Here is a 57,671-nt window from a genome sequence, read left to right as displayed (position 1 = left end):
CGGCTCCCACCTCGGGGTCTGCGGCAGCAGCGGCCAGGGCTTCGCGCAGGGCCGCATAAAATTCGGCGCTGAGCGCATTGCGCGCCTGAGGATTATGGTTCATCAGCACCTGGACACCGCCTTCACGGCGCGACATCAGCCTTTGGTTCATGACTGTGCCCCACCCAGCGCCATGTAGCGCTGCAGATGAAAGTCTTCGTCTCCCAACTGGTGATCGATCATCACCAGACGCTTGGCATAGTGCGCCAGCGGCAACTCCCAGGTCATGCCAATGCCGCCGTGCAGCTGGATGGCTTCCTCGGCAACCAGGATACCAACCCGGCCAATGGTGTATTTGGCCGCCGACAAAGCCTGCTCGCGCACCAGCCGGTCCTCGCCATCCAAGGCCGCTGCTGCCCGGATGACTGCCGAGCGGGCCTGCTCGATCTCGAGCAGCACGTCCACCATGCGGTGCTGCAAGGCCTGAAAGCTGCCGATCGGCACGCCGAACTGCTGACGGGTGCGCAGATACTCCAGCGTGTCGTCCTTCGCCATTTCCATGGCGCCCAGGCTTTCGGCACAAAGCGCCAGGATGCCTGCTCCGATGACACGTTCGATCTGGGGATAGGCTTGATCCACAGCCCCCAGCAACGCATCATCGCCAAGACGGACATTCGCCAGGATGAGTTCAGCTGCACGGCCGCCGTCCACCAGCGGGTAACCGCGCAGCGTCAAACCAGCGGCCTTGGCCGATACGACAAACAGGCTGATGCCTTGCTCGTCGCCAGGCACCCCCGAAGTGCGCGCACTGACGACGATCAGGTCAGCCGCTTCGGCATGCGGCACCACTGCCTTGGCGCCATCCAGCACCCACCCGCCTTCTGTGCGCCGCGCCGTCGCGCTCACCCGGGAGAGCGCGTGGGCGGCATCGGGTTCCGCATGGGCGAAGGCACCAATGCACTGCCCTTCGATCATGGCCTGCACGTGCGCCAACGCCTCTGCTCCATCCGCCTCGGCCAAGGCCAGCCCCGCCATCAGGGTGCCCAGAAAGGGCTCTGTCACCAGGCGACGTCCCAACTCTTCGAAGACCACAGCGAGGTCGAATCCGGAACCACCATATCCCCCCTGGCGCTCGCTGAAAAGGGCACCGACGATACCCATCTCTGACAGGCGCTGCCAATGCTGGGGGCTTCGGCCGGACGTAGAGCGGGCAATCGTGTCCCGCTCGGCAAATGGATACTGCTCGCGCAAGTAGCGGCTCAACGACTCCGCGATCATGCGGCGATTTTCGGTATGTTCGAAATTCATGAATGCAATCCCCTTACAGTCCGAGGATCATCTTGGAGATGATGTTGCGCTGGATCTCATTGGACCCACCAAAGATCGACAGCTTGCGATTGTTGAAGTACTGGGCCGCCACCGTGGCGGCCTCCTGGGGACCGACCCATGGACCGGCAAACCCTTCATCCAGGGCGGCACTTTGCAGCGGCTGTGCATACGGCCCCATGGCGCGGCGCATCAAGGCCGTGATCTCCTGCCGGATCTGGGTGCCCCGGACCTTCAGCATCGAGCTCTCGGCCCCAGGCACTCCGCCGCCGGCCACGGCCGCGATGACACGCAGATTGGTGAGCTTCATGTTTTCCAAATCGATCTCGATCTTGGCCAGGCGTGCAGCAAAGACAGGGCCCTGCACCAGAGGTCGGCCATTTTTCTGCAATCTGGCGGCGATGCTGCGCAGACGGCTGAGCGCCGCAGCCGACATGCCCACCCCCGCAATATTAGTGCGCTCATACGTCAATAAATACTTGGCGCAGGTCCAACCCCGGTTTTCCTCGCCCACTAGGTTCTCGACGGGTACCCGCACGTCGGTGAAGAACACCTCGTTGACCTCATGAGCACCATCCAGCGTGATGATGGGCCGCACTTCGACGCCCGGCGTGTTCATGTTGATCAGCAGAAAGCTGATACCCGCCTGCTTCTTGGCGTCTGGATCGGTCCGTACTAGACAGAAGATCATGTTGGCGTACTGGCCCAGCGTGGTCCAGGTCTTCTGTCCATTGACGACGTAATGGTCCCCATCCCGCACGGCCCGTGTCTTCAGGCCCGCCAGGTCCGAGCCGGCACCCGGCTCGGAATATCCTTGGCACCACCAGTCGGAACCATCTAGGATGCGAGGCAACCAATCACGTTTCTGCGCTTCGGTGCCATATTTGATGAGCACAGGGCCCAGCATGTTGACACCAAACGGCACCACACGCGGCGCGTGGGCCAATGCGCACTCATTGTCGAAAATGAACTTGCGCACGGCATCCCAGCCTGTGCCGCCATACTCGACGGGCCAATGAGTGGCGAGCCAGCCCTGCTCATTCAGGATGGCATGCCAGGACTGCATATCGGCCTTGCTCAGATGCGAGCCCTGGGCCACTTTGTCAGACAAGCGCTGCGGCAATTTGGCCTCCAGAAAGTCGCAGACTTCCTGCCGGAAGCGTTCTTCTTCCGGAGTGAAATTTAAATCCATGAGAATTCCTTGAGATCAGTAGATTTCGAACAGCCCTGCTGCCCCCATGCCGCCGCCAATACACATGGTGGTCACGGCGTACTTCACGCCACGCCGCTTGCCTTCCAGCAGCACGTGCCCTGCCAGGCGCGCGCCCGTGGTGCCAAAGGGGTGACCGATGGAAATGGCGCCTCCGTTGACATTGAGGCGGTCGAGGGGGATACCCAGTGTGCGCTGGCAATACAGCGCCTGCGAGGCAAAGGCCTCGTTCAGTTCCCACAGGCCGATATCATCCATCTTCAGGCCATAGCGCTTCAACAAGCGCGGCACGGCGAACACGGGGCCAATGCCCATCTCGTCCGGCTCGCAGCCCGCCACCACCAGCCCCCGAAAGGCGCCCAAGGGCTGCAATCCGAGGCGTCCGGCCTCGCTCGCTTCCACCATGACGCAAGCCGCTGCGCCATCTGACAGCTGCGAAGCGTTGCCGGCCGTGATGAACTGGCCCAGCCCCATGACCGGTGCCAGCTTGGCCAGGCTTTCCACCGTCGTGCCGGGACGATTGCAGGTATCGTGATCGACCGTCACTGCGGCATGTGTGATTTCACCCGTTTCTTTGTCCTTCACGGCCATGGTGGTCGTGCAGGCGATGATCTCGTCCTTGAATACACCGGCGGCCTGCGCCTGAGCCGTCCGGCGCTGGCTTTCCGCGGCGAAGGCATCCTGGTCTTCGCGCGAGATGCCATAGCGGCGAGCCACGATGTCCGCGGTCTGAATCATCGACAAGTAGATCTCGGGCTTGTGCTCCGCAATCCAGGGGTCGATACCGGTCGTACCGGCATCGGTAGCGCTGCGGCCCTGAATCTGCGAGCAGCTTTCCACCCCTCCCGCGATCATGGCGGGCACACCTTCAAGGACAATGCGCCCCGCCGCCATGGCGATGGCCTGCAGGCCAGAGGCGCAGAAGCGGTTGACGGTCGTGCCTGCCACCGCGACAGGCAAGCCGGCGCGGATTACGGTCTGGCGCGCCACATTCCGGCCTGTGGTGCCTTCGGGATAACCGCAGCCCAGGATCATGTCTTCGAACTGGGCGGGATCGACGCTCGAGCGTTCGACGGCGGCACGGACGGCATAGGCTGCCAAGGTGGGGCCCGGCGTGATGTTGAATTCTCCCCGGTGCGCCTTGGTCAGCGGCGTGCGGGCTGTTGAAACGATGACGGCTTCTCGCATGATGAGTCTCCTCAGCCTCGTGGAAGTTGATTCAGGTCTTTGAAATGTCTGCCTTGTGCCACCAGTTGCAGCAACATGGGCGAAGGCTTCCAGAAATGGGGGTCTTCCGCCGCGAACGCCTGAATATCGGCCAGAATCTTGTCCAGCCCAATTTGATCGGCGTAGTGCAGGGGGCCACCGCGATAACGCGGAAAGCCGTAGCCATAAAGCATGACCACATCCACATCCAGGGGCCGCAAGGCGATGCCCTGGTGCACGACATTGGCCCCTTCGTTGACCATGGCGGCCAGATAGCGGCGCAGGATCTCGTCCTCGGTGAACGTGCGCGGCACAACCCCCAGCGTCCGACGCTCTTCCGCCAAGATGGCCAGCACCTCGGCGTCTTCCTGCCCGATGCGTGCGCCATCCGGATACTGGTACCAGCCCCGGCCGGTCTTCTGTCCGAACCAGCCGCGCTCACACAGGCGGTCGGCTACCGGCACATAGCGCAGCAGCGGGTCGCGCGTGGCAGCACGGCGCTTGCGGGTCGCCCAGCCAATGTCGCCGCCTGCAAGATCGGACACCTGAAAAGGCCCCATCGGAAATCCAAAATGACGCACCGCCTGATCGATCTGATAGGGCGAAGCCCCGTCGGCTAGCAGGTAATCTGCCGCCTGCCGGTAGACAGCAAGCACCCGATTGCCAATGAAGCCGTCGCAGATACCTGCGCGTACCGCCACTTTCTTCAGACGCCTGGCCAAAGCAAACCCAGTCGCCACCACCTCGTCCGCCACCTGCTCAGGCACGACGATCTCCAGCAGCTTCATGATGTTGGCGGGCGAAAAGAAGTGCAGGCCAATGACGTCCTGCGGCCTGGACACGGCTTTTGCCAGCGTATTGATGTCCAGATACGACGTGTTGCTGGCCAGCACGGCTCCCGGCTTGCACACCCGGTCGAGTTCGATGAAAACGGTGGACTTCACCGCCATGTTTTCAAAGACGGCCTCGACCACCAGATCGGCCTGAGCCAGAGCGGCATAGTCCGTCGCCCCGGAAAACAGGCTCAGGCGGCGATCACGCTCCGCGGCATCCATCCGACCACGCTGCACCAGACTGTCATAGACCTTGCCGACATAGGCCTGACCGCGTGCCAGGCTCGTCGCATCGCGCTCGATCATGACCACCGGCAAGCCGGCATCCAGCATCGCGATAGCAATCCCGACGCCCATCGTGCCACCACCCACGATGCCGACCTGCTCGACGGGCCGGGGCGCAGCGCGATCGGCCTCGGGCACCTTGGCGGCTTCACGCTCGGCAAAGAACGCATGCACCAGCGCCTGACGCTGCGGGGTGTCCAGGCACTGCAGGAATAAGGTACGCTCAAGACGCAAACCTTCATCAAAAGGCACATCCAGCACTGCCTCGACTGCGTCGATGATGCGTGCCGGCGAGAACAGGCCTCGATACTGCTTGCCCAGCCCGCCACGGGCCACCTCAATAGCCTGCCGGGTGGCCGGGACAGCCTCTGCGGCGATCGCACGGTCACGCGTTGGCCGCACCACGGCGCCAGCGGCCAGCAGCTCTTGCACGTAGGCCAGCCCTTCAGCCAGCGGATCCGTGCCGTTGGCCAGCCGATCCACCAGCCCCATGTCAAGCGCCTGCCGGGCCGTCACCGGCTTGCCATCAAGCATGAGCTTCAGGGCGGCCTCGACACCGATCAAACGCGGTGCCCGCTGTGTGCCGCCGGCGCCTGGCAGCAGACCCAGCGTGACTTCAGGCAATCCGAATTTTGCGCCCGGCACAGCCAGCCGATAGTGGGCAGCCAGCACCACCTCGAGGCCGCCACCAAAAGCGGCCCCCTGTACGGCGATGATCACCGGCCGCGAACAGGCTTCGATCTGATTGCAGACCTCGGTGAGCAAAGGAGCTTGGGGCGCCTGGCCAAACTCACGGATATCCGCGCCCGCCATGAAGTTGCGTCCCTTGGCCAGCAGGAGGATAGCCTGGACCGCCTGGTCTGCCTGGGCAGCCTCAAGCGCCGCCAACAAGCCACGGCGCACTTCCACCCCCAGTGCGTTCACCGGCGGATGATCGATCCTCACCAGCAGCACGGGACCTTCTCGCCGCCAGTCTACGGCGGGAATAGAAGGGCTTTGGGGGTCTGTCATACCGGAGTCTCCTGAATGCACACGATCATGCTTGAATGATTGGAATCATTCTTTCATCGATCAAACCCCTTTACAATGGCATATATAGTTGACACACTGTCAAGTCGTTTTTGACAATGGCACAGGTACACGATGACGCAAAGCTCCATGAATGCCGAATCCTTGATCTTTCTAGTCGAGATTCTGGATGCTGGCAACCTGAGTGCCGCCGCCCGGCGCCTGAAAATGACGCGCGCCAACGTCAGCTATCACCTCAACCGGCTCGAACGATCCCTGGGACAACAACTGGTGCGGCGCACGACCCGGCGCATTGAGCCCACCGAAGTGGGGCTGCGCCTGTACGAGCACGGCAGCAAGATCCAGACCGAGCTAGCCACCGCCAAAGACTCCGTCCGTGAACTCGGACACATGCTGAGAGGCCGCATCCGCCTGAGTGTTCCCAGTGGCTTCGGGCAGGTGGTGATGTCGCAGTGGCTCATCGACTTCAAGCGTCAATATCCAGGCATCATCCTGGATGTCATGTTCGAGAACCATATTCTCGACATGTTGCGCGACGAAGTGGACATTTCGATTCGCGTGATGTCCAACCCGCCGCAAAACCTGGTGGCACGGCCCATGGGGCCCGTGCGCTACACCGCCTGTGCCTCGCAGGCGTACGTCGAGCAATATGGCTTGCCGCAGCGGCTGGAAGACCTGCCCAAAGCCCCTATCCTCACCTCCGGGGTAGCGGGCCGTCAACTGCGACTCTCGGCGTACCAGAAGCAACGCCGCCAGGAGGTGCTGCTCGAACCCACGCTCATGTCAGAAAATTTCTTGTTTCTGCACCAGGCCATCATGGCAGGCCTGGGAGTGGGCATCGTCCCTGACTACGTCGTACAGGCCGAGGTGGCGCGCGGCGAGGTCAATACTACGCTCAAAGAGTGGTATCTCAGCATCTTCGGCACTGAAATGTTCATGCTCTACATGCCCAACCGCTACCACACACGATCCACCTCGACCTTCATCGAATACATACTGAACCGCACCCAGGTTTACCGCAATGCGTTAGCATGATGCGCCACATGATCGTCAATAAAACTAACGATCAAGTAATAGCTGTGGTTATACCCCTCATACCAGTGCAGAGTCAGCGGATGCCCGGTATCGCGGCAGGTGGCTTCCATCAGGTCGGGGCGTAACTGCCCATCCAGAAACTCGCCCCTTAGCCCCTGGATCACCAGCAGCGGTAAACGCTCCGATGCCGACCGGATCAACTCGACTTCATCCCATTGCGTCCAGGCAGCCTGACCATCACCCAGATAGGCAGCAAAGGCCTTCTGCCTGCTCCCAGGGCACCGGGACGGTGCGACGATGGGTGAAAAGGCGGACACGCTGCAGTCGCGGCCGGGATTGCGCAGGGCTGTGACCAATGCTCCGTGGCCGCCCATGAAATGGCCGGAAATGCTGCACGCACCAGAATTCGGAAAATGCCGTTCGATCGGATCCTGCAGTTCCTGAGCCACATAGTCCAGCATGCGGTAATGCGCAGCCCACGAATCCTGGGTGGCGTTCAGGTAGAAGCCGGCGCCCAGCTCTAGATCATAGGCGGGATCATCGGCCACGCCCTCGTCGCACGGGCTGATGTCCGGTGCAACTAGGATCAGGCCATGCAGGGCCGCATAGGCCTGGGCGCCAGCCTTGATGATGAAGTTCTGTTCTGTGCGGGTTTGGCCGGACAGCCAATACAGCACGGGACAGGGTTCGCCGCGCACGGCGGTCGCGGGCAGCTAGATGCCGAAGTGCATGGCGTAGCCCAGCACCTTGGACGGGTGCTGCTAGACCTCCTGGTGACTGCTAAAGCTAGACATAATGGTCGCTTGTTAAGCGAAGGCAGCCCGTCTTCAGTATCGTGGACTGTGCGCTCTTTCGAGAGTGTTAAGCTAGATGCTGCGTGGCGAACCAGCCGCAAACCATCTGGAGACGAGCCGTGAGTAACGATATCAAATTCTTCGTCGGGTTGAATGTGCACAAGGACAGCACAGCGATTGTTGTCTGAGGGCCCGGACGCGAGGCGAGCTGCTTCGTGGGCTCTGTGGGATCGGATCTGCAGCAGGTACTCAAGGTGTTGCACACGCTACGGCGTCGCCGCGAAGGAGTATCGCCTACGAAGCTGGCCACACGGGCTATGGACTGCAGCGGGCGCTGACTAGGGAGAATCCTCATGCACACTATCAACAGAGCCCCCCGAGGTAACCTCGTTGCTAGAGCAAGGCAACTTCCGCGACGGATTCATGCACGGTGGTAATCAACCCACGGATATCAGTCTGATCCATCGTCGCAGCAGCAGACTTCTGCCGCATCACCTCGTACCATTGATGAGCAAAGAACACTTTCATCCATTAACAAAAAGCGACCATATCAGTGTCCTGCCTGGTTAGTTCGGCTACTTAAATTCGGATGCACGGGCTTGTCAGGCAGGACGCAAACCACAGCGAAAGCCGGTGCTATCGCGCGGATCTGCAATGCAGCATGGCGAGTCCAGGGCACCAAATTTAAGTACGAACATTAACCGAACAGCACACTTGCTATATAGCTGACGTACTGCCTGCGAAAGCGGCACTTGACGCCCCATGCATCTGCTGGGGCGTTTTTTTATGCACGATGAGTTTAATCAAGCATCAGCCAAAGACCGATTCCGGCGATCAGGGTGCCGGCTGCGCGATTGAGCAGCTTGACATTGGCTCGGCTGGATAACAGCTTGCGTGCTACCGAGCCACCCATGGCATACAGAATCAGGCTGCAGAGCTCGATACTGAGAATAATGCCCAGTAATAGCGTCAGTTGTGGCGCCATGGGCTGATTAAAATCAAGGAAAGGAGGCAGCAGTGCGATAAAAAAGGCCCAGCCTTTTGGATTGGCCACTGCAGTAATAAAACCCTGCATCACCAGCTGCAGCCGCCGCGGTGCTTGCTGCTGCTGGCCGCAAGTGACATCTGGAATAGCCAGGCTGCCTTTGGAGCGCCACATTTCGATGCCCAGCCAGATTAGGTAAGCCCCCCCACCCCACTTGAACGCAGTGAACAGCGGTGGATATTGCAGCAGAACAGTAGCTGCTCCCAATACAGACCCCAGGGCGACGATCCCGACGCCCACCAGTTCTCCGAGCCACATCCAGCTGGTGCGCCGGACGCCAACCGTCATGCCCAGGCTGAGCGACAGCACCATGCACATGCCGGGTGTAAGGGAAACGAGCAGAAACGTCAGAAAAAACAGAGTAAATGTAGCGGTTGTCATGGTGATCACGGCAAAGGGCCCCCAGCAGCGTTTTTCCAGGGGCAAGGCAGGCGACTACATTACGCTTTTGGCAGACACCCGGCAAGCTGAACAAAAATTGAACGGATCCCACACAGGTTTGCCCACACCCTGATAAAATTTTTTCCCGCAATCGACGGCGATCGCCTGATCGTACCCACAATGTCACACGCCGAACTTCAGCATCTAATCGAATCCGCCTGGGAGGATCGCGCCACCCTCAACCCATCCAGTGCTGCCAGTACCTTGCGCGAAGCCGTCGACCACATCCTGGCCGGGCTCGACAACGGTTCTTTGCGAGTAGCCGAGAAAACGGCCGATGGCCACTGGCAGGTACATCAGTGGCTGAAGATGGCGGTTCTGCTGTCTTTTCGGCTGACTGAAAACCGGATCATGGGGACACCACCGCAACAACACTACGACAAGGTCCCCCTCAAGTTCCAGGATTACTCCCCGGCCGACTTCCAGCAAGGCGGCTTTCGGGTGGTGCCGGGCGCCATTGTGCGCCGGGGGGCTTATGTCGCCCCTGATGTGGTGTTGATGCCTTCTTACGTCAATATTGGCGCCCGGGTGGGCGCAGGCTCGATGATCGATACCTGGGCCACCGTGGGATCCTGCGCACAGATCGGTGCCCATGTGCACCTGTCTGGCGGCGTGGGGATTGGCGGGGTGCTTGAGCCCCTGCAGGCCGGCCCCACCATCATCGAAGACAATTGCTTCATCGGCGCACGGTCCGAGATTGTCGAAGGCGTGATCATCGAAGAAAACTCGGTGCTGGCCATGGGCGTCTTTATCTCGCAAAGCACCAAGATCTACGATCGCACCACCGGGGACATTTATTATGGCCGTGTGCCCGCCGGCTCGGTGGTGGTGCCAGGCTCGTTACCCGCAGCAGACGGCAGCCATAGCCTTGCCTGCGCGGTCATCGTCAAGCGGGTGGACGCGCGCACACGCGCCAAAACCAGCATCAACGATCTTCTGAGGACATAAGCATGGCCGACCAGGACGTGCTGGATCTGGCGCGCGAGCTGATCGCCAGGCCATCAGTGACCCCCGATGATGCAGGCTGCCAGCATCTGATCGCCTCGCGGCTGCAGGCACTGGGTTTTCACTGCGAATCCCTACCCGGTGGCGCAGTCAGCAATCTGTGGGCTCGACGCGGCACAGAAGGCCCTGTGATGGTATTTGCCGGGCATACCGATGTTGTCCCTCCTGGGCCTCCGGACACCTGGGCACAAGACCCGTTTACGGCCACTGAAACCGATGGCTGGCTGGTAGGCCGAGGCGCCGCCGACATGAAAAGCTCTCTGGCTGCCTTTGTCGTGGCACTGGAAGAATTCGTGGCGGCACACCCTTCGCACAGCGGCTCGGTTGCCTGTCTGCTCACCTCAGACGAAGAAGGCCCTGCCACCCAGGGTACGGTACAGGTGGTACATACACTCCAGGCCCGCGGCGAAACACTGGACTACTGCATCGTCGGCGAGCCCACAAGCAGCCAGGCACTGGGAGACACCATCAAGAACGGCCGGCGGGGGTCTTTATCCGCACGTATCCAGGTACACGGGATTCAGGGCCATGTGGCCTATCCTCATCTGGCGCGCAACCCCGTACACCAGTTGGCGCCAGCCCTGACTGAACTCTGCAATACAGTCTGGGACACGGGCAACGAGTATTTCCCGGCAACCTCGTTTCAGGTGTCAAACCTGCATTCAGGTACCGGCGCAAGCAATGTCATCCCGGGGGTCGCCATACTGGATTGCAACTTCCGGTTCGCGACGGCCAGTACCCCAGACACCCTCAAAAGCCGCACAATCGCCATCTTGCAGCAGCATCAGCTGGATTTCAGCATCGAATGGACCCTGAATGGCGAGCCATTTCTTACCCCTCAAGGGCCACTCTGCGCTGCGCTACAATCGGCCATCACGGCAGAAACCGGCACACAAGCGCAGCTGTCCACCACCGGGGGAACCTCCGATGGTCGCTTCATTGCCGCCATCTGCCCGCAAGTGATCGAATTTGGCCCGCTTAACGCCACGATTCATCAGGCCGGCGAGCGCATTCCGCTAAACCAGTTGGCCCCTCTTAAAAACATTTATCGCAGAGTGCTCGAAACCCTGCTGCCCGACCCGCCTGCCACCTGACGACTGCAGCCAGGCGGACGCCCTGCTCACTGAACGGAATTCGCCCTGATGGCTGCTCCACATACTGAACTGATTACCCTGCGTGACATGCTGCGCTGGGCCGTAACCCGCTTTCGCGGCGCCAACCTGGTGTTTGGCCACGGAAGCGACAACGCCTGGGACGAAGCTGCTTATCTGCTGCTGCATACCTTGCATTTGCCACTGGACACACTCGAACCTTTTCTGGATGCCCGACTGCTGGAGCGCGAGCGCTTGCGCTGCGTCGACCTGATCCACGAGCGTGTCACCAGCCGCAAACCTGCTGCCTACCTGACAGGCGAAGCCTGGTTGCAAGGCCAGCGCTTTTTGGTGGACGAGCGCGTGATCGTGCCGCGATCACCCATTGCCGAGTTGCTGGCAGAGCAACTGCAGCCCTGGATCGCAAACCCGGGCGACGTCACCCGAGTGCTGGATCTCTGCACGGGCTCAGGGTGCCTGGCCATTTTGGCTGCACTGGCGTTTGAAGAAGCAACCGTGGATGCCGTGGATCTGTCGGCAGACGCATTGGCAGTGGCCCAATCCAATATTGCCTTGCATGCGATGCAAGGCCGCGTCCAGGCGCTGCGCAGCGACCTCTTCGCACAGATCCCGGCTGATCGCCGCTATCAGCTTATTGTGTGCAACCCGCCGTACGTCAACAGCCAGTCGATGACGGCACTGCCCCCCGAATACCGGCACGAGCCCACGCTGGCATTGGCCGGTGGCACCGACGGAATGGACCTGGTACGACGCATCCTGACGCAAGCGCCCGACTTTCTGGATGAAGACGGAGTGCTGGTGCTGGAGATCGGCCACGAGTACACGCACTTTGAAGCGGCGTTTCCGCAGTTCGATCCCGTCTGGTTAAGCACTGAAACCGCCAGCGATCAGATTCTGTTGTTGCGTCGCGCGCAGTTGCTCACATGATTCGTGCCAATGGTTTGACCCTCAGGCGCGGTATCAAGGTACTGCTGGACGAGGCTGATTTTGTGGTCCACCCCGGCGAGCGGGTTGGTTTTGTGGGCCACAACGGGGCGGGCAAATCCTCGCTATTTGCCCTGCTGCAAGGGCAGGTTGACGCAGATGCAGGCTCGGTCACGATCCCGGATGCCTGGCGTATTGCCAGTGTCGAACAGATCCTGCACGACACCCATCGGGCCGCGCGAGAATTCGTCATTGACGGTGATCGCCACCTGCGGGATATCCAGGCCCGGCGCGCCGCTCTGCGCCCCGACGAAGGGCAAGCCATCGCCGAACTCGAGACGGCACTGATCGAAGCCGATGCCTGGAGTGCACCGTCACGTGCCGAGCAGCTGCTGGCGGGCCTAGGATTTGCTCCCCAGCAATGGAATCAGCCTGTGGCCAGTTTCTCGGGTGGCTGGCAGATGCGCATCGCCCTGGCGCGTGCGCTGATGGCCCCCTCCGATCTGTTGTTGCTGGATGAGCCCACCAACCACCTTGATCTGGATGCCATGCTCTGGCTGGAGCGCTGGCTGACCAGCTACCCGGGCACGGTCTTGCTGATCTCGCACGACACCGAGTTTCTGGATGCCGTCGCACGCACCATCCTGCATTTTGAAAACGGTAAACTGGTCCGCTACAAGGGCGGCTACGAGGATTTTGTCGAGCAACGCGCAGAACGGCTGCGCCAGAATCAGCTGGCACGTCAGAAACAGGCCCGCGAGACGGCACATCTGCAATCATTCATTGATCGCTTCAAGGCCAAGGCCACCAAGGCAAAACAGGCCCAAAGCCGTGTCAAAGCCCTGGCCCGCATGCAAGTACTGGCACCCCTGGCGGTAGAATCCGGCATCGACATCCGCTTGCCAGAGCCCGCACACACCCCAGACGTACTGCTACGGCTGGAAGACGCCACCCTGGGCTATGCCGGCACCGGCGATCAGCCACCAAAAACCATCCTGCAAGACATCAATGTGTTGGTGCGTGGTGGCAGCCGGATTGGTATCCTGGGTGTCAATGGGGCCGGCAAAAGCACGCTGGTCAAGACACTGGCGCAAGAGCTGGCCCCTGTGGCAGGCAATTACCAGCCGGCCAAGGGGCTGGAGATTGGCTACTTTGCCCAGCAACAGCTTGATGTACTGGATCCGGAGTCCAGCCCCCTGCAGCATTTTGCCCGGATCGCACCCAATGTCCGCGAGCAGGAATTGCGCAATATGCTGGGCCGCTTCGGGTTTGGCGGCGATATGGTCAACCAGCCAGTGGCACCATTTTCCGGTGGAGAAAAAGCACGCCTTGCCCTGGCCCTGATCGTGTGGCGCAAGCCCAATTTGCTCTTGCTGGACGAACCCAGCAACCACCTGGATGTGGACACACGAGAAGCCCTGGCCCGAGCCCTGGCCGAGTTTCCCGGCAGCGTGCTGCTGGTATCACACGACCGGCACCTGCTGCGTACCACCGTGGATACTTTCTGGATTGTGGCGGATGGTCGTATCGAACCATTTGATGGCGACCTCGAAGACTATCGCGACTGGCTGCAACAGCGCCAAAGTCAACTGAATCAAGCCAGCCGCACGCAAACCACACCAGAGAAAGACCGCAAGGCGCAGCGTCGGGAACAAGCCCAGGCTCGGCAACAGCTGGCGGCACAGCGCAAGCCGCTAGAGACGCGGCTGAAAAAAATTGAAGATCAGATGGCGCGCACGCAAAAGCGGTTGGCCGAGCTGGATGTCCTGATCGCAAGCCCCGACTTCTATACCGACGCACATAAAGACACCCGCCCTGGCGTTCTGGCTGAGCACGGTGAGCTCAGCAAGGCCTTGCAAACACACGAAAACGACTGGCTGGAAGTACAGACTACCCTGGAGACCCTGCAAACAGATCCCATTTGATATTTCAAATCTGAATAATGTAATGCAGTAATAGTTGTTCGCTATCGAAGGCTGGCTCCCTAGAATAAAAAGGTCATTACTTTTTCAGTTCGCCTGCCATGAGCCGCCTTCCTATTCAGTCCGTCGAATCCGCCCACCCCGAGGCGCAGGAGCGCCTGCGCACCGCCGCCAAAGCCAGTGGGTTTTTGCCCAATTTGTTGGGCGTCCTGGCCAACGCCCCCACGGCGCTGGAAACCTACCAGGTGGTCGGCGCCATCAACGGGCGCAACAGCCTGAGCCCCACCGAACGCGAGATCGTTCAGATCACTGCGGCCACCTATAACGGCTGCGGTTTTTGCGTGGCCGGCCACACCAAGATTGCCTCCCAGAAGCTGAAGTTGCCTGCCGACTTGGTGGATGCGCTGCGCCGCACCCAAGCCCTGACAGATGCCAAGCTGAACGCCCTGGCAGTGTTCACATTACAGGTACTTGAGCACAAAGGTCAGGTGGGCGATCAGGCCCTGGCTGATCTGCGCGCCGCGGGTTACACCGATGCTCAGGCACTGGACGTCGTACTTGGCGTCAGTTTGGCCACCCTTTGCAATTACGCCAACAACCTGGCCGGCACCCCAATCAACCCGGAACTTCAGGCCTACGCCTGATTCAGTTCACGCACGATCATGTCTGTCTCCAATTTTTCTGCACTGCCCACCCAGGCGATCGATACCCTGATCCAGTCAACGCTGGCACCTCATGTCCAGGCTATCGACCAGGATGGGTTGTTTCCGCGCGAGTTCATGCACGCACTGGGCAATCTGGGCGGGTTTGCAGCAGCATTACCATCCACATCTGGTGGTTTAGGCCTTGATCTGGCCAGCCAGATCGATCTGATCTCCCAGGTTGCCCGCACTTGCGGCTCCACCGCCTTTCTGGTCTGGTGCCAGGCCACCTGCGCATGGTATTTGCAGCACAGCGACAACGCAGCCGTTCAGGCGCGCTATCTGCGGCCTGTCGCCCAAGGGCAGGTGCTGGCCGGCACCGGCATGTCCAATGCGGTCAAGCATCTAGCCGGCATCGAGCGCATCAACCTACGCGCCCAAAATGATGGTAACGGCTATCGCATCAACGGCGCCCTGCCCTGGGTTTCCAACCTGGGCCCCAATCATCTGTTGATGGCCGCTGCAGCCCTGGAAGACGGCGGCTATCTGATGTTCGTGGTTTCCACCGACACTGCCGGCCTGAGCCTGCGGCCCTGCCCGACGTTCTCCGGGATGGAAGGCAGCGGCACTTACGGCATCCGGCTCAAGGATGTTCATATTTCCGTTGAGGATGTCCTGGCGCACCCCTGGCAGTTCGAGGCTTATGTCGAGCGCTTCAAGCGCGGCTTTTTGCTGATGCAAACCGGCATGGGCGCAGGGCTTGTGCAGGCCAGCCTGGAGACCATCCACGCCAGCAACCAGCGGCTGAGCCATGTCAATTGCTTCTTGGACGACCAGGAACCTTCATTGGGCCAGGAACTCCTGGCACTGCAATCCGATATCGCACACCTGGCGGCACAGGGTACCGAAGCCCCCTTGCTCAACGTATTACGAGCACGGGCCCGGGGTTCTGAACTGAGCTTGAAAGCCACGCAATCAGCCGCACTGCACGCAGGTGCGGCAGGTTACCTCATCAGCAGCCCGGTACAGCGCCGCTTGCGAGAAGCCTTGTTTGTCGCGATTGTGACGCCTGCGCTGAAACACTTGCGCAAGGAAATCAATGCGCTGGAAGCGCTGCAGGCGGCCTGAAATGGTTGAAGCGCTGGCCACCGCTGCCCCATCTGCTGCCTTGGCACCCCCGCCATGTGTGCTGGATGCTCGGGAAATCTCTCTGGCTTACCACCAGCAGCACGGGCCCGATACCCCGGTGCTGGAAAATTTTTCCCTTAGCCTGCATGCCGGCGAAATCGTCGCCCTCCTGGGCCCCAGCGGCGCAGGCAAGTCGTCGCTGCTCCGGGTACTGGCCGGATTGCAATCCGCCCAGGCAGGCGATGTGCGGGTGCAGGGGCGGCCGCTGCACGGCCCTTCACCCGCTTTGGGCATGGTCTTTCAGGATCCCTGCCTCTTGCCCTGGCTGACGCTGGAAGAAAACGTGGCCTTCGGGCTGGATTTCAAACACCAGCCCACGCTAGATGCAGCCACACGCCATCAACGGGTGCACACAGCCATCTCCGAAGTTGGCCTGCAGGCTGCCCGCACACGCTACCCAGACGAGCTCTCAGGCGGCATGGCACAACGGACGTCGCTGGCGCGTACCTTGGCCCGTGCACCCAACATCTTGCTGCTGGACGAGCCATTTAGTGCCCTGGACGAAGTGACCCGGCACGAAATGCAGTCTCTGCTGCTGAGCATCACCCGTCGTCGCAGAGCCGCCGCTGTGATGGTGACCCACGATATCGACGAAGCCCTGCTGTTGGCCGACCGCATCTTGCTGATTGGCGGCCAGCCTGGCCGACTGATGGGCCAATGGCAGCTGACACAGGATCATCCACGAGATGAAACAGACGCAGCGCTCATGGCCCTGCGAGTCGACATTTTGCACACTTTGCGCGCTGCGCGCTCCTCTGGACACTCATGAACCGATACAAACTGATGGATCTCTGCTGCGGCACCGAAAACCAGCCCCAGGCACGCCGACGGCAATTTCTGAAGCTGTCGGCGATGTTTACAGCAGCCGGTGCCCTGCCTTTATTGCAGGCCAGCCGTCTGGCGCGGGCGGCAGAACCTGAAGCGCCAGTGCGTATTGGTTACTTGCCCATCACCGATGCCACCCCATTGCTGGTGGCACATCACAACCAGTATTTCCAACAACAGGGCCTCACAGTCGAGCCCCCACGCCGCTTTCGCAGTTGGTCGCAAATTGTCGAGGCGTTCCTGGCCGGACAAGTCAATGTTGTGCACCTGCTGATGCCCATGACGATCTGGTCGCGCTATGGCAGCCAGGCCCCGGCCAAGGTGGTGGCCTGGAACCACACCGAGGGCTCCTGCCTGACCGTATTGCCCAGCATCCAATCACTGGCGGATCTGGGCGGCACCACTGTGGCGATCCCGTTTTGGTACTCCGTACACAACATCGTGCTGCAAGCGATATTGCGTGAAGCGGGCCTCGAATTCATCAGTGAAGGCGACCCCTCTCCCCGCCAGGTAAAGCTGGTGGTGATGTCGCCAGGCGACATGCTGCCCGCTCTGGGTAGCAAGCGCATCTCCGGCTACATCGTGGCCGAACCCTTCAACGCCAAGGCTGAAGAGCTGGGCGTGGGCAAGGTATGGCGGTTTACAGGCGATGTCTGGCGCAACCACGCCTGCTGCGTGGTAACCATGCACGAAGCAGATCTGCAGCAACGGCCAGAATGGTCGCAAAAAGTCGTCAATGGCATTGTGCAAGCACAGGCCTGGGTAAGAAACCACCGCGAGGAAACCGTGCAGATCCTTGCCCGGGGCAACCCGGCTGCGTATACGCCACACGAGCCCTCGACTCTGGCCCGGGTGCTGCTGCCGTCCGCCGAGCGCGATGCCGCCTACCTGGCCAGCGGCGCAATCCGTCACGCAGACTGGCACGAGCAACGCATCGACTTTCGCCCCTATCCCTACCCCAGCTATACCGAGAAGCTGGTATCCCTGCTGAAAGACACGTTTGTGCTGGGTGAAAACGCGTTCCTGAAGCAGCTCGATCCCGCGCATGTCGCCAAGGATCTCGTCGATGAGCGCTTTGTACGCCACGCCATCGAAGCCCAAGGTGGCTTGTCTGCCTTTGGTATCGAGGGTGGCTATACCCGCAGCGAAACTTTCGAGGTGTCCTGATGAAACGCGGCACAACCAACCTGTCGGCACGCCAGCGGCTGGCGTTTAGCACCGGTGGCTTGCTTGTGCTGGGGCTGCTTTGGGCAGCAGGCATTGGCATTCTGGGGCAAGACCTGGCCATGGCGCGCCTGTTTTCACCAGGCCAGGCGCTCCCAAGCCTGGCGCATCTGGTGCTGGATAACCAACTGACGGTACATGCCCTGGTAAGCCTGAAACGGGTGGCCGTTGGCCTGTTTTGGGCGCTGCTCGTGGGTATCCCCCTGGGCCTGGCCATTGGATTGTCTCGCCGATTGGAATCCAGCACTACCGGCGCATTTCAGTTTCTGCGCATGGTCTCGCCCTTATCGTGGATGCCGATTGCGGTGATGCTGTTTGGCGTCGGGGATGCTCCGATCTATTTTCTGCTCAGTTTTGCAGCGGTCTGGCCGATTATCCTGAACACATCGGCAGGCGTGCGCCAACTGGATGCCCGCTGGCTGATGCTGGCACGCAGCCTGAGCGCCACCCGCGGAGAAATCCTGCGCAAGATCATCCTGCCAGGTGCCATGGGCCACATCCTGACAGGTTTGCGCCTCGCCATTGGCATCGTCTGGATTATCCTGGTGCCATGCGAAATGCTGGGCGTGAGTTCTGGCCTGGGCTATTTTATTTTGGACACGCGCGACCGGCTGGCGTATTCAGAATTGATGGCCGTGATTGTCCTGATCGGCGCACTGGGCTTTGCCCTGGATGCCACGGCCCAGCGCCTGCACCGGCACTGGACACGCAGCCGCTAAGCTAGGACAGAATTTCCAGCTTGGCCACACCCAGGGCCAGGGTCTTGGTACCCACATCGGTAAACTCGATCCGTGCCTGGGCCTCGGTGCCACTGCCGCTTAGCGCCACGATCGTGCCTTCGCCAAATCGGCCATGGCGCACACTGCCCCCGATCCTGAAGCATTGCTCGCCCACCATCACGTCAGCAGTGCGCGTGCGTGGTGTGCGCGGTGCAAAATGGCTGCCTGCATCACCTTGCCAGCCACCCGCACCACGACGAAACGCACCTCGCCATGCCGGCGACTGCTCGGGCGCGACGGCCCGTTGCCGTGGGGTAATCCACTTCAGGTGCTCATCCGGGATCTCATCCAGGAAACGCGACCGAAGGCCGTAGCGGGTCTGGCCATGCAAAAGACGGCTTTGCGCCAGAGTGAGGGTCAGGCGCTCGCGGGCCCGGGTGATGGCCACATACATCAGGCGCCGCTCTTCTTCCAGGCCGCCGGCATCAAGCAAGCTGTTTTCGTGGGGAAACAGGCCTTCTTCAAGGCCGGTGACAAACACCACATCAAACTCCAGGCCCTTGGCCGCGTGCACAGTCATGAGCTGGACGGCGTCTTCACCTGCCTGTGCCTGATTATCACCAGCCTCGAGAGAGGCATGGCTCAAGAACGCGCCCAAGGGAGACATCACCGCGGTTTGTTCCGGCTCCACATCAGCAAGCACACCTTCGGAGATTCGGCCGGCTATCAGGCCTGCATACCCTTCTTCGGCTACAAATGCAGCGGCGGCATTGACCAGCTCCTGCAGGTTTTCCAGACGCTCCTGACCTTCACGATCAGCCCGATAGTGGGCTTCAAGGCCGCTGTGATGCACCACATGGCCGATAAGCTCGGGCAGATCAAGCGACTGCGCCGCCTCGGCCATCTCACGAATGAGAGTAGCAAACCGCGCAAGGCTGCTGCCGCCTTTGCCAGGCACATAGGCCACGGCACCTGCCAGGCTGGTGCCGTACTGGGCAGCCGCATCCGCCTGTTGCTCGATGGTGCGTGCGCCAATACCACGCGTGGGAAAATTAACCACCCGCATCCACGACGTATCATCGTGCGGGTTATCGATCAGGCGCAGGTACGCCAGCACATGCTTGATTTCCTGGCGCTCAAAAAATCGCTGACCGCCATACACCCGATAGGGCACGCGGGCCGAGAACAATGCGTGCTCTATCGGGCGCGACTGTGCATTGCTGCGGTACAAAATCGCAATATTATGGGCGTCCCGCCCTTCGCGAATCAGCGCCCGGATATCATCCACCAGCCACTGGGCTTCCAGTTGGTCGGAGGCTTGCTCAACCACACGCAAAGGCTCGCCCTCGCCTGCGTCCGTCCAAAGGTTTTTACCCAGGCGCTGGGCATTGTGGGCAATGAGCGCATTGGCTGCATCCAGAATATGCCCTTGAGAGCGATAATTTTGCTCTAGCCGGATCACGTTTTCTTTGGCGTACCGCTGCTGGAAATCAGCCATATTGCCCACATTGGCGCCCCGAAACGCGTAGATCGACTGATCATCATCACCCACCGCAAAGACGGGGGTGTGGGCCCCGGCCAACAACATCAGCCAGCGGTATTGCAACACGTTGGTATCCTGAAATTCATCCACCAAAATGTGCTGAAAGCGGCGCTGATAGTGTTCCCGGATGGGTGCATCACGCTGCAAAAGTTCGTAGGCACGCAACAACAGTTCGCCAAAATCCACCACACCTTCACGGTCGCATTGGTCCTGGTATTGCTGGTAAAGCTCTGCCAGACGGCGCGCATGGCTGTCACTGATATCCAGATCCTTGGGGCGCATGCCGTCTTCTTTGGCGCTGTTGATCATGCGCTGCACATCGCGGGCGGGAAAACGCTCGACATCCACCCCGTGCGTTTTCAGCATACGCTTGATGGCAGAGAGCTGGTCGGCGCTGTCCAGGATCTGAAAGGTTTGCGGCAACCCCGCATCGCGATAATGGGCACGCAACAGGCGATTGCACAGGCCATGAAACGTACCAACCCACATGCCACGCGTATTGATGGGTAAAAGCGCAGACAGGCGTGACAGCATTTCGCGTGCTGCCTTGTTGGTAAACGTGACCGCCAACAGGCCAAAGGGGCTTACTTGCTGCGCCTGGATCAGCCAGGCCATACGAGTGGTCAACACCCGGGTTTTGCCGCTACCGGCACCTGCCAGCACCAGTGCATGTTGGGGGGGCAGCGTCACCGCTGCACGTTGTTGCGGGTTGAGACCTTCAATCATGCGGCATAAGAGCGTAGTCGGTACGCAAATTGTTCAAGACCTTCGATGCCGCTGGCCTGCGCCCGCTGGCACCAGGCCCGTAAATCGGCCAGGAGCTGGTCGCTGCTGGCGGTGGAGGATTCCCAGATGGCAGTGAGCTCGTGACGCATCTGCAGCAAGGTGGACAAGGTGGGTGCAATAGTGAGCGCACGGGCAACCTCGGCCTGTTGCAGCGGTGCCAGGGCTTGTGGGTCGCGCAGCAGCCACTGACGACAGCGGCGCAACAAGGTGCGCTCGGCCTTGCAGCGGCGCAGCTTGAGCATCTTGATTTCGTGCGCCACTGCAGACTTGATCATCCGTGAATACCGCGCCAGGACATCATAACGGTGGGCAATGATCTCTTGCAGCTGCTCTTGGTCCATGGCCTCGATGGCCACCGGGCCATTTGCCTGCCAGCGCAGGCGCGGTGCCACACGACGCACCTTGGCCAGCCCAAAAAACTGCAGGATGCGGATATATCCCCAACCCAGATCGAACTCGTACCAGCGTGAAGAGAACTTGGCAGAGGTGCCATAGGCATGATGGTTGTTGTGCAGCTCTTCTCCACCAATCAGGACACCCCAGGGCACGACATTGGTGCTTTGGTCGGGGCAGGCAAAATTGCGGTAGCCCCAGGCATGGCCCAGACCGTTAACCACTCCGGCCGCCCAAAACGGGATCCAGGCCATCTGTACGGCCCAGATGGTTAGCCCCACCACGCCAAACAGTGCCAGGTCGATCAACAGCATCAGCATGATCCCCAGCAGGTTGTGCCGCGAGTACAGGCGGCGTTCGATCCAGTCGTCCGGAACGCCGTGCCCATAACGCTTCAGGGTGTCAGCATTGCCTGCTTCATCGCGATAGAGCTCGGCACCGCGGAAAAACACCTGTCCCAGACCAAACACCGCCGGAGAATGAGGATCGCCCTCGCGTTCACATTTGGCGTGATGCTTGCGATGAATGGCCACCCATTCGCGCGTCACCATCCCGGTGGTGAGCCACAACCAGAAGCGAAAAAAATGTGCCACCACGGGATGCAGGTCTAGGCCGCGATGGGCCTGACTGCGGTGCAGGAACAGGGTGACCGCCGCAATGGTGATATGCGTCAGCACCAGCGTCACTGCCAGCAAGGCCCAGGGGCCCCACTGCAAAATGCCACCGTGCAGAAACGTCAGCCAGGAGAATGTCATGGAAAATCGGGACCAGGCCCCGGAAATTTAGGAGAGGCCCATTAGTGTAGTCCAGGTGGCAAGCAGCCAATAGATGATCAGCTACCGTGCGTCTCTGACCCCTCCTGGCTGGCAGACTCATCAATGAATGCCGGAGAAGCCGTTTCCGCCGGCGCTTCTGGCTGAGCCGCATCTGCCTGGGCAGCCGCAGTGGCCGGATCGGCAGGCTTATCCGCACTGGCGACATTTGTCTGATCAGCCGCCGTCTCTTCAGTGGCCGGCGCCGCGCTGCGCCGCTGCATCACAGCGGCAAAAAAGCCATCCGTGCCATGAACATCAGGACGCAACCGCAGCCAGGGGCCTTCCAGAGGCACGCGAATATCGCGATCAGACAGCACTTTGCCCGCATCCAGCAAAGTGAAATCAGGGTTTTCGGCCAAAAACGCTTCTACCTGCTGCTCGTTTTCTTCGGGCAAGAGGCTGCAGCTGGCATACACCAGCCGCCCCCCCGGACGCACGCACGAGGCTGCATCCCGCAAAATAGCCGCCTGGGTGGCACACAGCTCTACAAGAGACTCCGGGTGCTGACGCCATTTGAGATCGGGGTTGCGCCGCAAGGTGCCCAAACCGCTGCAGGGTGCATCCACCAATACCCGATGGGCTTTGCCGCGCAGGCGCTTGACCCGTTGATCATGGCGCTCGGCGATCACCACCGGCACAATATTGGACAAACCGCTACGGGCAAAGCGCGGCTTGGCTCGTGCCAGGCGGGCGGTAGAGACATCAAACGCGTACAGCCGCCCAGTAGATCTCATCAGCGCACCCAGCAACAGGGTTTTGCCTCCTGCGCCCGCGCAATAATCGATGATCATCTCGCCGCGCCGGGGTGCTACCAAGGCGGCCAGCAACTGGCTGCCTTCGTCCTGAACCTCGATTTCACCGCGTTCAAAGGATCTCCACCGATTGATGGGCGGCCGCCCCTGAATGCGCATGCCCCAGGGTGAGTACGGGGTTGGCTGAGCATCCCAGCGTGCCTCCGGCCCTTGTGCCCACGCGGCCAACACGGTGTCGCGATCTGTTTTTAACGGGTTGATGCGCAAATCGAGTGGCGCCTGGCGGTTGAGGGCCAGCAAGAGGGATTCGGGCTCCGGCAACGTTTGTAATCGCTCCATCAGCCAATCCGGCACGCTGTAGCGCACCGCTAGCGGCAACGTGGTGACATCGAATTTCTGGACATAATCCAGCCAGCCTCGTTCGGCTTCTTCGAGACCCGTATCCAGAGTGCTGCGTGGCCATACCGAGGCCAGCCCCAGGACGGCCAGGCGGCGGGTGGCCGCACCCTGCCCGCTTTCGGCAAACTGGCGGTAGCGACGCAGATGCCGCAAGACATCAAACACGGCTTCGGCAATCTCGCCACGGTCGCGCTGACCCACCTGGCTATGTGCACGAAACCAGTGCGACAGCACTGCATCAGCGGGATAGCGCCATTGCAGCACCTCTCCGAGCACCTGACGTACTTGCTCGATGCGAGCGGCTGCCATCACGTAAGGCCGTGACGGTGCGTCGGCTTTTGGCGACCGGCGCCGTGAATCATGGGTTGCCATGCGAATCCTGTTAATTGAAGAGATTGGGCCCTGCCCAGGCCCGATGCGGCTGATCCCGCACCTGAACCCGACCATCGGCCAGCAATATGACACGGTCTTGTGCCAACCACCGCAGCACCTGAGTGTAGAGGGCATGCTCGACAGGCAAAAGGCGTGTGGCCAGTGTGTCGGGCGTGTCATCATGGTGCACCGGAATCACCCCTTGGGCAATGATGGGCCCGTGATCGAGCACCGGCGTGACATAGTGAACCGTACAGCCATGCCACTGCACGCCCTGAGCCAGCGCCTGCTGATGCGTGTGCAGCCCCGGGAAAACCGGCAATAGCGAAGGATGAATATTGATGATCTGGCCTTCAAAGTGACGCACCAGGCTGGTACCCAGCACACGCATGAACCCAGCCAGCAAAATGTAATCGGGTGCCAGCGCATCCAGTTGCGCCTGTAAGGCAGTGTCGAAAGCATCCCGGGTGGGAAACGCATGGTGTGACAATGCATACGCGGGCAAGCCTTGCGCCTGTGCCCACGCCAGTCCGGCCGCATCCGGGCGATTGGAGATCACACCACAAATCCGAACCGGCAAGTGCTCGGCTTGCACGCACTCAGCCAGGGCCTGCATGTTTGACCCCCTGCCCGAGATCAGGATCACCACGCGTAGCGGCCTTTCGGGGGTATGCTCCATGCGTCCGCACTCCGACATAAAATTGACTGCTTTGTGTGTGTGCCAGGGCGCCCGCCCATCCACACACAAGACCAAACCCGAAATTGTAAACTGTCTGACGTGAACCCTGCTGCCCACCTCTATCGCACCCTGCCGCGCCAGGTACCTCTGGCGCCCGGCGCGCTCACTATTGGCAATTTCGACGGCGTGCATCTGGGCCATCAGGCAATCCTGCAACAGGTCTGCCAGCACGCCAGGATACAGGGGCTGGTTCCCAGTGTGATGACGTTTGCACCGCACCCCCGGGCCTTTTTTGCCCGCAAGGGCGGGCGCCCCGAGCTCATTCCCACACAAATCAGCACGCTGCGTGACAAAGCCGCCATGCTGGCAGCGCATGGCATGCAGCGCATCGTGATACAGCGCTTTAACCAGCAACTGGCCGACATGTCAGCCGAAGACTTCATCCGCAAATTGTTGGTAGAGGGGCTGAACACCCGTTGGCTGCTGGTGGGCGAAGACTTCCGCTACGGACACAAGCGCAGTGGCGATGTCGCCTTGTTGCGGCGCATGGGAGAAATCCATGGCTTCGAGGTACAAACGCTGGCCGATGTCAACGACCGCCACGGTCAGCGCATTTCAAGCTCGGCATTGCGCACGGCGCTGGCAGTGGGCAACCTGGATCACAGCCGCCAGCTTTTAGGCGCGCCGTTTCGCATCAGCGGACACGTCATCCACGGACAAAAGCTGGGCCGCAACCTGGGGTTCCCAACGCTTAACCTGCGGGTACCTGCGCCCTGTGCTGCCCGCTCGGGCATCTACGTTGTGCGTGTTCATGGGCTGCAGGATCAGCCCTTGCCCGGGGTAGCCAGCCTGGGGGTACGCCCCACGGTGACACGCGATGGGCCGCTGCTGCTCGAGACCCACATCATTGATCAAGGCGTCAATGCCTACGGTAAACTGGTGTGCGTCGAATTCCTCGAATTTTTACGCGACGAGGAATATTTCCCCGATTTAACCACCCTGATCGCCGCCATCCAGCAAGATGTGCAAGGCGCTCGCGACTATTTCGCCTCCCATGGACTATAGAGACACCCTGAATCTGCCCGAATCCCCCTTCCCAATGCGGGGCAACCTGGCCAAACGTGAGCCAGGCTGGATTGCCGCCTGGGAAGAAAAAAAGATTTACGCAGTCATCCGGGAGGCGGCCCAGGGGCGGCCCAAATTCATTTTGCACGATGGCCCCCCCTACGCCAACGGCGACATCCATATCGGCCACGCGGTCAACAAGATCCTCAAGGACATCATTGTCAAAAGCCGCGACATGGCGGGGTTTGACGCGCAATACGTCCCCGGCTGGGATTGCCACGGCATGCCCATCGAGATCCAGATCGAGAAAAAATATGGCAAGCACTTGCCGGTCGCCGAGGTACAAGCCAAGGCACGCGCCTATGCCGCCGAGCAAATCGAGCGTCAACGCACCGATTTCAAGCGCCTGGGCGTGCTGGCCGAATGGGACAACCCCTACCTCACCATGAACCCGCACAACGAGGCGGACGAACTGCGTGCCCTGGCACGCATCATGGAAAAAGGCTTTGTATTTCGTGGCCTCAAGCCAGTTAACTGGTGCTTTGATTGCGGCTCGGCGCTGGCCGAGGCTGAAGTCGAGTACGCCGATCGCAAGGATGCATCGGTTGATGTCGCCTTTGCGTTTGACGACCGTCAGGCGGTGGCGCACGCGTTTGGCTTGGCTGAAGCCACCGAGGCCGGCGCCATCGTCATCTGGACAACCACCCCCTGGACCATCCCGGCCAACCAGGCTCTTAACCTGCACCCCGACCACGAATATGCCCTGGTACGCCTGGCTCAGCCGCTACCCACTGGCCGGCTACTGATTTTGGCCAGCGAGCTGGTTGAAAACTGCCTGCAGCGCTGGGATCTCCAAGGCGAAATCATCGCCCGAGCCTCGGGGCAGGCACTTAACGGCCTGGCCTTCCGCCATCCCCTATACGATGTCGATCCCGGATACCGGCGCCTGGCCCCCGTGTACCTGGGAGACTATGTCACGCTCGAGTCCGGCACCGGTGTGGTGCACTCTGCGCCTGCCTATGGCGTCGAAGACTTCATCTCTTGCAAAGCCCACGGGATGGCCGACAGCGACATCATCAGCCCGGTGATGGGCAACGGCCATTACGCAGAAAGCCTGCCGCTGTTTGGTGGCCAGATGATCTGGAAAGCCAATCCGCTCATCATCGAGGCCCTGCGTGACGCCGGCAGCCTGTTGCATACCGCTGCCCACACGCACAGCTACATGCACTGCTGGCGCCATAAAACTCCCATCATCTACCGCGCCACCAGCCAGTGGTTTGCGGGGATGGATATCACACCAAACGCAGGCCCCTCTTTGCGCGAAATGGCGCTCAAGGGCGTGGACGACACGGCCTTTTATCCGGCCTGGGGGCGCGCGCGCCTGCACGCCATGATCGCCAACCGCCCCGACTGGACGCTCTCGCGTCAGCGGCAGTGGGGGGTGCCCATGGCCTTTTTTGTCCATAGAGAAACCGGAGCCCTGCATCCCGACACACCCAAGCTGCTCGACCAGATCGCAGAGCGTGTCGAGCGCGAGGGCATCGAAGCCTGGCAGACACTCGACCCTCGCGATCTGCTGGGTGAGGACGCCGATCACTACGAAAAAAACCGTGACACCCTGGACGTCTGGTTTGATTCGGGCACCACACACGCCACGGTGCTGGGCGGCCAGGATCACATGCTCAAAGGCTCGCACGCCCAGCAACTGGCCTGGCCGGCCGACCTCTACCTCGAAGGCTCCGATCAGCACCGTGGGTGGTTCCACTCCTCACTGCTGACGGGCTGCATGTTGTATGGGCGCCCGCCCTACAAAGCCTTGCTTACCCACGGCTTTGTGGTGGATGGCAAAGGCAAGAAAATGAGCAAGTCGGTGGGTAATGTGGTGTACCCCCAAGAGGTTTCAAATTCGCTCGGGGCCGAGATCCTGCGCCTTTGGACGGCTTCTACCGATTACTCTGGTGAACTCTCCATCTCCAAGCAGATTCTCGATCGCGTCGTCGAATCCTATCGGCGCATCCGCAACACCTTGAAATTCCTGCTGGGCAACCTGGCCGACTTCAACCCGGCAACAGACGCAGTCGCCCTGGATCAGCTTCTGGAAATCGACCGCTATGCCCTGCAGATGACCGCGGGCATGCAAACCGAGGTATTGGCCGCTTACGATCGCTACGAATTCCATAGCGCCGTGGCCCGGCTGCAAATCTTCTGCTCAGAAGACCTCGGCGCGTTTTACCTGGATATTCTCAAAGATCGCCTGTACACCACGGGCAAAGACAGCCTCTCGCGACGCGCAGCACAAACAGCCTTGCACCACATCACCCAGGCGCTGCTCAAACTGCTTGCACCCATCCTCTCCTTTACAGTCGAAGAAGCCTGGGCCGATTTGCAAGGCAATCCAAGCTCTCCCACCATCTTCACCGAGCTCTTTCACGTTTTGCCGCAACAGGCAGATACGGGCTCCTTGCTCAGCCGCTGGACACGCTTGCGTGAGATTCGCGCAGACACCATGCGCGAAATCGAAACCGTCCGGGCACGCGGAGAAATCGGCTCATCCCTGGCTGCCGAGATCGACTACCACGCCTCGGGCGAAGACCTTGCCCTGCTGCAAAGCCTGGGCGATGATCTGCGCTTCGTGATGCTGGTCTCACGAGCAGATGTCCATCCTGCCGATGGCGCACTGGGCATTCAGGTTCATGCGTCTTCACACGAAAAATGCGGGCGCTGCTGGCATCACCGCGCCGACGTTGGCCACGACACTACCCACCCGCAGCTTTGCGGGCGTTGCGTCGAAAACCTGTTTGGCGATGGCGAAGTCCGTCACCATGCCTAAGGTACCCACGCCCGGCCAGAGCACACCCTCTGTCGGGCGGGCAGACGCCCCCACAAGCCGCACACGCGTCCGGGCCTGGCTGATTTACCTGCTGTGGGCGGTGGTGATCATTGCCCTGGATCAAGCCAGCAAGGCCTGGATCACCGGCCACTTCAGCTATGGCCAACGCGTCAACATGTTGCCGTTCTTTGATTTCACACTGCTGTACAACACAGGTGCCGCATTCAGCTTTCTGGCTGACGGCGGCGGCGCCCAGCGCTGGCTGTTTACCGCCATTGCCCTGCTGGCAGCAGGTTTTATCCTACGCTGGCTATACACTCAGGCAGAACAGCGCCTTCTGTGCACCGCCCTGATTTGCATTCTGGGCGGGGCATTGGGCAACGCCATCGACCGCCTGCTTCACGGCCATGTAGTGGATTTTTTGCTGTTTTACTGGCATAACTGGTTTTTCCCGGCCTTCAACGTGGCAGACATTGCAATCACCTGCGGCGCGGGACTGCTGATCCTGGACGAGATCCTGCGCGCCCGGCGCACCCGCTGAAAAGGAAAACGCCATGCCTGAGCTCCCTGGCAAACATATTGTTCTCGGTCTGACTGGCGGCATTGCCTGCTATAAATCGGCCGAGCTGTTGCGCCGCCTGCAGGACGCAGGCGCCACCGTAGACGTTGTCATGACTGAAGCCGCCACCGGCTTTATCACCACCGCCACGTTTCAGGCACTGTCAGGCCGCCCGGTATGGGTGGACACCTGGGATGCACGGGCCCCCAACCGGATGGCACATATCAATCTGGCCCGCACGGCTGATGCCATCCTGATTGCACCGGCCAGCACCGATTTCATGGCCAAGCTGGCACACGGCATGGCCGATGATCTCCTCAGCACGCTGTGCGTTGCCCGCGGGCCCGTGCCCCTGCTGATTGCACCGGCCATGAATCACGAAATGTGGACGCATCCAGCCACCCAGCGCAACGCCCGACAACTTCGCCAGGACGGCATCACCCTGATCGGGCCGGCCGAAGGCTACCAGGCCTGCGGCGAAACCGGCTCTGGGCGCATGATGGAAGCGGCACAGATCCTGCAGGCCCTGGTCGCATTTTTTCAGCCCAAGGTGCTGGCGGGAAAACGCGTTTTATTAACCGCCGGCCCCACCAGCGAGATCATCGATCCTGTCCGGGTGCTTACCAACCGCTCGTCGGGGCGCATGGGATACGCCCTGGCGCAGGCGGCTGCCGAAGCTGGCGCCAGGGTTACCCTGGTTTCGGGCCCCACCGCATTGCCCTGCCCCGATGACGTTACCCGGATTTCTGTGACGCAAGCACGCGAAATGCATGCTGAAACCCTTGCCCGGGCACCCGACACCGACGTCTTCATCGCTGTCGCTGCCGTGGCCGATTGGGGTATCGCCAACCCATCGGCCCAAAAACTCAAGAAACACGATAACGGGGCACCACCCGTTATCCAGTTTGTACCCAACCCCGATATCCTGGCCGATGTGGCTGCCTTGCCGGCAGGCCCCTGGTGCGTGGGTTTCGCCGCCGAAACCGAGCACCTGCACGAACACGCCCAGGCCAAGCGCCAGCGCAAGGGTATCCCGGTCATCGTCGGCAACCTGGCTCAGCAGGCCATGGAGGCCGCTGACACCGAACTCATCATCTTCGACCAGCACGGTACCTACCCGCTGCCCCGTCAAGATAAACTCCAGGCGGCCCGCCAACTGATCAGCTGGATTGCCGCACATCTGCCCGCCTGAATCCCCTGCTTTGCCTCACCGCCCACCACCAGGCGGCGTGGGAAGCGATTTTCTGGAAACCACCATGCAAAGAAGACTCATCCAGGCCCGTATTGTTAACCCACTGCTGGGCACCGAGGCCATTCCTCTGCCCGACTACGCCACCGGGGGCTCTGCCGCCATGGACCTGCGCGCCTGCCTGGAAACGCCCCTGCGCCTGTTGCCCGGCCAGCGGTTGGCAGTCCCCACGGGCCTGGCCCTGAACATGATGGACCCCGGCCTGGTGGCTGTCGTGGCCTCACGCTCGGGCCTGTCACTCAAGCATGGCATTCGTGTTGCGCAAGGCATCGGTGTGATCGACGCCGACTATCACGGCGAGATCAAGGTATTGCTGGCCAACGACAGCACCGAGCCCTATGACATCCAGCCCGGTGACCGCATCGCACAACTGATGTTTCAACCCGTGGTGCAGGCAGGCCTGCTTCTCACTGAAACCTTCGACACTGAAACCGAGCGGGGCGCCGGGGGTTTCGGCAGTACCGGCAAGCGGTAAACACTGCACATACAAAAGGGGTTACCTCTATTATCCAATAGGTAAACCCTTTCTCTGGCAACCTCAAGGATATTAGTGAAACCTCTAGGTTGTACCAAAAATCTGTGATGGTTAAACTTCAACGATGTTCTCGGCTGGCACAGTGGTTGTACCTTCTGTTTGCTGTTCGGGAATACCCCCATGGTACGTAATACTTACTCTTAATATATTACGGATATATGGCTCCATCCGGGTCCATGCAAAGGAGATCCCCACATGAGCAGGCTGACAAAAATTTCCACGCTTTCTGCTGCGGTTTCACTGGCCCTGATGGGTCTGGGTACTGCCGTCGCGGCAGATGGCCCGATCAAGATTGGCGTCCAGGCCCCCATCACCGGCGAATATGCCGCTGAAGGCCAAGGCATCGAAAACGGTGTCCGGCTGATTGCCAAGCAACACAACGACGCTGGTGGCATCCTCGGACGCAAGATTGAAGTCACTGTTTGCGACGACGAGGGCAAAGCCGCACAAGCTGCCATCTGCGCACGCAAGCTGGTCAACGAAGGTGTTACCGCTGTCATCGGTACCTACACCAGTGGCGCAGCCCTGGCAGCTGCCCCCATCTACTCGGCCGCCAACGTCATCCAAACCTCTGATGGCACCAGCGACGAGCTCACGCAAAAGGGCTGGAAAACATTCTTCCGCAATGCGCCTCCCAACAGCGACGAAGCCGAATTCGTAGCCAACTACTTCGTCAAGGTCAAGCAATACAAGCGTATTGCCATCCTTAGCGACCACTCCAGCTACGCCACAGGCCTGGCCAAAGCCACCAGCTCAGCCCTTAAAAAGGCCGGTGGCAACATCGTGGCCGAAGACTTCATCAATGCCGGCACGCAAGATTACAGTGCCGTGCTTACCAAGCTGAAATCCGAGAAGCCCGACGTGCTGTTCTTCTCGGGCTACTACACTGACGGCGGCCTGATCCGTGCGCAGATGAAGCAACTGGGCATGAATGCCGTGTTTGTGGGTGGCGATGCCAACCAAAACGAAAACTTCGCCAAGATTGCAGGCAATGCCGCAGCCGGAGCAGTGATCGTCAACGTGCCTGCTCCCGAAAACCTGCCCTACCCCGAAGCCAAGCAGTTCCTGGCCGACTACACCAAGGCATTCGGCGCACCGCCTCCCAGCATCTATACCTTCACCAATGCAGATGGCCTGCGTGCTGTACTGGCCGGTATCGAAGCCACAAAAAGCACGGATACCGCCAAGCTTATCCCTTGGCTGCACAACATGAAGCAACCCTTCAACGGCCTGACCGGACCGTTTACATGGGATGACAAGGGCGAACGCATCGGCAGCCCGATGTCCGCCTTCGAAGTCCAGGCAGGTGGTGGCTACAAAACCATCTACCCAGAGGCCAAGTAAGCCGCATCACCCCTGACACCGGGCCGCCAGTTGCTGGCCCGGTGCTCATTCTCCCGCCATCACTGGCGGGGGCCTGCATCCCTCACGCACGGCTGCCTGCCTTTTACCCACGGCACCTGGCGAACCACCACGGAAACCGACCGATGGACTTTATCCTCCAGCAATTCATCAACGGGGTGACGGTTGGCGGCATCTATGCGCTGATTGCCCTTGGGTACACGATGGTCTACGGGGTGTTGAAGATGATCAACTTCGCCCACGGTGACCTCTGCATTCTTGGTGCCTTTATCGGGCTCACCACACTGACATCCGGCGCCCTGGGCGGCTTGTCCACGGTTACCCTCCTGGTACTGGCCTTCGTTGTCGCCATGCTGGTTGTGGCCGTCGCCGGCACCCTGCTCGACCAACTGGCCTACAAACCCTTGCGCAAGGCCCACCGCCTGTCGGCAGTGGTGTCTGCATTAGGGGCCTCGATGCTGATCGAAAACGGCATCATGCTGATCTGGTCGCCCAACGTGCAGGTGTTTCCCAGCAACCTGCTACCCAATATCAACTGGCAGATAGGCGGTGCCTACCTCAGCTTTGTGCAGCTGCTCATCATTATTTCAGCGTTTGTGCTGATGGCCGGCCTGTACTTTTTCGTCCACCACACGCGTCTGGGCACCGCCATCCGGGCATCCGCCATCGATCAGGATGCGGCACGCCTGATGGGCATCAACGTCAATCGGGTGATTGCCCTGGTATTCATCATTGGTCCCGTGCTGGGCGCCATTGGCGGCTTGTTCATTGGCTTGTATTACCGTCAAACCTATTTCACCATGGGCTGGTCGTACGGCCTTAACGCCTTTATTGCCGCCATCATCGGCGGGATTGGCAACATCCCCGGAGCCATGCTCGGCGGGCTGGTGCTTGGGCTGTTTAACGCGTTTGCAGCCGGGTACATTTCCAGCTCCTGGCAAGACGCCATCACCTTTGCTCTCTTGATCGGCATCCTGCTGGTTCGTCCGTCGGGCCTGCTGGGCGAACGTGTTGCTGAAAAGGTCTAAGCCATGAATCAAACTTCGCAAACTTCCAGCCAGCCCGCAGCCTCCGAGCACGCCGCCAAAGGTGGCGGCATCCGATTTCTCACCATTCTCGGGCCGATACTGTGGCTGGCCGGCCTGGCCATCCCCAGCGTGATGTCCCCCGCCTGGATCACCATCGGTGGCATCTTCGCCATTTACGCCATCGTCGCACTATCACAGGACATCGTCCTGGGGCGCGCCGGGATGTACGACATGGGCCATGCGGTGTTCTTTGGCGTCGGCGCCTATACCAGCGCCATCCTGTCGCTGTCGTTCAACTGGCCCATCCTCTGGACAATCCCTGTAGCCATCATCATATCCGCTGCACTGGGTGGCATTTTGTCTGCCCCCATCGTCAAGCTGCGCGGAGATTACCTGCTGGTGGTCACCATAGGCTTCAACGCGATTTTTGTGCTGGCCATGAAAAACAATCTGTTTGGCCTCACAGGTGGCGCCGACGGCCTGTTTGGCGTCAGCGGGCCCACGCTGTTTGGCCACATGTTTGGCTCACAAAGCCACCTCTTCTACCTTAACTGGGTGGTGCTGGCAGTGGTCCTGTGGCTGATGCGCAATCTGGATCGCTCGGCACTGGGGCGTACTTTCCGGTACATCAAATACGACGAACTGGCTGCCACCACGCTGGGCGTCAATGCCCGAAACTACAAAGTGGCAGCGTTTGCCCTGTCTGCAGGCATTGCCGGCCTGGCAGGTACCCTGTTTGCCATGCAGCTTTCAGCGGTCAGCCCGGGGTCTTTTCAGTTCACGGATTCTGTCGTGCTGTTTGCCATCGTGCTGGTGGGCGGACAAGCCTCGGTACCCGGGGTGTTGCTGGGCACCGCGATGATGTTTGTCGTGCCGCAGATTTTCACTGAGTTTGCCCAGTACCGCTATCTGGTATTTGGCATCGCCATGATTCTGGTCATGATCCTGCGCCCTCAAGGTATCTGGCCTGCACGCAAGGGAGTCCTATGAATTCGCCCCTTCCTACTTCCGGCTCCTCGGACATTCTCCTCGAGCTTGATCACGTTGGCATCAGCTTCGGCGGCCTGCGTGCAGTGGACGATCTCAGTTTCAAGGTCCACCGCGGTGAGATCGTCGGTTTGATCGGCCCCAACGGCGCAGGCAAAACCACGGTTTTCAACATCATCACCGGGGTCTATCAGCCCACGGACGGACATATCCGCTGGCATGGCAAGGACGTCACCGGCCAGCCTCCCCATCGGGTGGCACAGGCCGGCATCCGCCGTACCTTCCAGACCATCCGGCTGTTTGCCGACATGACTGTGCTCGAAAACGTCATTGCCGGGCAACATCTGCTGATGCAGCAATCGTGGTGGCAAGGCTTGCTGCGCACCCCGGCACAGCGGCGCGAAGAACGCCAGTTGATCGAGCGCGCGATGGCGGTACTCAACCAACTTGACCTGGCCGACGTGGCCAATGAGATTGCAACCTCGCTACCCTATGGTGCCCAGCGCCGGGTTGAGATGGCGCGCACGCTGGTGGCCCACCCCGAGCTCATCATCCTCGACGAGCCCGCTGCAGGCCTCAACGAGCAAGAATCTGCCGCCCTGAACGACACCATTCGCGGCATCCGCGACCAAGGCATCACCGTCATTCTGGTAGAGCACGACATGAGTGTGGTGATGAACGTCACCGACAGCATTGTGGTCATTAACTTCGGCAAAAAAATTGCCGAAGGCAAGCCCGAAGAAATCCGAGCCAATCCCCTGGTGATCGAGGCCTATCTGGGCCAGGACGATGACGACGACGATGATCCCCTGACCCAAGCGATCCACGAAGAACAGGCCCAGTCATGACACCATTGCTGAAGATCGAAGATTTACGCGTCAACTACGGCCAGATCCAGGCACTCAAGGGTATTTCCCTGCAAGTGCAAGAACGCGAAGTCGTCGCAATCCTGGGAGCCAACGGCGCCGGCAAAACCACCCTGATGCGTACACTCAGTGGCCTGATCGCGCCAAAGGCCGGCAAAATTACCTTTGCTGACCACGACACTACACACATGGGGGCCGATCGTATCGTGCGCCTGGGCATTGGGCAGTCACCCGAAGGCCGGCGTGTGTTTGGCACGCTGTCCGTAGCCGAGAATCTGCGCATGGGCGGCTTTACCCGCCCGCCCGCAGAAATCACTGAAAGCTGCGAACACGTCTACAAGATTTTCCCCCGGCTCTACGAGCGCCGGGCACAATTGGCCGGCACATTGTCGGGTGGCGAGCAACAAATGCTGGCCATTGGCCGCGCACTGGTAATCAAACCACGCCTGCTGTTGCTCGACGAGCCCAGCCTCGGCCTGGCGCCAATCATTGTGCGTAATATTTTCCAAGTACTGCGCGAGGTTCGGGAAACCGGCGTCACCATTCTGATCGTCGAGCAAAACGCCCGGATGGCCCTTAAACTGGCCGATCGTGGCTACGTCCTCGAGGTAGGCAAGCTGTCCCACGAAGGCCCGGCGCGTGAACTCCTGGCTTCGCCGGAAATTCAGGCGGCTTACCTGGGACACTGACGTAAGGATTGCGTTATCCTTTAGCGTTTTTACCCCTCACAGGAGCCATCAATGACTCAAGCCACAGCCCGCCATATTTTGGTGGATTCCGAAGCACTTTGCCTGAAACTGAAAGACGAAATCGCCGCTGGTGCCGACTTTGCCGCAGTGGCCAAAGAACACTCCAGCTGCCCCTCCAGCCGTGATGGCGGCAACCTGGGTACGTTTGGCCGCGGCCAGATGGTGCCTGAGTTCGATACGGTGGTGTTCAGCGCCCCCGTGGGCGAAGTCCAGGGCCCGGTGCGCACACAATTTGGCTACCACTTGCTGGAAGTCACCAGCCGGCAAGATTAAGCGCACGCTACGTCGCTGACATAAATCAAAGGGCCCGCTGGGCCCTTTGATTTTTACAGGTGTACTGACATCACCCTACCATCATGAGAGTAGCGTTCCCGCCGGCGGCAGCTGTGTTGATGCACAAGGAGACCTCGCGCACCAGCATTTCCAGAGGGTAGCCCTGACTGGCAGACAGCTCCGGCGTCCGACGGGCCAGCACAGGCACAATCGGGCCCGGGCGGGCTGCCACGACACGGGATAAGGCCAGAAGATCGTCGCCGTCACCTTCAAACAGCACCACCTGATACTCAGCGGCCTCCAGAGCACCAGTATCCACCCAGCGCACATCCGTCAGGCCTGCCTGTTGATGAATCGCCCGGATTTCTGGCGTATCCACCCACAACATGGCGTTGCCGGTTTGCTGGCAGGCCTGCAATTGCGCCTGCACACCCGCTTTGCTGACAGCCCGGCACAATACTGTGCCTCTGGGCTTGAGGCGGTAGCGGTTGGTTTCTCCGGTTGGGCCGGGAAGCTCAAGCGGCTGTGCATCCTGCCCAGGGGTTCCCGACACGGGAAGTTCGCTGGGTGCAACTGACAACAAACGATGCAGGTACAAAGGGCCGCCGGCCTTGGGGCCAGTGCCCGACAAGCCTTCGCCGCCAAAGGGTTGCACCCCTACGGTTGCACCGACGATGTTTCGATTGACATAGATGTTGCCTACCTGAATGCGCTCGGTGACATGCTGCACGGTTTCATCCAGGCGGGTGTGTACGCCAAAGGTGAGGCCATAGCCACGTGCATTGATGGCATCGATGACGGCATCCAGATCTTCACGCCGGTAACGAAGCACATGCAGCACGGGCCCAAATACCTCTCGCTCAAGCTCGGCGATGTCTGAAATTTCGATCAGGGCAGGCGCCACAAAGGTACCAAACTGGGTTTGGCCGGTATCGCCCACCTGACGGTCGACAGCATGACCCGCCGACTGCATGGTCTGGATATGGCGCTCGATCATATCCTTGGCCTCGGCGTCAATCACCGGGCCGATATCCGTAGACAGCAGCTCGGGACGGCCCACGCGAAGCTCTTGCATGGCGCCTCGCAACATATTCAGGGTACGGTCGGCGCAGTCTTCCTGAATGCACAAAATACGCAAGGCCGAGCAGCGCTGTCCGGCTGAATCAAAGGCAGAATTAAGCACGTCGTAGACCACCTGCTCGGTGAGCGCGGAGGAGTCGACAATCAGGGCATTCTGGCCACCGGTTTCTGCAATCAGGGGCACGGGGCGCCCTATGCCATCCAGGCGTTGCGACAAGGTACCGGCAATCAGCTTGGCCACCTCGGTGGATCCGGTAAACATCACACCACGCACCACCGGACTGGCCACCAGAGTGGCACCCACAGTTTCGCCACGCCCAGGCAACAGCTGTACCGCATCAGCCGGCACACCGGCACGATGCAGTACCGACACCCCATAGGCCGCGATCAGACTGGTTTGCTCGGCGGGTTTGGCCAACACCACATTGCCAGCAGCCAGCGCGGCACTGACCTGGCCAGTGAAAATGGCCAAGGGGAAGTTCCAGGGGCTGATGCATAGCACCGGCCCCAGGGGCCGATGGCTGTCGTTGGAGAATTCGGTTTCAATGCGAGTGGCGTAATAACGTAGAAAATCCACAGCTTCGCGTACCTCGGCCACGGCATTGGGAAACGACTTGCCCGCTTCCCGGACAATCAGGCCGATGGACACTTGCATCTCGTCCTCGAGCAGCTGTGCAGCATGACGCAGGCACTGGGCACGCTCGTCTGCCGGCGTGGCCTGCCAGATGGGCGCCGCGTATTCGGCACGTTTCAGAGCCGCCTGCACGTCTGCATCGGAGGCCTCGATGACTTGGCCCACGACATCCCGATGATCGGCCGGATTCAGTACATCCTGAGCACGTGTCAGGTCATCTGCCGAAGGTGGTGCGGCCAGCCAGAGCCGATCTGCACTACCCAGCAGAGCGGCTGCCAATGAACTTAGGCGGTGCTCGTTGCTGAGATCCAGACCAGCGGAGTTGGCACGGTTCTCGTGGGCCTGATAGAGGTCTCGTGGCAAGGGGATACGCTCGTGCGGCGCCCCCAGGGGTTGTACGGCCCGCGCCTTGTGCACCGGGTCTTCGATCAGGCGCTCGATGGGAAAGCTTTTATCACCGATCTGATTGACAAACGAAGTGTTGGCACCGTTTTCAAGCAGACGCCGCACCAGATAGGCCAACAGGGTTTCATGTGTGCCCACCGGGGCATACACCCGGCAAGGTCGATTGAGTTTTCCTTTGGAGACCGGCCCCACCACTTCTTCGTAGAGGGGCTCACCCATACCGTGCAAGCACTGGAACTCGTATTGGCCAGGATAATAATTTTCGCCGGCCAGATGATAGATAGATGCCAAGGTCTGGGCATTGTGGGTGGCAAACTGCGGAAACACGGCCTCGGGGGCCGACAGCAGCTTGCGCGCGCACGCCAGGTAAGACACATCGGTATGCATCTTGCGCGTGTACACGGGATAGCCTTCGAGGCCATCCACCTGGGCGCGCTTGATCTCCGAATCCCAATAGGCCCCCTTGACCAGCCGCACCATCAGGCGGTGCTTGCTGCGCCGGGCAAGGTCAATCACAAAGTCGATGACAAACGGTGCACGCTTTTGGTAGGCCTGGATAACAAAGCCAATGCCGTTCCAACCGCGCAGGCGGGCATCAAAGCACAGAGCCTCCAGCAAATCGAGCGACAGCTCGAGGCGGTCGGCTTCTTCCGCATCGATGTTCAGGCCAATGTCGTACTGGCGCGCCAGCACCGAGAGCTCGACCATGCGAGGCAGCAACTCGGTCATTACACGGTCGCGCTGCGCACGTGAGTAACGCGGATGCAGGGCAGACAGCTTGATTGAAATCCCCGGGCCTTCATAGATGCCCCGGCCTTGTGAGGCCTTGCCAATCGCATGGATGGCTTGCTCGTAGGAGCGGTAGTAGCTGGCAGCGTCTTCGGCCGTTGTGGCGGCTTCGCCCAGCATATCGTAGGAATAGCGAAAACCGATTTCCTCGAATTTTCGGCTATTGGCCAGCGCCGACGAGATGGTTTGCCCGGAGACAAACTGCTCACCCATCAGTCGCATCGCCATATTGACGCCACGCCGGATCAGGGGCTCACCCCCTCGGGCGATCAAGCGGGTAAGCGCCTGTGAAAGGCTTTGCTCGCTGTTGACACTGACCAGCTTGCCGGTAACCAGCAAGCCCCAGGTGGCTGCGTTGACAAACAGGGAGCGGGACTCGCCCACATGAGCCCGCCAGTGGCCTCGGCTGATTTTGTCCCGGACCAGCGCATCGCGAGTGGCCTGGTCGGGGATACGCAACAAGGCTTCGGCCAGGCACATCAGGGCTACGCCCTCTTGGCTGGACAGGGAAAACTCTTGTATCAGGCCCTCGACGCCGCCGCCCGTGCGCTTGTCACGGAGCGTTTGTACCAGCCCCTTGGCCAAGACCTGCACTTTGTCTGACTGCGCCGCACCGGCAAGATCCAGCAACATCGCCACGCACTCGGGCTCTGGACGCCGGTAGGCAGAGGTAATCGCCGCTCGCAACACAGATTGCGGCTGAATCTCCTGGGCAAACTCCTGAAACGGCGTTTGCAGCTCGGTTTCGGTGACAGGCCCCGGCTCGGCGGTGTCTGTGCGATGATCAATATCCGCCGGCAACTGGCCGCGCTCGATGGCTTCTACGTAAGTTAGCAAAGCTTGCTTGTGCAGCCAGTGCGGGGTACAACCCAGCTTTTCCGCCTGTACGCGAAGACGTTCTCGCAAGGTCTCATCGACCTTGACTCCCAGTGTCACTGTGGCCATGTTCAGGTTCTCGGGTTGATGAATGCCCCACTCACGCTGCAGGCGGGGCCGATAATCAGTGAGAATATAAGGTTAACCCGATTTCAACCATTATGGATAACCCGAAACCTAATTAGGTACAACCAATTTGGTTTACCTGCGTATCATCTGGTAAACCTGCCACAGGAGAGGCGGTTGGATCTGCCATCAGGGACACCAACGCGGCAAGGCTACGCTTCTGTGCGTTGACAAGATTGGCCACTCCAACCGGCGCCTTGGAATGCACGGCCGCCTGACACACTTGGGCAGATTTTCCTGTCATTCCCTGATCTGTCCAGACGGCGCTTAGATACGCCCCCTGCCCCCAGACTAGGTCGAATTGAGTGATGCGCACATCCATGGTGCGCACAAGCATGCCGGCGGCAGTCGGCAGGCGCTGCACATCGACCACACCCAGGCGGGTAGCAAGACCTGTCGCCAGAACCCGCTGGATCTGCTGATCAAGCGGAGCCGACCAGATCGACTGATTAAGCACATCCACCGCAGGCGCATGGGCGGGATCCCTGACCACAATCTGGCTACGATCGACATCAGCCGGGATGCTGCGTACTTGCAGCTGTAGCCCATACGCCTGCCCGGATCCTGCCTTGTGCTCCATCTGACTGGCAGCAAGGGCCGGTGCCGGGGCATCCTGGCCAGCCAGGCTGTAATAATGGCTGGGAGGCGTACTGGCACAAGCCGCCAGCAGCAGCGCCATCCCCCCCCCCGTTGCAAACATCCGTACCCTCATGGGCCCTCCGGTATCAATGGCGCAGTAAAAACACTGGGCCGCTACTGCAGGCGATCGGGCGGGGCACCCTTCAACAACGCCTCTGGACGAGCCTGCAAGGTATCCGCCAGCAACTGCAAGCCGCGAGCCGCCCCATCCAGTGCCTGCAAGGTATCCTGAACATTGCCCAGCAAAGGCGCACCCGGCCCCAGTACAGTGCTAACGCGATCCAGCGAACGGCGGGCCGATTGCAGTGTCTGGCTGGCCTCAGGAGCCACCTGGGTATCCAGACGTTTCAGCAGGGTGCGCAGGTTGGCAAGACTGCCTTCGAGTTCGCTGCCGATGGATTCAATCGGCAGTTTGTCGAACTTATTGATAATGCTGCCAACCTGGCGCTGCAACTCGGCAAAGTCTCCCGGCACTGTGGGGATCAAATAACCGGACGTATGCTCGGTGTCGCCTGGAATCTCGACCTTGCTGTATTTGGGATCAGAGAAGAAATCCAGCGCTACATACTGTTGCCCGGTAAGCAGGCTGGCCGATCGCAACTGTGCCCGCAAGCCGTGCTTAACCAGTGGATCAATCAAGGCATCACCCTGGGCCCCATGCGCCGCCTGTACCAGCTCGCGATAGGCGCGGTCGAACCGATGCGGATACAGCACAGCCCGGACCCTGGAATAGAACCGTTTGCGCTTAGGATCCAGTTCGAGATCGATGTCCACCACTTTGCCAATCGCCAGCCCGTGGTAATCGACCTCGGCGCCCACCTTCAGTCCGCGAACAGAACCCATGAACCGTAATTCAACATCCAGGGGTTCTCCATCCGGATCAGCCAATGCGTCTTCCCGGGAATCAAACAGGGTAAACGTTGCCCCTTCGGTCGCTGGGGTTGTATCGATTTTTCCTTCATACGCGCTGGATTCATCGGCTTGGGCGAACGTCACTCCGCCGTTCAGGATGGCCGACAAGCCGCTGGTGCGCACTTGCACGCCATCAGGCGAAAGGGACATATCCACACCACTGTCATTCCAGAACCGCGTGTCTGGCGTGACGTAGCGATCGTAGGGTGCTTGGACAAAGATCTGCAGATTCACCTCGCGCCCATCCTTGGACATCGAATACCCGACCACCCGGCCGACTTCGATACGACGGTAATACACCCGTGAGCCCACGCTCAGGGAGTCGAGCGAATGGGCGTTTAACTGAAAACGGGTCCCCACCTGGCCACTCAGCACCTCGGGTGGATTGACCAGCCCCTTGAAGCTTGTCACAGAATCTCCCTCAGGCTCTGTGATGGGCGCATCCACACTGAGATATACGCCCGACAGCAGGGTATCAAGCCCCGAGACCCCGGCCAGACTGACACGCGGGCGCACAATCCAGAACTTAGCGTCCTTTTGAGTGATATAGGGCGCGCCATCACGCACCAACTGGACATCCACCAGCACGTGTTCACGATCGGAAGCCACCCGGACGGACTTTACCTCACCCACCACCACATCGCGATAACGCAGTTTGGTTTGCCCGGCCTCGATCCCTGCTGCTGTCGGAAAACTGATCGTGATCACCGGCCCCGTGCGTACCCATACAGATGCCAGCAGCGAGATACCTACCAACAATGCCAGCAATGGCACCAGCCACACCCACGACCAGTGCAACGCCCGTCCGGAGCGAATCACGGGGGTACTGTCCTGATCATCCGTCGTACCGGTTTCTTGCTCAGTGTTCATGGTGCTCCTTGGAAGCTCCCGTCAGACGCAGCATGTCCCAACCTAACCGGGGATCATAACGCATGGCCGCACACATGGTCAGAACCACCACCGCACCGAAATTAAGCGCCGCCGGCCCAATGCTGATTTGTGAAAGGCCGGGGAAATTGGCCATGGCTGCCATCAGCACCACCACAAACACATCCAGCATCGACCACTGTCCGACGAATTCGACCACGGTGTACAGCTTGGTGCGCTGCCGTTGAATCTCGGGGCCCAGCGGCTGGCTTCTGAGCAGCAAAAACGAAAGTGCCAGCAGTTTGGAGACCGGCACCAGCACGCTGGCCACAAACACGATAATGGCGAGATCCCAGGAGCCCAGGCGCCAGAGTTCGATGACACCGCCCAAAATGGTGTGATTGCTACTGCCCACCAAGGTTTGCACGCGCATTACTGGCAAGGTATTGGCCGGAATATAAAAAATCGCAGCCGCCAGTATCAGCGACCAGACCTCTGCCGGACTTCCACGGCGCAGGGGCAGCACCTTTGCATGGCAACGCAGGCAATGGCCATCCGCTGGCACAGCCTGCACACAACCGCAGGTTTCACAGGAAATCGATCGGCCAGAGGCCCCCGAGCGCGCAACCATCCCGGCATCTTCTGCCGCCTGCCAAAGGGCTTTGGCATTCCAGCGCCCCAGGCCAGACAGCAGGAAGCTGAGCGCTAAAAACCCTAGCAAACCCGGTTGAACCTGCAACTGGGCCATCCCCGCCACCTTGACGATAGCAACCAGAATGGCCAACACCAGCACAGAAGCCATCGACCACGGCACAAGGTGATCGAGGAAGCGCAAGGCACGCCCAAAATCCGGTGGCAAACGACGTCGTGTCACCGCCTGCATGATCCAGAGCGTCAGGGTGATTTGCAGCAGGGGTATCCAGAAGCCGGCCAGACCCGTCAGGACCGACACACCGTAATAACCGCGATCCCAGGCCAGATGCAGCGCACCCCAAAAGGTTAGGCTGACGTCCAGACCTTGTACGGTGAGGTGCGCAATGGGAAAGCCCTGGGCAATGGCAAAAACAATCAGGGTTGCCCACGCCAGCGCCTGCCAGGCGGGGAGATCAAGGTAGCCGCGCCGATACAGCACCGTGCCGCAGCACCGGCACAAGGCCTGCCCGCGGGCAGCCAGCGGCAGGCGCCGATATACCGTATCGCAATGTGGACAGGCAATCAGCGCCGGCACGTCTTCAGAAGGCATTAATCCACAAGCTCAGGCTCTGGGTGCGATGGTGATGGCACCGAACCGGAACTCGGCGGATCGTCGGGAAAATCCAGCACCACTTGCGACTGGCTATCGACGTCCACCAGCACCTTGCCGCCATGCACCAAGCGCCCAAAGAGCAGCTCGTCGGCCAAGGCACGACGGATCGTATCCTGGATGAGCCGCTGCATGGGACGCGCACCCATGGAGGGATCGAATCCCTCTTGGGCCAGGTGCTCGCGCAGGGCCTGGGTAAACACGACTTCGACGTGCTTCTCGTGGAGCTGGTCTTCGAGCTGCATGAGAAATTTGTCGACCACGCGCAAGATGATGTCTCGAGGCAGAGCCGAGAAACCAATGATGGCGTCCAGCCGATTGCGGAACTCGGGCGTGAACTGCCGCTTGATCTCGGACATTTCGTCGCCCGTGCGCGCTGGCGCTGCAAACCCGATGGTATTGCGGTTAAGGGTATCCGCCCCAGCGTTGGTGGTCATCACCAGAATAACGTTGCGGAAATCGCTCTTGCGCCCATTGTTATCGGTAAGCGTGCCGTGATCCATCACCTGCAGCAAAATATTGTAGACATCGGGGTGGGCTTTCTCGATTTCGTCGAGCAGCAGCACACAGTGAGGTTGCTTGGTAACTGCCTCGGTAAGCAAACCGCCTTGGTCGAAGCCCACATAGCCCGGAGGCGCACCGATCAGGCGCGACACCGTGTGACGCTCCATGTACTCGGACATATCGAAGCGCAGGAGCTCGATGCCCAGAATAAAGGCCAGCTGGCGGGCAACTTCGGTTTTGCCTACGCCGGTGGGGCCGGAAAACAGGAAGCAGCCGATGGGTTTGTCGGGCCGCCCCAAGCCGGATCGCGCCATCTTGATGGATGCAGCCAAAGCGGCAATGGCCTGGTCTTGGCCAAACACAACCGATTTGAGGTCGCGCTCGAGGGTGGCCAGCTTGTTGCGATCATCGTTGGACACATTTTGCGGCGGAATCCGGGCAATACGCGCCACGGTGGCCTGAATATCTCCACGTCCGATGACTTTCTTTTGCCGCGACTTGGGTAACAGCCGTTGGGCAGCTCCGGCTTCATCAATGACGTCGATGGCCTTGTCGGGCAGGAAACGATCACTGATGTGGCGGGCGGCGAGTTCGGCCGCAGCCGTGATGGCTGCCGCCGAGTAGCGCACCTGATGATGCGCCTCGAAGCGCGATTTTAGGCCTCGCAGGATGCGAATGGTTTGTTCAACGGAAGGCTCGGGGACGTCGATTTTTTGGAAACGGCGTGCCAGCGCGTGATCTTTTTCGAAGATGCCCCGGTACTCGGTGTATGTGGTGGCACCGATACATTTGAGCTGACCCGATGACAAGGCCGGCTTTAGCAGGTTGGACGCATCCAGCGTGCCACCCGAGGCCGAGCCCGCGCCAATCAGGGTGTGGATCTCATCGATGAAGAGCACCGCACGTGAATTATCCTTGAGCGCCTTGAGCACCAGCTTGAGGCGCTGTTCGAAATCACCCCGGTATTTGGTGCCTGCCAAAAGCGCGCCCATATCCAGCGCATACACCTGGGTTTCGTTGAGCACTTCGGGAACATCACCTTGAGTGATGCGCCAGGCCAGGCCCTCGGCGATGGCCGTTTTGCCCACGCCGGCCTCGCCCACCAGCAAGGGGTTGTTTTTACGCCGGCGGCACAGCACCTGGATGACACGTTCGACTTCGTCTTCGCGGCCAATCAGGGGATCAATGTGGCCTTTAAGGGCCTCGGCGTTGAGATCAGTGGCGTAGGTTTCGAGCGGGGATTTCTGCTGCTCGGTTTTGGGGTCTGCTGCGGGAGGCTCTGCACGCATCCCATCGGGGGATGCCGCATCGTCTTGCGCCTTGGTAATGCCATGAGACAGGAAATTGACGACATCCAGCCGTGACACCCCCTGCTGCACCAGAAAATACACTGCGTGGGAGTCTTTCTCGCCGTACATGGCCACCAACACATTGGCGCCGGTAACCGCCGTTTTATTGGAACCATTGGACGACACATGCATGATGGCGCGCTGAATCACGCGCTGAAAACCCAGGGTGGGCTGCGTGTCGACCTCGCCCTCGCCCGGAAAAACAGGGGTGTTCTCGATGATGAACTTACGCAGATCCTGGCGCAGGAGTTCGATATCGGCTGCGCAGGCGCGCAGCACCTCGGCGGCCGACGCGTTGTCCAGGAGGGACAGTAGCAGGTGTTCGACCGTGATGAATTCGTGCCGGGCCGCGCGGGCTTCGACAAATGCCATGTGCAGGCTGACTTCAAGTTCTTCGGAAATCACGCTTCCTCCATTGATTCGGAGCGGACCAAGCCATCCGTTAGGTCTATTCTATGACTAAAACCCGCTGCTGTTCTGGCTGGCGGTGTTGGGAGAGTCCCTAACATGCTTAAAACAAGGGTACTGGTTCCATCAGGCACTGCAAGGGATGCTGGTTATCGTGGGCCAGCCGCAACACGGTTTCAACCCGGGTGGCGGCGATATCCCGAGTGTATATCCCGCACACCGCCCGGCCCTGATGATGAACCTGCAGCATGATCTGTTCTGCCTGCTGCTCAGTTTTATGAAAAACATGGCGCAGCACAAACACCACGAACTCCATAGGCGTGTAATCGTCATTAAGCAACACCACCTGATACATCGGTGGGGGGGCCAGCCGGACAGGCAATGCCTGTCCGGCTGTTTCATGCTGATGTTGAGTTATGGTTGGCATGCAGACCAAAACCTAGTGGTTTCCATAGTTGACTGAAGGCAGTGGAATTCAGCATGATCGACGTGTCCCGCAGGTTGGCGCCATTGTTGTGCTTGGCTGGGGCCGCTTAAACCCACTCATAGAGGCAGTTTGCATGTCGGAATCCATCGAAAATACCGGAGAATCACAAAAATTAACCGGCACCGTGAAATGGTTTAATGATGCCAAAGGCTTTGGCTTCATTACCCCGGATAATGGGGGTGAAGACCTTTTCGCTCATTTTTCATCGATCCAGATGAACGGTTTCAAGACCCTTAAAGAAGGTCAGAAAGTCGCTTTCGAGATCGCGCAGGGCCCGAAAGGCAAACAAGCCCTGAATATTACCGCCGCCTGATCCTCCGGGATATTTCCCCGGCATTTTACCGCGATGCAGGGCCTTCATAAGGCCCTGCTTTTTGCATTGGCCCGATGTCTGCATATCCAAAGAACCACCGCCCACATGCCCGCAACGGGCTGACAGCTGCTGCGGTGCTGGCGATTGGCTGTCTGGCCTGCCGCCCGGCAGCTGCGCAAGATCCCCTGCCTGCTATTCCACTGCAGATCGGCTCGCACGCACTGACAGCCGAACTGGCGGATACGCCCGATCGCCTACGCGAAGGCTTGATGCACCGCACGAGGCTGGCCAAGGATGCCGGGATGCTGTTTATGCTGGGCGCTGCCAATTACTACTGCTTCTGGATGAAAAACACACTGATCCCGTTGTCCATCGCATTCATCGATGAGACAAGGACAATTGTGTCAATCCAGGAGATGCAGGCGGGGTCGCTGGATCTGCATTGCACCGAGAAACCTGCAACAGCAGCACTGGAAATGAACCAGGGCTGGTTTGAAAAAGCAGGGATACGCAAGGGCGACCGGGTGCAGGGCATCCCTGCAACACCGGTCTTGCAAGATCACAATTAGCCCTGGCGCTTAAGCAAAGGCCGATCAGCCCAGGTTCTTAGCTGCAAAATCCCAGTTGACGAGATCCCAGAAATGCTCGAGGTACGTGGGACGCGCATTGCGGTAGTCGATGTAATACGCGTGCTCCCAGACGTCACAGGTCAGCAGCGCCTTGTCGGCGGTATTGACAACAGTGGCTGCATTGCTGGTGTTCACGATATCCAGCGTGCCATCGGCCTTTTTCACCAGCCATGTCCAGCCCGAGCCGAAATTACCGGCGGCCGATTTGGAGAAGGCTTCTTTGAAGGCCTCTACGCTGCCCCATTTGGCTTCGAGGGCCTGGCGCAGCGCACCACTGGGCTGACCACCACCATTGGGTGAGAGGGAGTTCCAGTAGAAGGTGTGGTTCCAGACCTGAGCAGCGTTGTTAAACACACCACCGGTTGCCTTGCCAATGATTTCTTCGAGGCTGAGGGACGCAAGCTCGGTGCCCTCGACTGCCTTGTTGAGATTATTGACATAGCCCTGATGGTGCTTGCCGTAGTGGTATTCGAGTGTTTCTTTGGAGATATGAGGTGCCAGTGCATCCAGAGCATAGGGCAGCGGCGGAAGCGTAAAAGCCATGACTTTTCCTTCTAAAAACGTGACACGAACCAAAAGGGGGTCGTAAGCCTACAGCAGCGCATCTGTTCGAGTAACAGTGGCCTGGGCATGCCCTTGGCCAAACTCGATATCAATGCGTTCTTGAACTTTTAAGTCTAACGCATTTTTGATGATCTTCCCGTCCTCTCCGTGGACGATGGCATAGCCTCGCGTAAGTACCTCACGGGGATTGAGGGCATCCAGCGTCCCTTGCGCCAGGGCCAGCCGGCGGCTTTGTCGCTGCAGCAGCCGGTCGACGGCGTGCTGCGACTGCTGCGCCGCCCAGCGCAGACGCTGCGCACCCTGCTCCAGGCGCTGCTGCACCGGTGGCCGCAGCGTGGCGCAGGCTGCTTCAAGCCGCTGGCGATCCATGCGCAGCCTTTGTGCCGGCGACACCAGCTGCGCGGCAGCACGATCCAGACGCAAGGCACAATAATCCAGCCGCCGGCGCTGCGCCCGCGAGGCTTCGCGGATGGCCACTTGCCACTGCGACGTCAGCGCATCACGACTGTCACAACAGAGCTCAGCCGCGGCAGTTGGCGTGGGCGCACGAAGGTCCGCCACAAAATCTGCAATAGTGAAATCTGTCTCGTGGCCCACGCCACTGATGACCGGCATCGGGCTGGCCGCAATGCGCCGCGCAAGTGCTTCGTCGTTGAAACACCAGAGATCTTCAAGGCTGCCGCCCCCACGCACCACCAGCAGCACGTCCACTTCGGCGCGATCGTGTGCCTGATCCAGCGCCTGGCACAACTGCTGCGCAGCATCCCGCCCCTGCACGGGCGAAGGGTAGACAATCACACGGACATGTGGCGCACGCCGGGCCATCACCGACAGGACGTCCTGCAGGGCTGCCGCAGCCAGCGAGGTAACCACCCCGACAGTACGCGGCAGGCGTGGCCAGCTGCGACGGCGGGCGGGATCAATCAGGCCTTCCTGGGCGAGCTGGTCTTTAAGGCGTAAAAATGCCTCATGCAGCCCGCCCCGGCCCGCCCGGCGCATGGACTCCACCTGCACCTGATAGTCACCACGAGGCTCGTATAGAGACACCTGCACGCGAAACTCGTAGCGTCCGCCCACTTCGGGGACAAACCCGACGGCCTGAGCCCGTCCGCGAAACATGACAGCCCTCACAGCGGCGGATTCATCCTTGATGGAAAAATACCAATGGCCCGACGCGGCTCGTGTGAAATTGGAGATTTCTCCAGCCACCCAAAGGCGGGGAATGCCTGCCTCAAGCAGCCGGGCCACCTGATGGTTAAGCTGGGCAACGCTGAGTACAGTCTCGTCGTCTGGAAGGCCCATGTTATTGGGCACTGTGCCTGCAAAATGCATGAAAACCTATCCACAGAAATCTATTTCTTGTCAAACAGGCCTGTTTTTGGGCCTGACCAGAACCATCATGAGATAAATTATGAAGAAATTACCTTAAGTACTTGATTTGTATAGATCGATGATCTTTATGACCAGTGTGCAAAAATTAGCCAATCGACCTCTGGCTGGCTTGAATCATGCGCTTGCGCAATCTTATGCACAGAATTATCCACAGAATCTGTGGATACCCGCCAGAAAGCCTTATGGTCTGGGCATCTGGCTTTTTTTTAACAGCATTTCTGCGGCTTAGCACCCGTGTCTGACACCAACTACGCACACGCACGCGCCACCGAGGATAGAATAAAGAATTGCCGCGCCGCGGTATCCAACAAAGGACGACTCTTGCTGGACATTATCCATGCCGCCGGTTGGCCCATCTGGCTATTGGTGGCCACTTCGGTCATTACGCTGGCCATCATCATAGAACGATTTTTTGCCCTGCGCGCCAGCCAGGTAATGCCGTCCGGCTTACCCGAGCAAGTCCTCGAACTCATGCGCAGACAGCAGGATGAACCCGACGCAGTCTTGCGCCTGGCCCGCAACAGCCCCATGGGCCGGATTCTCGCCGAAGTAGCCGCCCATCGACAACAAGAAGACGTCTGGCGGCAGGCTGCCATCGAAGCCGTGGGACGGGACGTCTCCTGGCAGCTGAACCGTTACCTGGCAGGCCTGGCAACGCTGTCGGTTATTGCACCGCTATTGGGGCTGTTTGGCACCGTGGTTGGCATGATCGAGATTTTTGGTGCCTACGACCCCACCGGTGGCAACCCTGCCTTGCTGGCACACGGGATCTCCATTGCGCTGTACAACACCGGCTTTGGCATCCTGATCGCGATCCCCGCGCTGGCATTTCATCGCTATTTCCGTTCCCGGGTCGAGTACTTCCTGCACACCATGGAGCGCGAGGCAGGCACACTGGACCGCCTCATCCACCGTCGCGCCTCATGAATTTCCATCATCACCGCGCCGCCAACGACGATCCGGATATCAACCTGATCCCCCTGATCGACGTGCTGCTGGTCATTTTGATTTTTCTTGCGGCTTCAACCTCGTTTACCACCGTGCGCGAGTTACCTGTGGTGCTGCCCCAGGCGCAAGCGCAGGTACCTGAAGCCCTGGCAACGATGGATCTGGTCATCAGCCGCGACGGCCAGTATGCCCTGGATGGGCAGCGGCTGGATGCGCCGGATGACGCCGCCCTGGCTAACGCCCTGCAGCAGGCCGCACAGGCGCGCCCCCAGGCCATCCTGCGCATCAACGCCGACGGGCAAGCCACCCATGCAGCCGTCGTTCGGGCGCTTGAAGCCGCCCGCCTCGCCCATATCTCCCGTGTCTCCTTCCTAACCGAAGGCCAGCGATGAGCGCCGGGCTGCGCCGTCGGCTTGAAGACAGCCTGCAAACTATCTGGCACACCCGCGGCCTGCCCAGCACCCTGCTGTTGCCCTTGTCGTGCCTGTATGGCGTAATCGCCCGCCGCCGCCAAGCCAAACAAAAGCAGCAGGCCTGGCAGGCGCCCGTGCCGGTGATCGTTGTCGGCAATATTCTGGTGGGCGGCACAGGCAAAACGCCGGTCACTGAAGCGATCTGCCAATTTTTACGCAGCCATGGATGGCACCCGGGCATTATCAGCAGAGGTTATGGCGCACAGGTCACCACCCAGGCCCACCTGAGCGATCACCGCACAGACAGCAGCTACTTGGGCGACGAACCCGCTTTGCTGCACGCCATCACCAAAGCCCCGGTGGCAGTACATCCCCGGCGGGTGCTGGCCGCACAGGCGCTGCTCAAGGCCCATCCCGAGGTCGATGTACTGGTGGCCGACGACGGCTTGCAGCATCACTGGCTGGCGCGGCAAATTGAAATCATCGTGCAAGATACCCGCGGCACAGGCAACGGCCGCCTGCTTCCAGCCGGCCCCCTGCGCGAGCCTCCAGGCCGTCTGCAGCACGCCGACTGGCTGATTACACAAGGGACGGCCGACAACAGCCAGCACACCCAGGCACCCGGGCAAATTTCAGTGTATTTGCAGCCAGATATCATCGAGCATCTGGCCAGTGGCCAGCGGCAAGACTGGGCCCAGTGGTGCATGATTCATGGGCAGCAACTGTGCAGTGCTGCAGCCGGCATTGGCCGGCCCCAGCGCTTTTTTGACATGCTGCGCCACGCGGGCCTTGCACTTGCCCAAACACTGGCCAGCCCTGATCACCAGGCGCCCTCGGCCCAGGCCCTTCAAGGCCTGCCCGCCGGGCCGATACTGATCACTGCCAAGGATGCCGTCAAGTACACGCCGCCCCACGACCCCCGCCTTTGGGTGGTTCATCCCAAAGCGGTATTTTCCAACCCATCGTGGCTAGACGCGCTGGAGGCGCGGCTGCGCGAGCAAGCACACAGTTTGCCGCACAATGTCGCCAACAGGCATTAAACTGTTCTCTTTTATCATCTCCACCCGACGTTCGCCCCATGGAAAATCGTTTGCTGCAGATTCTTGTTTGTCCAGTCTGCAAAGGCACCTTGCGCCACGACCGCGAGCAACAAGAGCTCATTTGTCAGGCTGATCGCCTGGCCTTCCCCATCCGCGACGGGGTGCCTGTGATGTTGCCCGAAGAAGCCCGTCCTCTCGACCCAGCCCCGGCACAATCATGAGCTTCTTGGTAGTCGTCCCGGCACGGGCAGGTTCTACTCGCCTATTGGGCAAGCCCTTGCTTGATATTGCCGGCTTGCCCATGGTAGTACGCACCGCACAGCAGGCCGCCAGATCCAGCGCCAGCCGCGTGCTGATTGCCACCGATCACCTCGATATCCAGCGCGCAGCCCAGGCGCACGGGATCGAATGCCTCATGACGCGCACCGACCACGCCACAGGCACTGATCGCCTGTCCGAAGTCGTGCAGCAGCTGGAGCTGGCGGATGATGCCGTGGTGGTTAACGTACAGGGCGACGAGCCCCTGATCGATCCCACGCTCATCGATGCGGTAGCTGCCTTGCTGCAACAAAGCCCCGAGGCCGCCATCGCCACCTGCGCTGCCCCTATCCAGGACGCCGCCACCCTGTTTGATCCCAATGCAGTAAAAGTAGTGTGCGACAGCCGCTTTCGGGCCCTGTATTTCTCGCGTGCCCCTATCCCCTGGGCGCGCGATGCACTGGCCGACGGCAAGCAGCGGGTGGCCCCTGGCCTGCCCGCCTGGCACCACATCGGCCTGTACGCCTATCGTGCAAGCTTTCTGCAAGAGTTTCCGCAACTGCCCCCGGGCCAGCTCGAGCGCATCGAGTCTCTCGAGCAACTACGGGCACTCGAGCAGGGATACCCCATTTTTGTGCATCCTACCCAAGCGCTACCCGCGCGCGGCGTAGATACCGAAGAAGACCTCGCCCGCGTGCGAGCCTGGTTTGTCCAAAAAGACAACCAGCACTGAAGGACCCATCCTGCAACAAATGATGCGTTGCGGCATAATCGGAAAAATTTAAAAGATACTTACGGAGGAAATTATGCGCTTGATTCTGCTGGGCCCCCCCGGGGCGGGCAAAGGCACCCAGGCCGCGTTCATCACTGAAGCTTTTGGGATTCCACAAATCTCAACAGGCGACATGCTGCGAGCGGCCGTCAAGGCGCAGACCCCCTTAGGTCTGAAAGCTAAACAAATCATGGACGAAGGTGGTCTGGTGTCCGACGACATCATCATCGGCCTGGTGTACGACCGCGTGACACAGCCGGATTGCCGCGGTGGCTACCTATTTGACGGCTTCCCACGCACGATTCCGCAAGCAGACGCACTGAAAACTGCCAACATCCACCTGGATTACGTCATCGAAATCAGCGTCCCCGAAGAAAACATCATCGAGCGCATGAGCGGCCGACGAGTGCACGCGGCCAGCGGCCGCACCTATCACGTCAAGTTCAATCCGCCCACCCAAGAGGGGCTGGACGACGAAACCCAGGAACCCCTGATCCAACGGGATGACGACCGCGAAGAAACCGTCCGTCACCGGCTGGCGGTTTACCGCGAGCAAACCCGCCCCTTGGTGGATTACTACTCGCAATGGGCCAACACAGGCGATCCCATGGCGCCCCAATATGCCAAGATTTCCGGCGTAGGCTCGGTCGACGAAATCCGTCAGCGGATTCTGGACATCTTGCGCGCGCATACCGCTGCCTGAGGCCAAGTCAATGGATATTCATGATCAGGTCATCATCATTACGGGCGGAGCCTCCGGCCTGGGGGCTGGCACCGCACGGGCGCTGGTGGCTCAAGGCGCGCGGGTTGTACTGGCCGATGTCCAGGACGAAGCCGGCCAGGCCCTGGCCACCGAACTTCACCAAACCTACGTGCATTGCGACGTTACCCTCGAGGCCGACGGCCAGGCAGTGATTGACCAGGCCATGGCACAAGGAACATTGCGCGGCCTCATCAATTGTGCCGGCATCGCACCCGCTGCCCGCATTGTCGGCAAGAACGGCCCGCACGATCTGGCGCTGTTTCGCCGGGTCATCGACATCAATCTGGTGGGTTCGTTCAATATGGCGCGCCTGGCCGCTTCGGCTATGGGCGCCAACACGCCGCAAGCCACCGGCGAGCGCGGGATCATCATCAATACCGCTTCGGTTGCTGCCTACGACGGTCAGATCGGACAAAGTGCTTATGCGGCATCAAAAGCCGGCATTGTTGGCATGACGCTGGCCATTGCCCGGGATCTCTCCCGCGTGGGGATTCGATGCATGACCATCGCACCTGGCATTTTTGGCACACCCATGCTGTTTGGCATGCCCCAAGAAGTGCAAGACTCCCTGGCAGCCAGCGTGCCCTTCCCGTCCCGTTTGGGCAGGCCCGAAGACTACGCAAAACTGGTGCTCAGCATCCTCGATAACGACATGCTCAACGGCGAAACCATCCGGCTGGATGGGGCTATCCGCATGGCACCCAAGTAAGCAAGGCATGGGCTTGCTGCGCTCGGCCGCTACCATTAGCGGCCTTACTTTGTTTTCACGCATCACCGGCATGCTGCGCGATGTCCTCATCGCCACCATGTTTGGGGCTGGCCCCCTGACAGACGCATTTTGGGTCGCGTTTCGCATCCCCAATCTGTTGCGCCGCTTATTTGCCGAAGGCGCGTTCTCACAGGCTTTTGTGCCGATTCTGGGCGAGATACGCCAACGAGGCGACCACGACACATTGAGCCGCCTGCTTGATCGCGTTGCACTCTTGTTGTTTGTCACATTGTGCGGCGTCACCATCGCAGGGATCCTCGGTGCCAGCTGGGTGGTTACCGCCATGGCCAGCGGCATGCGCACCGCCAGCAGGGCCACCGAGTTTCATGAGGCTATCTGGATGACGCGGCTGATGTTTCCCTACATCATCTGCATGTCGTTGGTGGCGTTTGCCTCAGGCGTGCTCAATACCTTCAGCCGCTTTGCCATCCCCGCGTTTACACCCGTCCTGCTCAACCTCTCGATGATTGGCGCCAGTGTCCTGCTCAGTCACCAGATGGCCCAACCCATCCACGCCCTGGCGGTGGGCGTGCTGGTGGGGGGGTTCCTGCAGTTGGCAGTGCAATGGGTGGCGTTGGGGCGCCTTGGCCTGTTGCCCCGTTACGGTGATGGCATCAGGGCGGCCTGGCAAGACCCCACTGTACAACGCATCATGCGCCAGATGCTGCCCGCCACCCTTGGGGTATCAGTGGCCCAGCTGTCCTTGCTGATCAATACCAATATCGCCACCTGGCTGGCCCCCGGCAGCGTCACCTGGCTGTCCTTCGCCGACCGCCTGATGGAGTTTCCTACCGCCTTGCTGGGCGTTGCCCTGGGCACGGTGCTGCTGCCCAGTTTATCCGCCGCCCATGCCGACAACAACCAACACGCCTACAACGCCCTGCTGGATTGGGGCCTACGCCTGGTACTGCTGCTGGGGCTGCCCGCCGCCCTGGGCATGGCACTGCTATCTGATGGCCTGGTGGCCACGCTGTTTAACTATGGGGCTTTCTCGGCCACGGATGTGGCCCAAACCCGCTTGGCTGTTACTGCCTACGCCGCAGGCCTACTGGGCCTTCTGGCCATCAAAATACTGGCGCCCGGGTTTTACGCCAAGCAGGATATCCGCACGCCGGTTCGCATCGCCATCGCCGTGCTGGTATTTACTCAATTGATGAATCTCATCCTGGTGCCCTGGCTGGCGCACGCGGGCCTGGCCTTATCCATCGGCCTGGGTGCCAGCGCCAATGCGCTGACGCTGGTAGTACTGTTGCGCCGCCGCGGGTTGTACACCCCCCTGCCCGGCTGGACACCGTTTACAGCGCGAATCCTGCCAGCGCTGGCCGTTCTGACCGGGGTGCTGGTATGGGCCAACCACCAGATCGACTGGATCGCCCTGGGCGCCCATCCGGCCTTACGCGTTGCCTGGCTGGGCGGCGTTTTGGCCCTGGCGATTGGCACCTACTTCAGCACCTTGTTTTTATTCGGTTTTCGGCCAAGAGACTTTACACGCAGGCGGGCGTAGGATAAAATTACTGTCTTTGCTTTACTGTACAAGCACCCGTTTCCATTTTTGCAAACCAGATAACACCCTATGGCAAATTCTGCACAAGCCCGTAAACGCGCCCGCCAGGCCGTTGCCCATAACAAACACAACGCTAGCATGCGTTCGATGCTGCGCACCGCCATCAAGCGCGTCCGCCAAGCCATCGAAGCCGGCGACCAAGCCGCTGCCAACGAAGCCTTTCGCAAAACCAGCAGCGTCATCGACCGCGTTGCCGACAAGCAAATCATTCACAAAAACAAGGCTGCCCGGCATAAAAGCCGTCTGTCAGCTGCCATCAAGGCCCTGGCCTAATCCAGAAACGCAGCTTGTACTGTAAAAAAGGCGCCCCAGGCGCCTTTTTTTGTACCTGCACCCAACTTACTGGCGGCCGAGCAGCAGAAACTCCATCAGGGCTTTTTGCACGTGCAGGCGGTTTTCAGCCTCGTCCCACACCACGCTTTGGGGGCCGTCGATGACCTCGCCCGAGACTTCTTCGCCCCGGTGCGCCGGCAGGCAATGCATAAAGATGGCATCCGGCTTGGCGGCAGCCATCATCGGTGCATCCACACACCAGTCGGCAAACGCCAGGCGCCGGGCTTCGTTTTCGGTTTCGTAGCCCATGCTGGTCCAGACATCCGTGGTGACCAGATCTGCGCCCCGGCAGGCCTCGGTGGGGTCGTCAAACTCTTTGAGGATGCTCTCGGGCTGCTGACCTACTCGCAGCGGGTCAAGACGGTAGCCGGCGGGCCCTGACACGTGCAGGGTAAAGCCCAGGATCTCGGCTGCCTGCAACCAGGTGTAGGACATATTATTGGCGTCACCAATCCAGGCTACTGTTTTGCCAAGAATAGACCCGCGGTGCTCGACAAAGGTAAGGATGTCCGCGAGGATCTGGCAAGGATGGTATTCGTTGGTCAGGCCATTGATTACCGGCACCCGCGAGTGCGCAGCAAAGCGCTCGATGCGCGTTTGCTCGAAAGTGCGGATCATCACCAGATCAACCATGCGGGAAATCACCCGCGCGGTGTCCTCGATGGGCTCGGAACGCCCCAGTTGGGAGCCTTCGGTGGTGAGATAGATAACCGAGCCACCCAGTTGATACATCCCGGCCTCGAAGGACACCCGGGTGCGTGTGCTGGCTTTCTCGAACACCATCGCCAGGTTGCGGTCGTGCAGCGTGTGGTGCGGCTGGTAGCGCTTGAATTTGTCTTTAATGAGACGCGCGCGCTCGATGACGTAATGAATCTCGTCTTCGGAAAAATCACGCAACTGCAAAAAATGCCGCAAAGGCCCGGCCGGTAGTGCTGCTGACATGGGAAACCCTGTGCAAAGGGATCATATTACCGTGCGACAGCACGACGCGCAAAACGCTGATCGGATACAATGCGCGGCGTAGGGGATGTTGCGCACCTGGGAGCCAGGCGTGCCCCGTCTTTGGAATCCACATGAACAACCCTGTCCAGCACTTGATCATCCACGGCAAAACCTTGGATGGCCAACGCTTCCGTCCCAGCGATTGGGCCGAACGCCTGGCCGGCGTCCTGTCTCAGTTTCGCCCGGCCGGCTCAATCCGCAATCCGCTGTCGTACTCGCCCTACGCCATGCCGCGCCAGCTAGAAGGCACCCCCTGTGTTGTCATCGACCACCGGCTGCGCCAGCTAGAGCCCCTGGCCTGGAAATTTGCCTGTGATTTTGCCGAAAGCAACCATCTGCAAACCACAGATACGGCCGAGCCCATCGTCGGCTTGCCCGAGACCTGAGCCCGCAGCACCCTGCCACCTGCGCGCAGGCCCGCCTCTACCCCTGCTCGCACCGCCAGCGCTCAAAAATAAAGGCCAGCAATATGAACTGCACCCCAAAAGTTGGACACCGATCCAACCTTTGGGGTGTTTTTCATGACGAAGTACGATGAGCAATTCAA

Annotated in this window: 52 protein-coding genes and 1 pseudogene (1 of these 53 running past the window's edge); 33 read left to right on the top strand and 20 right to left on the bottom strand. The window is 60.1% G+C overall.

Annotated elements, in window-relative coordinates:
* The 5 genes in view from ABS758_RS09675 to ABS758_RS09655 are tightly spaced (at most 15 nt apart) and all read right to left on the bottom strand, a layout consistent with a single transcriptional unit that may run on beyond the window.
* Positions 1-151, bottom strand: the 5' end (the start) of a protein-coding gene (locus tag ABS758_RS09675) for an oxepin-CoA hydrolase, alternative type (RefSeq protein ID WP_350382485.1). The gene continues 647 nt to the left of window position 1, outside the view; the window shows 151 of its 798 coding nt (coding positions 1-151); the start codon lies at positions 149-151; its stop codon lies beyond the left edge, outside the window.
* Positions 148-1,287 (bottom strand): acyl-CoA dehydrogenase family protein, encoded by a 1,140-nt coding sequence (locus ABS758_RS09670; protein ID WP_350382487.1) that lies wholly within the window; start codon positions 1,285-1,287, stop codon positions 148-150. The genes ABS758_RS09675 and ABS758_RS09670 overlap by 4 nt, the downstream gene beginning before the upstream one ends.
* A gap of 13 nt (positions 1,288-1,300) precedes the next feature.
* Positions 1,301-2,497 carry an acyl-CoA dehydrogenase family protein gene (locus ABS758_RS09665; protein WP_350382488.1) on the bottom strand — a complete coding sequence of 399 codons (1,197 nt, stop codon included), beginning with the start codon at positions 2,495-2,497 and terminating at the stop codon, positions 1,301-1,303.
* A gap of 15 nt (positions 2,498-2,512) precedes the next feature.
* A complete protein-coding gene (locus ABS758_RS09660; protein ID WP_350382490.1) occupies positions 2,513-3,703 on the bottom strand; it encodes an acetyl-CoA C-acyltransferase in 1,191 nt (396 codons plus the stop codon).
* 11 nt (positions 3,704-3,714) lie between these two features.
* On the bottom strand, positions 3,715-5,850 hold the full coding sequence (locus ABS758_RS09655) for a 3-hydroxyacyl-CoA dehydrogenase NAD-binding domain-containing protein (protein WP_350382491.1): 2,136 nt from the start codon (positions 5,848-5,850) through the stop codon (positions 3,715-3,717).
* A 147-nt stretch (positions 5,851-5,997) separates the two neighbouring features.
* Here ABS758_RS09655 and ABS758_RS09650 point away from each other — a divergent pair, with 147 nt between their 5' ends.
* A complete protein-coding gene (locus ABS758_RS09650; protein ID WP_350382493.1) occupies positions 5,998-6,903 on the top strand; it encodes a LysR family transcriptional regulator in 906 nt (301 codons plus the stop codon).
* On the opposite strand, the pseudogene fghA reads toward ABS758_RS09650, so the two are convergent.
* Positions 6,882-7,697, bottom strand: a pseudogene (fghA, locus tag ABS758_RS09645) (S-formylglutathione hydrolase). The gene ABS758_RS09650 and the pseudogene fghA overlap by 22 nt on opposite strands.
* Before the next feature lie 799 nt (positions 7,698-8,496).
* Positions 8,497-9,123: a LysE family translocator gene (locus tag ABS758_RS09640; protein WP_350382495.1), complete on the bottom strand. Its 627-nt coding sequence runs from the start codon at positions 9,121-9,123 to the stop codon at positions 8,497-8,499.
* A 180-nt stretch (positions 9,124-9,303) separates the two neighbouring features.
* Here ABS758_RS09640 and dapD point away from each other — a divergent pair, with 180 nt between their 5' ends.
* From dapD to ABS758_RS09595, 9 genes are all read left to right on the top strand, one after another.
* On the top strand, positions 9,304-10,131 hold the full coding sequence (gene dapD / locus ABS758_RS09635; RefSeq protein WP_350382496.1) for a 2,3,4,5-tetrahydropyridine-2,6-dicarboxylate N-succinyltransferase: 828 nt from the start codon (positions 9,304-9,306) through the stop codon (positions 10,129-10,131).
* 2 nt (positions 10,132-10,133) lie between these two features.
* Positions 10,134-11,282: a succinyl-diaminopimelate desuccinylase gene (gene dapE, locus ABS758_RS09630; protein WP_350382498.1), complete on the top strand. Its 1,149-nt coding sequence runs from the start codon at positions 10,134-10,136 to the stop codon at positions 11,280-11,282.
* A gap of 48 nt (positions 11,283-11,330) precedes the next feature.
* Complete coding sequence (gene prmB / locus ABS758_RS09625) at positions 11,331-12,227, top strand: 50S ribosomal protein L3 N(5)-glutamine methyltransferase (RefSeq protein WP_350382499.1); 897 nt, start codon at positions 11,331-11,333, stop codon at positions 12,225-12,227.
* Positions 12,224-14,149 (top strand): ABC-F family ATP-binding cassette domain-containing protein, encoded by a 1,926-nt coding sequence (locus tag ABS758_RS09620; protein ID WP_350382501.1) that lies wholly within the window; start codon positions 12,224-12,226, stop codon positions 14,147-14,149. The genes prmB and ABS758_RS09620 overlap by 4 nt, the downstream gene beginning before the upstream one ends.
* Before the next feature lie 98 nt (positions 14,150-14,247).
* Positions 14,248-14,790 carry a carboxymuconolactone decarboxylase family protein gene (locus ABS758_RS09615; RefSeq protein WP_350382503.1) on the top strand — a complete coding sequence of 181 codons (543 nt, stop codon included), beginning with the start codon at positions 14,248-14,250 and terminating at the stop codon, positions 14,788-14,790.
* A gap of 18 nt (positions 14,791-14,808) precedes the next feature.
* The gene (locus ABS758_RS09610) at positions 14,809-15,915 is read left to right on the top strand and encodes an acyl-CoA dehydrogenase family protein (RefSeq protein WP_350382504.1); all 1,107 of its coding nucleotides are present in this window, start codon (positions 14,809-14,811) and stop codon (positions 15,913-15,915) included.
* 1 nt (position 15,916) lies between these two features.
* Positions 15,917-16,744: an ABC transporter ATP-binding protein gene (locus ABS758_RS09605; RefSeq protein ID WP_350382506.1), complete on the top strand. Its 828-nt coding sequence runs from the start codon at positions 15,917-15,919 to the stop codon at positions 16,742-16,744.
* A complete protein-coding gene (locus ABS758_RS09600; RefSeq protein ID WP_350382508.1) occupies positions 16,741-17,967 on the top strand; it encodes an ABC transporter substrate-binding protein in 1,227 nt (408 codons plus the stop codon). The genes ABS758_RS09605 and ABS758_RS09600 overlap by 4 nt, the downstream gene beginning before the upstream one ends.
* The gene (locus tag ABS758_RS09595) at positions 17,967-18,743 is read left to right on the top strand and encodes an ABC transporter permease (RefSeq protein ID WP_350382510.1); all 777 of its coding nucleotides are present in this window, start codon (positions 17,967-17,969) and stop codon (positions 18,741-18,743) included. Before ABS758_RS09600 ends, ABS758_RS09595 begins: the two co-directional genes overlap by 1 nt.
* Before the next feature lies 1 nt (position 18,744).
* Here the strand turns inward: ABS758_RS09595 and ABS758_RS09590 are convergent, their stop codons facing one another.
* The 4 genes from ABS758_RS09590 to purN form a co-directional block, all read right to left on the bottom strand.
* Positions 18,745-21,012, bottom strand: coding sequence for a UvrD-helicase domain-containing protein (locus ABS758_RS09590; RefSeq protein WP_350382512.1), 2,268 nt, complete (start codon positions 21,010-21,012; stop codon positions 18,745-18,747).
* A complete protein-coding gene (locus tag ABS758_RS09585; protein WP_350382513.1) occupies positions 21,009-22,220 on the bottom strand; it encodes a DesA family fatty acid desaturase in 1,212 nt (403 codons plus the stop codon). The genes ABS758_RS09590 and ABS758_RS09585 overlap by 4 nt, the downstream gene beginning before the upstream one ends.
* A 77-nt stretch (positions 22,221-22,297) precedes the next feature.
* Complete coding sequence (locus ABS758_RS09580; RefSeq protein WP_492304502.1) at positions 22,298-23,707, bottom strand: RsmB/NOP family class I SAM-dependent RNA methyltransferase; 1,410 nt, start codon at positions 23,705-23,707, stop codon at positions 22,298-22,300.
* A 106-nt stretch (positions 23,708-23,813) separates the two neighbouring features.
* The gene (purN, locus tag ABS758_RS09575; RefSeq protein ID WP_350382516.1) at positions 23,814-24,482 is read right to left on the bottom strand and encodes a phosphoribosylglycinamide formyltransferase; all 669 of its coding nucleotides are present in this window, start codon (positions 24,480-24,482) and stop codon (positions 23,814-23,816) included.
* Between the two features lie 99 nt (positions 24,483-24,581).
* Here purN and ABS758_RS09570 point away from each other — a divergent pair, with 99 nt between their 5' ends.
* The 11 genes from ABS758_RS09570 (at position 24,582) to ABS758_RS09520 (ending at position 35,985) form a co-directional block, all read left to right on the top strand.
* Entirely contained in the window at positions 24,582-25,547 is a 966-nt protein-coding gene (locus ABS758_RS09570; RefSeq protein WP_350382517.1) for a bifunctional riboflavin kinase/FAD synthetase, read from the top strand.
* Complete coding sequence (gene ileS, locus ABS758_RS09565) at positions 25,537-28,377, top strand: isoleucine--tRNA ligase (RefSeq protein ID WP_350382518.1); 2,841 nt, start codon at positions 25,537-25,539, stop codon at positions 28,375-28,377. Before ABS758_RS09570 ends, ileS begins: the two co-directional genes overlap by 11 nt.
* Positions 28,370-28,918 carry a signal peptidase II gene (gene lspA, locus ABS758_RS09560; RefSeq protein ID WP_350382520.1) on the top strand — a complete coding sequence of 183 codons (549 nt, stop codon included), beginning with the start codon at positions 28,370-28,372 and terminating at the stop codon, positions 28,916-28,918. The genes ileS and lspA overlap by 8 nt, the downstream gene beginning before the upstream one ends.
* Before the next feature lie 13 nt (positions 28,919-28,931).
* Entirely contained in the window at positions 28,932-30,128 is a 1,197-nt protein-coding gene (gene coaBC, locus ABS758_RS09555) for a bifunctional phosphopantothenoylcysteine decarboxylase/phosphopantothenate--cysteine ligase CoaBC (protein ID WP_350382522.1), read from the top strand.
* A 64-nt stretch (positions 30,129-30,192) separates the two neighbouring features.
* Positions 30,193-30,660, top strand: a complete 468-nt coding sequence (gene dut / locus ABS758_RS09550) for a dUTP diphosphatase (protein WP_350382523.1) — start codon at positions 30,193-30,195, stop codon at positions 30,658-30,660.
* Positions 30,661-30,915: 255 nt separating this feature from the next.
* Complete coding sequence (locus ABS758_RS09545) at positions 30,916-32,064, top strand: branched-chain amino acid ABC transporter substrate-binding protein (RefSeq protein WP_350382525.1); 1,149 nt, start codon at positions 30,916-30,918, stop codon at positions 32,062-32,064.
* Positions 32,065-32,207: 143 nt separating this feature from the next.
* A complete protein-coding gene (locus ABS758_RS09540; RefSeq protein WP_350382526.1) occupies positions 32,208-33,110 on the top strand; it encodes a branched-chain amino acid ABC transporter permease in 903 nt (300 codons plus the stop codon).
* A gap of 3 nt (positions 33,111-33,113) precedes the next feature.
* Entirely contained in the window at positions 33,114-34,100 is a 987-nt protein-coding gene (locus tag ABS758_RS09535; protein WP_350382528.1) for a branched-chain amino acid ABC transporter permease, read from the top strand.
* On the top strand, positions 34,097-34,945 hold the full coding sequence (locus tag ABS758_RS09530) for an ABC transporter ATP-binding protein (RefSeq protein ID WP_350382530.1): 849 nt from the start codon (positions 34,097-34,099) through the stop codon (positions 34,943-34,945). The genes ABS758_RS09535 and ABS758_RS09530 overlap by 4 nt, the downstream gene beginning before the upstream one ends.
* A 5-nt stretch (positions 34,946-34,950) precedes the next feature.
* Positions 34,951-35,652 carry an ABC transporter ATP-binding protein gene (locus ABS758_RS09525; RefSeq protein WP_350382573.1) on the top strand — a complete coding sequence of 234 codons (702 nt, stop codon included), beginning with the start codon at positions 34,951-34,953 and terminating at the stop codon, positions 35,650-35,652.
* Between the two features lie 51 nt (positions 35,653-35,703).
* Positions 35,704-35,985: a peptidylprolyl isomerase gene (locus ABS758_RS09520; RefSeq protein WP_350382531.1), complete on the top strand. Its 282-nt coding sequence runs from the start codon at positions 35,704-35,706 to the stop codon at positions 35,983-35,985.
* A 70-nt stretch (positions 35,986-36,055) separates the two neighbouring features.
* Here ABS758_RS09520 and putA read toward each other — a convergent pair whose 3' ends face one another.
* From putA to clpS, 6 genes are all read right to left on the bottom strand, one after another.
* The gene (gene putA, locus ABS758_RS09515) at positions 36,056-39,838 is read right to left on the bottom strand and encodes a trifunctional transcriptional regulator/proline dehydrogenase/L-glutamate gamma-semialdehyde dehydrogenase (protein WP_350382533.1); all 3,783 of its coding nucleotides are present in this window, start codon (positions 39,836-39,838) and stop codon (positions 36,056-36,058) included.
* Between the two features lie 112 nt (positions 39,839-39,950).
* Positions 39,951-40,607 carry a PqiC family protein gene (locus ABS758_RS09510; protein WP_350382535.1) on the bottom strand — a complete coding sequence of 219 codons (657 nt, stop codon included), beginning with the start codon at positions 40,605-40,607 and terminating at the stop codon, positions 39,951-39,953.
* A 41-nt stretch (positions 40,608-40,648) separates the two neighbouring features.
* Complete coding sequence (locus ABS758_RS09505; RefSeq protein WP_350382536.1) at positions 40,649-42,316, bottom strand: PqiB family protein; 1,668 nt, start codon at positions 42,314-42,316, stop codon at positions 40,649-40,651.
* Complete coding sequence (locus ABS758_RS09500; RefSeq protein WP_350382538.1) at positions 42,306-43,556, bottom strand: paraquat-inducible protein A; 1,251 nt, start codon at positions 43,554-43,556, stop codon at positions 42,306-42,308. The genes ABS758_RS09505 and ABS758_RS09500 overlap by 11 nt, the downstream gene beginning before the upstream one ends.
* On the bottom strand, positions 43,556-45,874 hold the full coding sequence (gene clpA / locus ABS758_RS09495; protein WP_350382540.1) for an ATP-dependent Clp protease ATP-binding subunit ClpA: 2,319 nt from the start codon (positions 45,872-45,874) through the stop codon (positions 43,556-43,558). Before clpA ends, ABS758_RS09500 begins: the two co-directional genes overlap by 1 nt.
* Positions 45,875-45,980: 106 nt before the next feature.
* Positions 45,981-46,304 carry an ATP-dependent Clp protease adapter ClpS gene (gene clpS / locus ABS758_RS09490; RefSeq protein WP_350382541.1) on the bottom strand — a complete coding sequence of 108 codons (324 nt, stop codon included), beginning with the start codon at positions 46,302-46,304 and terminating at the stop codon, positions 45,981-45,983.
* Between the two features lie 133 nt (positions 46,305-46,437).
* Here clpS and ABS758_RS09485 point away from each other — a divergent pair, with 133 nt between their 5' ends.
* Both ABS758_RS09485 and ABS758_RS09480 read left to right on the top strand, forming a co-directional pair.
* On the top strand, positions 46,438-46,677 hold the full coding sequence (locus ABS758_RS09485) for a cold-shock protein (RefSeq protein WP_350382543.1): 240 nt from the start codon (positions 46,438-46,440) through the stop codon (positions 46,675-46,677).
* A gap of 74 nt (positions 46,678-46,751) precedes the next feature.
* The gene (locus tag ABS758_RS09480) at positions 46,752-47,246 is read left to right on the top strand and encodes a DUF192 domain-containing protein (protein ID WP_350382544.1); all 495 of its coding nucleotides are present in this window, start codon (positions 46,752-46,754) and stop codon (positions 47,244-47,246) included.
* A gap of 24 nt (positions 47,247-47,270) precedes the next feature.
* Here ABS758_RS09480 and sodB read toward each other — a convergent pair whose 3' ends face one another.
* Together sodB and xseA are read right to left on the bottom strand one after the other, a co-directional pair.
* On the bottom strand, positions 47,271-47,849 hold the full coding sequence (gene sodB, locus ABS758_RS09475) for a superoxide dismutase [Fe] (protein WP_350382545.1): 579 nt from the start codon (positions 47,847-47,849) through the stop codon (positions 47,271-47,273).
* 48 nt (positions 47,850-47,897) lie between these two features.
* Positions 47,898-49,202 (bottom strand): exodeoxyribonuclease VII large subunit, encoded by a 1,305-nt coding sequence (gene xseA, locus ABS758_RS09470; protein WP_350382546.1) that lies wholly within the window; start codon positions 49,200-49,202, stop codon positions 47,898-47,900.
* 381 nt (positions 49,203-49,583) lie between these two features.
* On the opposite strand from xseA, the gene ABS758_RS09465 reads away from it, so the two are divergent.
* The 9 genes from ABS758_RS09465 to rpsT all read left to right on the top strand — a co-directional run bounded on the left by ABS758_RS09465 (position 49,584) and on the right by rpsT (position 56,062).
* The gene (locus ABS758_RS09465; protein WP_350382547.1) at positions 49,584-50,189 is read left to right on the top strand and encodes a MotA/TolQ/ExbB proton channel family protein; all 606 of its coding nucleotides are present in this window, start codon (positions 49,584-49,586) and stop codon (positions 50,187-50,189) included.
* On the top strand, positions 50,186-50,602 hold the full coding sequence (locus ABS758_RS09460; RefSeq protein ID WP_350382549.1) for an ExbD/TolR family protein: 417 nt from the start codon (positions 50,186-50,188) through the stop codon (positions 50,600-50,602). Before ABS758_RS09465 ends, ABS758_RS09460 begins: the two co-directional genes overlap by 4 nt.
* A complete protein-coding gene (gene lpxK / locus ABS758_RS09455; protein ID WP_350382550.1) occupies positions 50,599-51,663 on the top strand; it encodes a tetraacyldisaccharide 4'-kinase in 1,065 nt (354 codons plus the stop codon). The genes ABS758_RS09460 and lpxK overlap by 4 nt, the downstream gene beginning before the upstream one ends.
* A gap of 38 nt (positions 51,664-51,701) precedes the next feature.
* Positions 51,702-51,884, top strand: a complete 183-nt coding sequence (locus tag ABS758_RS09450) for a Trm112 family protein (RefSeq protein ID WP_350382552.1) — start codon at positions 51,702-51,704, stop codon at positions 51,882-51,884.
* Positions 51,881-52,654 (top strand): 3-deoxy-manno-octulosonate cytidylyltransferase, encoded by a 774-nt coding sequence (kdsB, locus tag ABS758_RS09445; RefSeq protein ID WP_350382553.1) that lies wholly within the window; start codon positions 51,881-51,883, stop codon positions 52,652-52,654. Before ABS758_RS09450 ends, kdsB begins: the two co-directional genes overlap by 4 nt.
* A gap of 73 nt (positions 52,655-52,727) precedes the next feature.
* Positions 52,728-53,396 carry an adenylate kinase gene (adk, locus tag ABS758_RS09440; RefSeq protein WP_350382555.1) on the top strand — a complete coding sequence of 223 codons (669 nt, stop codon included), beginning with the start codon at positions 52,728-52,730 and terminating at the stop codon, positions 53,394-53,396.
* Positions 53,397-53,406: 10 nt separating this feature from the next.
* The gene (locus ABS758_RS09435; RefSeq protein ID WP_350382557.1) at positions 53,407-54,165 is read left to right on the top strand and encodes a 3-hydroxyacyl-CoA dehydrogenase; all 759 of its coding nucleotides are present in this window, start codon (positions 53,407-53,409) and stop codon (positions 54,163-54,165) included.
* Positions 54,166-54,172: 7 nt separating this feature from the next.
* A complete protein-coding gene (gene murJ / locus ABS758_RS09430; protein ID WP_350382559.1) occupies positions 54,173-55,729 on the top strand; it encodes a murein biosynthesis integral membrane protein MurJ in 1,557 nt (518 codons plus the stop codon).
* A 69-nt stretch (positions 55,730-55,798) separates the two neighbouring features.
* Positions 55,799-56,062: a 30S ribosomal protein S20 gene (gene rpsT, locus ABS758_RS09425; protein ID WP_350382560.1), complete on the top strand. Its 264-nt coding sequence runs from the start codon at positions 55,799-55,801 to the stop codon at positions 56,060-56,062.
* Between the two features lie 66 nt (positions 56,063-56,128).
* On the opposite strand, the gene argF is transcribed toward rpsT, so the two are convergent.
* Positions 56,129-57,064, bottom strand: coding sequence for an ornithine carbamoyltransferase (argF, locus tag ABS758_RS09420; protein WP_350382561.1), 936 nt, complete (start codon positions 57,062-57,064; stop codon positions 56,129-56,131).
* A gap of 131 nt (positions 57,065-57,195) precedes the next feature.
* Between argF and ABS758_RS09415 the strand changes: the two genes are divergently transcribed.
* Complete coding sequence (locus ABS758_RS09415) at positions 57,196-57,510, top strand: DUF3579 domain-containing protein (RefSeq protein ID WP_350382563.1); 315 nt, start codon at positions 57,196-57,198, stop codon at positions 57,508-57,510.
* Positions 57,511-57,671 lie beyond the last annotated feature (161 nt).

The sequence above is a fragment of the Castellaniella sp. FW104-7C03 genome, assembly GCF_040276085.1.
GTDB lineage: Bacteria > Pseudomonadota > Gammaproteobacteria > Burkholderiales > Burkholderiaceae_B > Castellaniella.
Note: the sequence above shows the minus strand (reverse complement) of the source record. Positions and strands in the feature narration are given on the sequence as shown.

What these genes read in the sequence shown, in the direction of transcription:
- ABS758_RS09670 (WP_350382487.1), bottom strand. Translation starts at nt 1,287, where the DNA reads ATGAATTTCGAACATACCGAAAATCGCCGCATGATCGCGGAGTCGTTG.
- ABS758_RS09665 (WP_350382488.1), bottom strand. Translation starts at nt 2,497, where the DNA reads ATGGATTTAAATTTCACTCCGGAAGAAGAACGCTTCCGGCAGGAAGTC.
- ABS758_RS09660 (WP_350382490.1), bottom strand. Translation starts at nt 3,703, where the DNA reads ATGCGAGAAGCCGTCATCGTTTCAACAGCCCGCACGCCGCTGACCAAG.
- ABS758_RS09655 (WP_350382491.1), bottom strand. Translation starts at nt 5,850, where the DNA reads ATGACAGACCCCCAAAGCCCTTCTATTCCCGCCGTAGACTGGCGGCGA.
- ABS758_RS09650 (WP_350382493.1), top strand. Translation starts at nt 5,998, where the DNA reads ATGAATGCCGAATCCTTGATCTTTCTAGTCGAGATTCTGGATGCTGGC.
- ABS758_RS09640 (WP_350382495.1), bottom strand. Translation starts at nt 9,123, where the DNA reads ATGACAACCGCTACATTTACTCTGTTTTTTCTGACGTTTCTGCTCGTT.
- dapD (WP_350382496.1), top strand. Translation starts at nt 9,304, where the DNA reads ATGTCACACGCCGAACTTCAGCATCTAATCGAATCCGCCTGGGAGGAT.
- dapE (WP_350382498.1), top strand. Translation starts at nt 10,134, where the DNA reads ATGGCCGACCAGGACGTGCTGGATCTGGCGCGCGAGCTGATCGCCAGG.
- prmB (WP_350382499.1), top strand. Translation starts at nt 11,331, where the DNA reads ATGGCTGCTCCACATACTGAACTGATTACCCTGCGTGACATGCTGCGC.
- ABS758_RS09620 (WP_350382501.1), top strand. Translation starts at nt 12,224, where the DNA reads ATGATTCGTGCCAATGGTTTGACCCTCAGGCGCGGTATCAAGGTACTG.
- ABS758_RS09615 (WP_350382503.1), top strand. Translation starts at nt 14,248, where the DNA reads ATGAGCCGCCTTCCTATTCAGTCCGTCGAATCCGCCCACCCCGAGGCG.
- ABS758_RS09610 (WP_350382504.1), top strand. Translation starts at nt 14,809, where the DNA reads ATGTCTGTCTCCAATTTTTCTGCACTGCCCACCCAGGCGATCGATACC.
- ABS758_RS09605 (WP_350382506.1), top strand. Translation starts at nt 15,917, where the DNA reads ATGGTTGAAGCGCTGGCCACCGCTGCCCCATCTGCTGCCTTGGCACCC.
- ABS758_RS09600 (WP_350382508.1), top strand. Translation starts at nt 16,741, where the DNA reads ATGAACCGATACAAACTGATGGATCTCTGCTGCGGCACCGAAAACCAG.
- ABS758_RS09595 (WP_350382510.1), top strand. Translation starts at nt 17,967, where the DNA reads ATGAAACGCGGCACAACCAACCTGTCGGCACGCCAGCGGCTGGCGTTT.
- ABS758_RS09590 (WP_350382512.1), bottom strand. Translation starts at nt 21,012, where the DNA reads ATGATTGAAGGTCTCAACCCGCAACAACGTGCAGCGGTGACGCTGCCC.
- ABS758_RS09585 (WP_350382513.1), bottom strand. Translation starts at nt 22,220, where the DNA reads ATGACATTCTCCTGGCTGACGTTTCTGCACGGTGGCATTTTGCAGTGG.
- purN (WP_350382516.1), bottom strand. Translation starts at nt 24,482, where the DNA reads ATGGAGCATACCCCCGAAAGGCCGCTACGCGTGGTGATCCTGATCTCG.
- ileS (WP_350382518.1), top strand. Translation starts at nt 25,537, where the DNA reads ATGGACTATAGAGACACCCTGAATCTGCCCGAATCCCCCTTCCCAATG.
- lspA (WP_350382520.1), top strand. Translation starts at nt 28,370, where the DNA reads ATGCCTAAGGTACCCACGCCCGGCCAGAGCACACCCTCTGTCGGGCGG.
- coaBC (WP_350382522.1), top strand. Translation starts at nt 28,932, where the DNA reads ATGCCTGAGCTCCCTGGCAAACATATTGTTCTCGGTCTGACTGGCGGC.
- dut (WP_350382523.1), top strand. Translation starts at nt 30,193, where the DNA reads ATGCAAAGAAGACTCATCCAGGCCCGTATTGTTAACCCACTGCTGGGC.
- ABS758_RS09545 (WP_350382525.1), top strand. Translation starts at nt 30,916, where the DNA reads ATGAGCAGGCTGACAAAAATTTCCACGCTTTCTGCTGCGGTTTCACTG.
- ABS758_RS09540 (WP_350382526.1), top strand. Translation starts at nt 32,208, where the DNA reads ATGGACTTTATCCTCCAGCAATTCATCAACGGGGTGACGGTTGGCGGC.
- ABS758_RS09535 (WP_350382528.1), top strand. Translation starts at nt 33,114, where the DNA reads ATGAATCAAACTTCGCAAACTTCCAGCCAGCCCGCAGCCTCCGAGCAC.
- ABS758_RS09530 (WP_350382530.1), top strand. Translation starts at nt 34,097, where the DNA reads ATGAATTCGCCCCTTCCTACTTCCGGCTCCTCGGACATTCTCCTCGAG.
- ABS758_RS09520 (WP_350382531.1), top strand. Translation starts at nt 35,704, where the DNA reads ATGACTCAAGCCACAGCCCGCCATATTTTGGTGGATTCCGAAGCACTT.
- putA (WP_350382533.1), bottom strand. Translation starts at nt 39,838, where the DNA reads ATGGCCACAGTGACACTGGGAGTCAAGGTCGATGAGACCTTGCGAGAA.
- ABS758_RS09510 (WP_350382535.1), bottom strand. Translation starts at nt 40,607, where the DNA reads ATGAGGGTACGGATGTTTGCAACGGGGGGGGGGATGGCGCTGCTGCTG.
- ABS758_RS09505 (WP_350382536.1), bottom strand. Translation starts at nt 42,316, where the DNA reads ATGAACACTGAGCAAGAAACCGGTACGACGGATGATCAGGACAGTACC.
- ABS758_RS09500 (WP_350382538.1), bottom strand. Translation starts at nt 43,556, where the DNA reads ATGCCTTCTGAAGACGTGCCGGCGCTGATTGCCTGTCCACATTGCGAT.
- clpS (WP_350382541.1), bottom strand. Translation starts at nt 46,304, where the DNA reads ATGCCAACCATAACTCAACATCAGCATGAAACAGCCGGACAGGCATTG.
- ABS758_RS09485 (WP_350382543.1), top strand. Translation starts at nt 46,438, where the DNA reads ATGTCGGAATCCATCGAAAATACCGGAGAATCACAAAAATTAACCGGC.
- ABS758_RS09480 (WP_350382544.1), top strand. Translation starts at nt 46,752, where the DNA reads ATGTCTGCATATCCAAAGAACCACCGCCCACATGCCCGCAACGGGCTG.
- sodB (WP_350382545.1), bottom strand. Translation starts at nt 47,849, where the DNA reads ATGGCTTTTACGCTTCCGCCGCTGCCCTATGCTCTGGATGCACTGGCA.
- xseA (WP_350382546.1), bottom strand. Translation starts at nt 49,202, where the DNA reads ATGCATTTTGCAGGCACAGTGCCCAATAACATGGGCCTTCCAGACGAC.
- ABS758_RS09460 (WP_350382549.1), top strand. Translation starts at nt 50,186, where the DNA reads ATGAATTTCCATCATCACCGCGCCGCCAACGACGATCCGGATATCAAC.
- lpxK (WP_350382550.1), top strand. Translation starts at nt 50,599, where the DNA reads ATGAGCGCCGGGCTGCGCCGTCGGCTTGAAGACAGCCTGCAAACTATC.
- ABS758_RS09450 (WP_350382552.1), top strand. Translation starts at nt 51,702, where the DNA reads ATGGAAAATCGTTTGCTGCAGATTCTTGTTTGTCCAGTCTGCAAAGGC.
- kdsB (WP_350382553.1), top strand. Translation starts at nt 51,881, where the DNA reads ATGAGCTTCTTGGTAGTCGTCCCGGCACGGGCAGGTTCTACTCGCCTA.
- adk (WP_350382555.1), top strand. Translation starts at nt 52,728, where the DNA reads ATGCGCTTGATTCTGCTGGGCCCCCCCGGGGCGGGCAAAGGCACCCAG.
- ABS758_RS09435 (WP_350382557.1), top strand. Translation starts at nt 53,407, where the DNA reads ATGGATATTCATGATCAGGTCATCATCATTACGGGCGGAGCCTCCGGC.
- murJ (WP_350382559.1), top strand. Translation starts at nt 54,173, where the DNA reads ATGGGCTTGCTGCGCTCGGCCGCTACCATTAGCGGCCTTACTTTGTTT.
- rpsT (WP_350382560.1), top strand. Translation starts at nt 55,799, where the DNA reads ATGGCAAATTCTGCACAAGCCCGTAAACGCGCCCGCCAGGCCGTTGCC.
- argF (WP_350382561.1), bottom strand. Translation starts at nt 57,064, where the DNA reads ATGTCAGCAGCACTACCGGCCGGGCCTTTGCGGCATTTTTTGCAGTTG.
- ABS758_RS09415 (WP_350382563.1), top strand. Translation starts at nt 57,196, where the DNA reads ATGAACAACCCTGTCCAGCACTTGATCATCCACGGCAAAACCTTGGAT.